This is a genomic window from Streptomyces sp. NPDC060002 (genome assembly GCF_042737245.1).
Taxonomy (GTDB): domain Bacteria; phylum Actinomycetota; class Actinomycetes; order Streptomycetales; family Streptomycetaceae; genus Streptomyces.
The window spans coordinates 1-42,075 of sequence record NZ_JBHWUW010000065.1; the positions used below are offsets into that span (position 1 = coordinate 1).

Here is a 42,075-nt window from a genome sequence, read left to right on the forward strand (position 1 = left end):
CGCCGGGGGCCTCTTCCCATGTCACCGCTGTCCTGTCAGACGGTGGTGACGACCTCGTCGTACGCCAGGCGCGGGGAGCGCGGGTAGGAGGCGCCCTCGCCCGGCTTGCCGATGTTGACGACCATCAGCGGGGTGTGGTCGTCGTCCAGGAACTCCTTGCGGACGCCCTCGAGGTCCACGCCGGTCATCGGGCCTGCGGCCAGGCCGGCGGCGCGGACGCCGATGATGAAGTACGCGGCCTGGAGGGCGGCGTTCAGCGCCGCGGCGCCCTCGCGGGCCGGGCGCGTGCTGAAGAACAGGTCCTTGGCCTGCGGGAAGGCCGGGAACAGGGTCGGCAGCTCCTCGTGGAACTCGTTGTCCGCGGAGAGGATCGCGACCAGCGGGGCGGTGGCGGTCTTGGCCTGGTTGCCCTCGGCCATGTGCCGCACCAGGCGCTCGCGGGCCTCGGCGGAGCGGACCAGGGTGATGCGCAGCGGGGTCTGGTTGAACGCCGTCGGCCCGTACTTGACCAGGTCGTAGATCGCCTGGACCTGCTCGTCGGTCACCGGCTCGTCGGTGAAGGTGTTCGCGGTGCGGGCCTCGCGGAACAGCAGGTCCTGGGCGGTGGCGTCAAGAACGAGAGACATGCGGGAACTTCCTCGGGGGTGGCGTCCGGATCCAGTACCGGACCGCGGTCCGGATAGGCTGACGGCACTGACAGTACGCGGGGAAGGTTCAAAGTTCAACAAAGGCCGGAGTGGCGTGATCCGCTTCACAGTCCCGGTGCACGGCCACCCCGGCTGCACGGCCACCCCCGGCCGGGGCACTCGGCTCACTCCCCCTCTTCCGCTTCCTCCCCCTCGGCCAGCGCCGCGTCCAGCCGCGCCCGGGCCCCCTCCAGCCAGCGCCGGCACACCTTGGCCAGCTCCTCGCCGCGCTCCCAGAGGGCGAGGGACTCCTCCAGCGTCGTACCCCCCGCCTCCAGACGCCGTACGACCTCGATCAGCTCGTCGCGGGCCTGCTCGTACCCGAGCGCCTCGTCCGTCTTGCTCGTCATGCACCCATTCCCGGTGGTCGTTGTGGTCGTTGCTGTCTAGTTGTCGACGTCGTCGACCCGGACGGTGAACTCGCCCTCGGCGACCCGCGCGCGCAGTGTCTCGGCGGCCGTCACCTCGGCCGGATCCCGGACCACGTGTCCGTCCGCCTTCTGCAGCACCGCGTACCCCCGCTTCAGCGTCGCGGCCGGCGAGAGCGCCACCACGCGCGCGTGCGTGTGGCTCAGCTCGGAGTCGGCGCGGTCCAGGAGGTGCCCGAGCGTGCGGCGTGAACGGTCGACGAGCGAGGAGACGTGATCGGCCCGCTCGTCGATCATCCGGTGCGGATCCTGTATCGCGGGCCGCGCGAGGGCGTGGGCGAGCCCGCGTTCCTCCCGCTCCAGGAACCCCTGCACGCATCGCAGCGCCCGCCCGCGCAGCATCCGCACCCGCTCCAGTTCCTCGCCGACGTCCGGTACGACCTTCTTCGCGGCGTCGGTCGGCGTCGAGGCGCGCAGGTCGGCCACATGGTCGAGCAGCGGATTGTCCGGCTCGTGCCCGATCGCCGAGACGACCGGCGTACGGCAGGCCGCGACCGCCCTGACCAACTGCTCGTCGGAGAACGGCAGCAGATCCTCCACGCTTCCACCGCCCCGCGCGACGATGATCACGTCCACGTCGTCCCTGCCGTCCAGCTCCTTCACCGCCTGGACGACCTGCGTCACCGCGTGCACGCCCTGGACGGCGACGTTGCGCACCTCGAAGCGGACGGCGGGCCAGCGGTGCCGGGCGTTCTCGAGGACGTCCCGCTCGGCCGCCGAGGCCCGCCCGCACACCAGCCCGATGAGCTGCGGCAGGAAGGGCAGCGGCTTCTTCCGGGCGGGCGCGAAGAGCCCCTCCGCGGCCAGGGACTTCTTCAGCTGCTCCAGTCGCGCCAGCAGCTCACCGACCCCCACCGGCCGGATCTCGACAGCCCGCAGCGACAACTGGCCGCGGGGCGCGTACCACTCCGGCTTCGCGTGGACGACGACCCGCGCGCCCTCGCCGACGACGTCCGCGACCGCGTCGAAGACCTGCCGGTAGCAGGTCACGCTCACCGAGATGTCGTGCGACGGATCCCGCAGCGTCAGAAACACCACGCCGGCACCCGGGCGCCGCGACAGCTGGGTGATCTGCCCCTCGACCCACACCGCGCCGAGCCGGTCGATCCAGCTTCCGATGAGCCGCGAGATCTCGCCGACGGGCAGCGGGGCGTCCGCGGACGTGTTCACAGCCATGCGCCCGAGCGTATCGGCCACGACCGACAACCCCGGTCAGGGTTCACCTGCCGACACCGGTGAGTGGTGAACAGCCCGTCCGGCGCTTGAGGGCGAGGCCCGTCCAGGGCCGAAGCGGGGTGTGGGGGCGGTAGCCCCCGGGTACGCCGACGGCGGCCGGACACGGCCTTACGATGGGACGCATGACTGCTTCGCCTGGCCGCCGCCGTGTCCTGCTCGCCGCTCCCCGGGGCTACTGCGCGGGCGTCGACCGTGCCGTGATCGCCGTCGAGAAGGCCCTGGAGCAGTACGGGGCGCCGGTCTACGTCCGGCACGAGATCGTCCACAACAAGTACGTCGTGCAGACCCTGGAGCGTAAGGGCGCCGTCTTCGTCGAGCGGACCGAGGAGGTCCCGCCGGGCAACATCGTCATGTTCTCCGCGCACGGTGTCGCCCCCGTCGTCCACGAGGAGGCCGCGCGCGGGCGGCTCGCCACCATCGACGCGACCTGCCCCCTGGTCACCAAGGTCCACAAGGAAGCCGTCCGCTTCGCCAACGACGACTACGACATCCTCCTGATCGGGCACGAGGGCCACGAGGAGGTCATCGGCACCTCCGGCGAGGCCCCCGATCACATCCAGCTCGTCGACGGTCCCGAGGACGTCGCCAAGGTGGAGGTCCGCGACCCGTCGAAGATCGTGTGGCTCTCCCAGACGACCCTCTCGGTCGACGAGACCATGGAGACGGTCGACGCCCTCAAGGAGAAGTTCCCGCAGCTCATCTCCCCGCCCAGCGACGACATCTGCTACGCCACGCAGAACCGTCAGCTCGCGGTGAAGCAGATGGGCGCGGAGGCGGAGCTGGTGATCGTGGTCGGCTCCCGCAACTCCTCGAACTCCGTGCGGCTGGTCGAGGTCGCCAAGCTCGCCGGCTCCCGCGAGGCCTACCTGGTGGACTTCGCGAGCGAGATCGACGAGGCGTGGCTGGAGGGCGTGACCACGGTGGGCGTCACCTCCGGCGCCTCCGTCCCGGAGGTCCTGGTCGAGGAGGTCCTGGCCTGGCTCACCGAGCGCGGCTACGGGGACGTCGAACTGGTCAAGGCGGCCGAGGAGCACATCACCTTCTCGCTGCCCAAGGAGCTCCGTCGTGACCTGCGCGAGGAGGCGGCGGCGCTGGCGGCCGAGCGGGGCGGCAGCGGTACGGCGTCCGAGGCTGCGTCCGAGGTCGCGTCCGACGCGGTGTCCGGTCCGGCGGACAGCTGACCGACACCTCGGCCGAGTGACTGTCAGTCGACCGTCGTAACGTAGGGCCATGCAGATCTTCGGCGTGGACATCGGCGGCTCCGGGATCAAGGGCGCCCCGGTGGATTTGGACAAGGGCGACCTGGCTCAGGAGCGCCACAAAGTGCTCACTCCGCACCCGGCCACGCCCGAGAGCGTGGCCGACGGCGTGCGGGAGGTCGTCGAGCACTTCGAGTGGACGGGACCGGTGGGCCTGACCTTCCCGGGCGTGGTCACCGGCGGCTCCACGATCCGTACGGCGGCCAACGTCGACAAGAGCTGGATCGACAAGGACGCGCGTTCCCTCTTCAGTGAGCGGCTGGGCGGTCTGCCGGTGACGGTGGTCAACGACGCGGACGCGGCGGGCGTAGCGGAGGTGTCCTTCGGCGCCGGCCGCGACCGCAGCGGCACGGTGATCCTGCTGACGTTCGGCACGGGCATCGGCAGCGCCCTCTTCGTCGACGGCGTCCTCGTCCCCAACACCGAGCTCGGCCACCTGGAGCTGCACGGGCACGACGCCGAGAAGCGCGCCTCCAGCAAGGCCAAGGAGGACGGCGAGCTGACCTGGGAACACTGGGCCCGCCGGGTCACCAAGTACCTCGCCCACGTCGAGATGCTCTTCTCGCCCGAGCTGTTCATCATCGGCGGCGGCGTCAGCCGCAAGGCCGACAAGTTCCTGCACCTCATCGAGGGCATCCGGGCGGACATCGTGCCGGCCGAGCTGCAGAACAACGCGGGCATCGTGGGAGCGGCGATGCGGGCCGCGAAGGGGGACTAACCCCCGGCCCGCCCGCCCGGCTGCCACGACGACGGCGGCGGTGCCTGGCGACCTGCCTTCGGCGACGGCGGGTCGCGGCCGGCGGTGGCTGGGTCGGCCCGACCGTCCGGCTGCCCGGTAGCCCGGCGGCCGGCGGCGGCGATGGTGCTCGGCGGTGGTGTCCGGCGACCTGCCGTCGGCGACGGCGGGTCGCGGTGACTGGGTCGGAGCGGCCGCTCGGCCGCTCGGCTGCCCGGTAGCCCGGTAGCCCGGTAGCCCGGCGGCCGGCGGCGGCGATGGTGCTCGGCGGTGGTGTCCGGCGACCTGCCGTCGGCGACGGCGGGTCGCGGCTAGTGGCGGTTCGTGGTCTGTCGGCGGGCCGCCGCCCGGTGCAGTCCGCGCGCAAGGACGGCCGCTGCCGCCACGAGCGTCCCGGTGTACAGCCAGCCGACCTGCGTGGCCAGCGCCGTCACCAGCCCCATCAGCCGCGCCCCGATGCCGTTCCCGCTCTCGGACACGGGCAGCAGTCCGACGGCGAAGGCGATCGGCACGACCACCGGCGCGGACAGCAGATCGCCCCCGCGCACCCACAGGGCGGTCAGCAGGCACACCGGCGGGAACAGCACGCTGTACACCGTCAGCGAGGCGCCGAACAGCAACTGGTCCAGGCAGCCGATCCCGAACATCAGCACCCCGCTGAACAGCCCGCCGCCGAGCCCGGTGAGCCGGGGGTTCGGCACCCGGCGCATCGTCCGCACGGCCCGCACCGCCCGCACCGCCCGCACGGTCCCCACGGTCCGCACCAAGGGCGGCCCGGGCCGTCGCCCGGCGGGGGCGGGGGCGGGACGAGGGCCGCCGGAGCGCGGGGCGTCGGCTCGGGCGGGCCCGCTCGCCTGGCGCGGCTGCCTGCGGCCCGGCTCCCGGCTCGCTTCCCGGCCCGCCTGAGGTGGCAAGGGCGGCAGGGGTGGCGTGTCGCGGCGGGTGCCTTGGGCCGGGGGGCGCGTCCTGTGTTGCTCCACTGGACCAACTTAGGTCGGTTTATGTGCCGAATCGGGTGTCGGACACGCCGTGGGGCGGAGCTTGGCCATGCGTTCGACAGGTCCGCCGGTGCGGCGCCGGGCACGCCGTAAACTGGTGGACCGGTCAGCTCTCTGGCCCCTGGCCCTTTCACTTCGGGACTGGCCCTCCGGCCCTCTCACCACGGGAAGTCGCAACGTGTCGCTCACGATCGGAATCGTCGGTCTGCCGAATGTCGGCAAGTCGACCCTGTTCAACGCCCTGACCAAGAACGACGTGCTGGCGGCCAACTACCCGTTCGCCACGATCGAGCCGAACGTCGGCGTGGTCGGCGTCCCGGACGCCCGCCTCACGAAGCTGGCCGAGATCTTCTCCTCGCAGCGGATCATCCCGGCGACGGTGGACTTCGTCGACATCGCCGGCATCGTGAAGGGTGCTTCGGAGGGCGAGGGCCTCGGCAACAAGTTCCTCGCGAACATCCGCGAGTCCGACGCGATCTGCCAGGTCATCCGCGCCTTCAAGGACGAGAACGTCGTCCATGTCGACGGCAAGGTCTCGCCCAAGGACGACATCGAGACGATCAACACCGAGCTGATCCTCGCGGACCTCCAGACGATCGAGAAGGTCCTGCCGCGCCTCCAGAAGGAGGCGCGGATCAAGAAGGAGGTCGCGGCGAAGGTCGCGGCGGTCGAGGGGGCGAAGGAGATCCTGGAGAAGGGCGACACCCTCTTCTCCGCGGGCATCGCCCAGGGCTCCGGGCGCGAGGAGCTCCTGCACGACCTGCACCTGCTCACCACCAAGCCCTTCCTCTACGTCTTCAACGTCGACGAGGACGAGCTGGTCGACGACGACTTCAAGGCCGAGCAGCGCGCCCTGGTGGCCCCCGCCGAGGCGATCTTCCTCAACGCCAAGCTGGAGCAGGACCTCGCCGAGCTCGACGAGGAGGAAGCCCTGGAGCTCCTCCAGTCCGTCGGCGTCGAGGAGCCCGGCCTCGCCACCCTCGCCCACGTCGGCTTCACCACTCTGGGCCTCCAGACCTACCTGACCGCCGGCCCCAAGGAGTCCCGCGCCTGGACCATCAAGAAGGGCGCCACCGCACCCGAGGCCGCCGGTGTCATCCACACCGACTTCCAGAAGGGCTTCATCAAGGCGGAGGTCATCTCCTTCGCCGACCTGGTGGAGACCGGCTCGGTCGCCGAGGCCCGAGCCAAGGGCAAGGCCCGCATGGAAGGCAAGGACTACGTCATGCAGGACGGCGACGTGGTGGAGTTCCGCTTCAACGTGTAGCGGGTTGGTTACTGCAAGCTAGCCAGTTCGTCAAGAATGCTAGTCGGCGGGGCCGGACTTGGGTGAGTCCGGCCCCTACCGCATTTCCGTGCTGACTTGGTGCTGACTCAGCCGTGGCGGGGTGGAGCGAGCTTCTCCAGGTCGAGGTTGATCTCGAAGGGCACCGGACGGTTGAGCGAGCCCCTGAAGATGCCGACGGGTACATAGGTGGCGGTTGGTTCGTCAAGTTCGTAGACGTGGACGATGGGTGCTCCGTCCTCGTCCTCGATGCGCCAGTAGTGCGGGATGCCGGCCTCTGCGTATTTGTGGAGCTTTACCGTGCGGTCCCGGTGTGCGGACTCGGGGGAGACCACCTCGACGGCGAGTCGTACTTCATCCGGTGCGAACCAGGTGCGGTCACCGTCGAAGTCGGCCGTCGTCACCAGCAGATCCGTCTCGGGCCGATTGCGCTGATCGAGTTTGATGGTCATCTCCCGTCCGACCCTTACGTCGGCCGGAGCCTGCTCCATGAGAGCCACGGTGAGCATCGTGACGAGATGGCCGTGCCACCACCGCTGCGGGGACATCATGAATACGAGGGCTCCGTCGATCAGCTCGGTGTGGCGCGGTGCTTCCGGGAGGCGGTCCAGGTCTTCCGCGAACCAGCCTTCCGCGCGGGGCGGGCGCATCCAGTCGGGCAGTGCGGTCATGGCTCAACCGTAGCGACTCAGCGAGGTCCGGGCCACGAGGTCTCGACGACGGCCGAAACGAGAACCGCCCTCGTCACCCACACGCGGGCCGTCTGCCCGCGCCTGCGCTGCACGCTCATCAGGGACTCGCCTCGTTTGAGAACATCGGGAGCGCGGCGAGTCGGGCGAGTAGTCGACCGGCACGTGGGCGGGCTGGTCGGGGGCCTTCGTGCCCCGCGCGGAAGCCCCCACCGAAGTGATGCCGCGCTTCCGGCCGGCGAGCTCCTCGAGGAGCCAGGTCTCCTGGCGCGTGAAGCGGGCACTCTTCGCGTCCCGGCCGTGCGCATCCGACCAGGCGAGCGTTGGGGTACGTAGGTACCGGGACGCCGACTTCCGAACGAGCGTCCTTATCAGGCGGGTCGCCGTAGCGTCGGGCCAGTCACGGCCGTAGGTGGCCGCAAGATCCGAAGCATCGTCCAGCGCCCCCGCTGCGATGCGCAGTTCGTCCGCGTCCGGCTCCCAGTCGAGACGGCCCTTCAGCTCGTCGAGGGATGCCTAGCAGAATCCTTGAACTGTGATCACAGAATCCTCCAACTCACCACACAGCACGCCTATCTCCGTAGACGGTGACGGTCATGACCAACAACGTGTTCGGCAGGGAAGTACTCCGGCGTATCGGTGAAGGAATGACCTACGGCCAGATGGAGGCGAAGACTCGGGAGACAGGGGGCAAGGAGGGAACCTTGTCCTCGGCATGGTGGAACAAGGTGGCCATCGGCGAGATGCCCCCTCCGCCTGAGCCGAAGTACATCGCTGGCATCGCCACAGTGCTAGAGCTCCCCGAGCGACACGTGAGGCAGCTCATCTGCGACCAGTGGTACGGGGTCAGTCTCATTGGGGAGCGAAACGAGTACATGCGAGCCCTGGTGGACCAGGGCGTGGACAACCTGGTGTCATGGCTGAGGGGCCGCGTCGCTTCCCTGCGCGAGAATCGTGGGCTGGCGGCGACAAAGGCGGAGGGCCAGGAGAGGACAGCGAAAATTCCGCATCCGAACTCAACCGGTCCGCAAGGTAGTTGACGGTCATTGACCGCGGCTGGGTCCAGCCGAGTGAGGGAATGATCGCCTGATGTCGACCAGAGAGCTCGTTCTGCGTGATGTCATCGCCGTGAAGGACGAGGTCCACGCGGGCAATTTCAAGATCGCTCTCTCTCAGGGCTTCAGTGAGACCGATGCGCGGGTGGCGGAGTACGTCGTGGTCGACGGACACCGGCTGGTCACCGTACGGACGTCAGCAACCTGGTCATCGCGACCTACGCCCTGCTCGACGACCGCACCTGGTGCCCGTGCGGTGCGTGAGGTGCTGCTCGGCATCGACCCGCCGGTGAATCCGACGAGGAGAGCGCAGGGTTGTCTGAAGAAGCACGGAAGCGCTTCATGGAGCGAGTACGCCCCGGGGGAACCCTGATCGTGCGAGAAAACGGGAAAGCAGACCAACTGCGCTGGTGGACCTGGGCCGGGCACCGGGCGAACGCCACCCTGGCAGCGACTCTCGGCGGCGTCGCGGTGCCAGGACAGCGAATCAACGATCACTGGGTGGGCCTACGGGACGAGCTCACTCCGGCGGACTGGAGACTGGCCCGGCAGGACGTGACGGAGCGCCTGGCCTTGCCCGACATCGATGAAAAGGCCGTAAGGGGTCTGAAATTCGGGGATGCGCTTCCCCCTCGGCTGGCAGAGGCCACACTGTCGATCAGGCTTGCGGACCTCGAGTCCGCAACTGCTGCGCTGTCCGAGCAGGTCCGCTTCATGGGGGGGCGTCTGACCTGCATGGTGCCGGGATTGAGCCTCCGTGCCGGGATGACCCCCTCTGAAATCGCATTTCCGCAGGTGGGAACTCTGTACTAGATATTCGGGTTCAACGTGTAGCAGGCGCCGTACCGGCACGTCGCTGATCTTGCAAGCATGCCGGTCAGATGGGGCCCGATTCCAGCCTCCAGCCGTCCGCCTCCTACGACATCCCTCACGCGGCCTTCGTCACAGGTCTGGCGGCCCGGGACGTGGAGCACCACTTCGACGCGCTGATCGAGAACAACCTGATCCGGGAGGGCACCCCGGCCCGGTTCCCCTGCCACAGCCTGATCCGGGACTGCACAGGAGCTGCTCGTCGAGGAGGCGGGCGCGGCCGCCTGAACGGAATCTCCGTTCCGTCCCTGCTGGTGGGGCGCTTACGATGCGCGCAGTCGTACAACTGCCTGAACCGTCTGAACCAGGAGCACGGTACTCGTGTCCATACCCCCGCCTCCCGGGCCGCACCAGCCCCAGGACCCGTACCAGCCTCCGCAGCCGCAGGGCCCGTACCCGCAGGACCCGTTCGCCGCGCCCCCGCAGGACCCGTACGCGCAGGGGCCGTACGGCCCGCAGGGTCCGCAAGGCCCGCAGGGTCCGGGCCCGATGGGGCCCTACCCGCAGGCTCCTTATCCGCAGGCCCCGTACCCGCAGGCGCCGTACGGCGCGGTGCCCTACCCCGTCTGGGGGCAGGGGTACAGCCCCTACGGCCGGTCCTCGCCGGTCAACGGCGTGGCCATCGCCGCCCTCGTCCTCGGCCTCCTCTGCTTCCTGCCGGGCGTCGGGCTGCTCCTCGGGATCATCGCGCTGGTGCAGATCAGGAAGCGGGGGGAGCGCGGCAAGGCGATGGCGATCGTGGGCACGGTCCTCTCCTCGGTCGGACTCGCGGTGTGGGTCCTCGCGCTGTCCACGGGCGGCGCCTCCGACTTCTGGGACGGCTTCAAGGAGGGCGCGGCCGGCAACTCCACTTTCGCGCTGGCCAAGGGCGACTGCTTCGACGTGCCGGGGGAGACCTTCGACGAGGACGTCTACGACGTCGACGAGGTGGACTGCTCCGGTGAGCACGACGCCGAGGTGTTCGCCACGGTCCCGCTGTCCGGCGACAGCTTCCCGGGCGACGACCACGTCACGGACGTGGCCGACGACAAGTGCTACACGCTCCAGGACGCCTACGCGATGGACCCCTGGGCGCTGACCGACGAGGTCGACATCTACTACCTCACGCCCACCGCCGACAGCTGGAGCTGGGGCGACCGCGAGATCACCTGTGTCTTCGCCAACGTGGACGAGAAGGGCACCCTGACCGGTTCGCTGCGCGCCGACGCGTCGACGCTCGACGCCGACCAGTTCGCCTTCCTCAAGGCGATGGCCGCCGTCGACGAGGTGCTCTTCGAGGAGCCCGAGGAGTACGCCGAGGAGGACCTCGCGAGCAACCGCACCTGGGCCGGTGACACCGGCGATGTGACCGGCAATCAGGCAGACCAGCTGGGCTCACACCTCTGGGAGATGGAGACCCGGGAAGCGCCCATGGCCGCCCTGGTGAAGGACATGCGGGACGCGGCGAAGGAGTGGGCGGCGGCGGAGAAGGCCACCGACGCCGACGGCTTCTACGAGCACTACGACAAGGCCTACGCGCACATCGACGGCGCCACCACCGTCACCGCCCGCATGGCTCTGGGCCTGGCCACCACCCCGCCGACCTACGACGAGGACTCCGGCAGCGGGAGCGGCGGCACGGGCGGGGGCGACAGCGACAGCGGCCTGGATGTGTGATCACGTCCATAGCGGGGAGAAAGTGCCTGGGTAAAGGGTTTCCCGGGCACATGTCATCACATCGAGTGATTCTCTGGCCTTTGCTTGCATGGTACAACCCACCGTTGCCAGGCTGTAGCTGTCTGTACAACCTGATGGGAGTGGCCAGTGACATTCGGTGAGCAGCCGGCGTATCTGCGCGTCGCGGGTGATCTCCGCAAGAAGATCTCCGACGGATCACTGCCACCGCACACCCGGCTCCCCTCCCAGGCGAGAATCCGCGAGGAGTACGGGGTCTCCGACACCGTCGCCCTCGAGGCGCGCAAGGTGCTGATGGCCGAGGGGCTGGTCGAGGGGCGCTCCGGTTCGGGCACGTATGTGCGCGAGCGGCCCGTCCCGCGCCGGATCGCCCGCTCCGGCTACCGCCCCGTCAGCGGCGCCACACCGTTCCGGCAGGAGCAGGCCGAGGCGCACACGCGGGGGACGTGGGAGTCCAGCAGCGAGCAGGTCGAGGCGGGCGTCTCCGTCGCCGAGCGGCTCGGCATCGCGTCCGGCGACCGCGTGATGTGCACCAGGTACGTCTTCCGGGAGGCCGGCGAGGCGATGATGCTCTCCACCTCGTGGGAGCCCCTCGCCGTCACCGGCCGCACCCCCGTGATGCTGCCCGAGGAGGGCCCGCTCGGCGGCATGGGCGTCGTCGAGCGGATGCGCGCCATCGACGTGATCGTCGACAACGTCACGGAGGAGGTCGGCGCCCGTCCAGGGCTCGCCGAGGAACTCCTCGCCCTCGGCGGCGTTCCGGGGCATGTCGTCCTGGTCGTCCAGCGCACGTACTACGCCTCGGGCCGTCCGGTCGAGACGGCCGACGTGGTGATCCCGGCCGACCGTTACCGGGTCGCCTACCACCTGCCGGTGAAGTAGCCGCCTGAGTGCGCCGGGAGCGTCTCCCGGCGCACGGGGCGAGGGCCGCTCTGCGGTGGCGTGGGTGAAGGGGTGGGGTGGGGCGCCGTCCGGGGTGCTAGCGCATTCGCCCGGGCGGCGCACACCCTTCCGGCAGTTGCCCCCGGTATCCCCCTGCTGTGGAGCCGTCCGCGCGCCGTCGGAATCCGGTCGTTTCCGGTTGTTCCCGCAGGTCGTCCCGTAGGTGCCCGGAACCTCGCCGACCGGACGCATCGCGGCGCGCGCACGGCGCGTTCGGTCTCGTGCGCCCCCTGCGTCTTGGCTGGTTGCGTACCTCTTTGTGCAAAGTCGTGTTCGGTGCGTAAAGGTAAGGCGTACGCTCGGGCATATGCGGATTGCGGTTTCCTTAGAGGGCGGGGCGCGAGGCGTTTCGCGGACGGGATCCGAGCGGGCCGGGGCGAGAAGGGGGCGTGGGGCGTGATGAACGACAGCACCGTCTCCCTGCCCTGGCTCGTCATACGGCAGGACGACAACGGCAATCGCTACCGCGTGGGCAGGTACGCGACCCGGGCCGAGGCCCAGAAGATCGCGGACAGCCTCGACAGTCGCGGCCACAAGCAGATCTATTGGGTCGAGCACATCGGCCAGGGGCAGACGCAGACGCAGGGGCGGAGTCAGGGCCAGGCGCAGGCCCAGGCGCAGAACGGGGAAGGCACCCGGAACTGACGTTCCGTGCGGTCCCGTAGGCTCCGGCGCATGACGGAACGGACCGTGGTGGTGGGAGCCGCCCTGCTCGACGCCGGCCGCCTGCTCGCCGCGCGCCGCAGCGCACCCCCGGAACTCGCCGGGCGCTGGGAGCTGCCCGGCGGCAAGGTCGAGGAGGGGGAGGCGCCCGAGGCGGCCCTCGTGCGCGAACTGCGCGAGGAACTCGGCGTCGAGGCCGAGACCGTCGAGCGCGTCCCGGGTGAGTGGCCGCTCAGGCCGCCCTACGTCCTCCAGGTGTGGACCGCCCGCCTGCGCCCCGGCTCCGCCGCTCCCGAGCCCCTCCAGGACCATGACGCCCTGCGCTGGCTCACCCCGGCCGAGATCTGGGACGTCGACTGGCTGGACCAGGACGTGCCCGCGGTCCGCGAAGCACTCTCGAAGCTCGGCACCGGAGCCCGCTGTACCGGAGCCCGCTGTACCGGAGCCCGCTCTACCGGAGCCCGCTGAACCGGAGCCCGCTGTACCGGAGCCCGCTGTACCGGAGCCCGCTGTACCGGGGTCCGCTGTACGGGGGTCCGCTGTACGGGGGTCCGCTGCAGCGGAGCCCGCAGTACGGGGGTCCGCTGTACGGGGGTCCGCTGTACCGGGGTCCGCTGTACCGGAGCCCGCTGAACCGGGTCCGCTGAACCGGGTCCGCTGTACCGGGGGCGCGCCGAGTGTCGGCGGGTCGATCAGGGGGCGCTTCGGCCGGGGGGCGGGCCGTCGCGTACGCCGTTTGTGCCACAGTGCGCTCTGCTGCGCGGTACTGCCTCCCGAATATCGGGTATGTGGCAATTAACCCCACGAAACCGGACATGGGTGTACTCGCTGGCCCGGGAAGTGATCGGCGTGATCGACACCGACGGAGACTGCGTCGAGTGGACGTTCCCCGCGGACCCCGGTGCGGTGCGCACCGCCCGCGGCTCCGTGCGCGGCCAGCTGCACCGCTGGGGTCTGGACAGTCTGAGCGACATCGCGGCGCTGCTGGTCAGCGAGCTGGTCACCAACGCCCTGCGGCACGCGACCGGCCCCATCGGCCTCCGTCTGGTCCGCCCCGCCGGACTGGCGGGCGTCCTGCTGGTCGAGGTCTCCGACCCGCTGCCCGACCCGCCCCGCGAACGGGTCGCCCGGCCCGAGGACGAGAGCGGGCGCGGACTGCAGCTGGTGGCCTCCTCCTCGCGCCGCTGGGGTACCCGGCCCGGGAGCACCGGCAAGACGGTGTGGTTCGAACTGGCGGTGCCGGGTTGACGGGGCGTCTCGCGGGGATGAGCCGGTGTACAGCGGGCCTCGCGGTGTCGCCCGTACGGTTCCGGTCTCCGAACGGTCCCGGAAGAGGTGATTCGACGACGTGTCCGCTGGTTAGAAGACTGGAAGTGTTGTCGCGGGACGGTCCAAAAAACACCTGGACCGTGCTGTGATCGTGAACACCGTGTCGTGCGGACCCGTAGTGCTGGATACTGCGGGCAGCCGCCGCCGGTGACCGGTGCCGGACGCGGTGAGCTGGAGGGGACGGTTCGCGTGAGCGAGATACCAGCGAAGGCCACGGAGTCCGAGGACCCGTCGGGCGGCGCGAGGGCGAAGGCCGCGAGGGCGCTCGCCGCCGATGCCGCGCACGGCCTCGCCGACGGCCCGGGCGAGGCGGCGACGCCCGGTGACGCCATGTGGCAGAGCAGTCCGCCCGGCTCGATCTACGACTACATCAAGGTCGCCTCGTTCTCGATCGGCCCCGACGGCCTCGTCGACCAGTGGAGCCTGCGCGCCGAGCAGATCTTCGGCATCCCCGCCGACCGGGCCGTCGGCATGGACCCGATCGACGCGTTCATCGACCCTGAACTGCGCGAACGCGGCCAGCGCAAGATGGCCGAGATCCTCGACGGGCGGGAGTGGACCGGTGTGGTCCCCTTCCGGATGCCGGACCCGGTGCCCGGCGGCGGACGCGGCGAGAAGGGCCTCGCCGAGGTCTACGTCATGCCGACGCGCAGCATGGACGGCGAGAAGGCCGCCGTGTGCATCGTCGTCGACGTCCGCACGCTCCGCAGCATCGAGACCGACCTCGCCGCCTCGCAGGCCATTTTCGGCCAATCCCCGTTCGGGTTTCTGCTGATCGACCCCGACCTGCGGGTCCGCCGCGCCAACCAGCGGTTCGCCTCGATCTTCGGCGGCACCCCCGACGACCACCGCGGCAAGGGCGTCCACGACTACCTGCCCCGGCCCGAGGCCGACCGGGTCAGCGCGACCCTGCGCAGGGTCCTCGAGACCGGCGACTCCATCACGGACATGCACGTCACCGGATACGTGCCGGGTTCCGACGAGCGCCGGCACTGGTCGATCAACCTCTACCGCGTGCACAGCGGCACCGGCCGGCCCATCGGTATCGCCTGGCTCGGCACCGACATCACCGCCCGCCGCGCAGCCGCCCGCGAGGCCGCCGCGGCCCGGCGCAACCTCGCCCTGCTGAACGAGGCGGGCGCCCGCATAGGGAACTCCCTCGACCTGGAGACGACCGCGCGCGAACTCCTCGACGTCGTCGTGCCCGGCTTCTGCGATCTCGCCACCGTGGACCTCTACCAGGGCCTCCTGGCCGGCGACGAGACACCGCCCGGCCTCGCCGACGGCAGCGCCGAACTGCGCCGGGTCGCCTTCTCCTCCGCTGTCTCCGACGCCCCCTTCCCCGGCGCCGGCGCGCCCGTCGCGGTCGGCGCGGTCCACCACTTCCCGTTCAACTCGCCCTGCGCGGACGCCCTGCGCACCGCCCGCCCACAGGCCGTCCCCGGCGAGGAGGGCGGCCTCGTGCAGTCCACCCTCGCCGTCCCGATGGTCGCCCACGACACCGTCGTCGGCCTCGCGCAGTTCTCCCGGACGAAGGGCAGCGAGCCGTTCGGCGACCGGGACCGCGATCTGGCCGTGGAGCTGGCGGCGCGGGCCGCGGTCTGTATCGACAACGCGCGCCTGTACCGGCGGGAGCACGAACGGGCGCTGATACTGCAACGGTCGCTGCTGCCGCCCGGGGACCCGGTGGCCTCGGGTCTGGACATCGCCTGCCGGTACCTCCCCGGCAACGCCTCCACCGGACGCCCGAGCGAGGTCGGCGGCGACTGGTTCGACGTCATCGAACTGCCCGGCCACCGCACGGCGCTGGTGGTGGGCGACGTGATGGGCCGCGGTCTGCGGGCGGCGGTCGCGATGGGCGAACTGCGCACGGCCGTCCGGACGCTGGCGCTGCTGGACCTGGAACCGGCCGAGGTCCTCTCCGCGCTGGACGAGATCGCGCGCGGCCTCGGCACCCCGGGAGGCGTCCAGCAGGCCACCCGGGCCGCCCGCCGCCCCCGTGAGGCCGACCTGTCCGAGGTGTACCTCGCGACCTGTGTGTACGCGGTCTACGACTCGGTGACCCGGCGCTGCACGTTCGCCAACGCGGGCCATCTGCCCCCGGTGCTCGTCGAACCCGGGGAACCGGCCCTGATGCTCGACGTGCCGCCCGGCATGCCGCTGGGCGTGGGCGGCGAGCCCTTCGAGGAGGTGGAGGTCGAACTCCCCGAAGGCGCTCTGCTGGCGCTCTACACGGATGGACTGGTCGAATCGCGTGAACATCCGCTGGACGAGGGCCTCAACGCGTTCGTGGGGGCTCTCACCGATCCCTCCGCGCCTCTCGAGGACGTCTGTGACCACGTCCTCAACACTCTCGATTCGCACCACGCCGAGGACGACATCGCGCTGCTGATGGCACGCGTGCAGGGCCTGCCCGTCGACTCGGTCGGCGACTGGACCATGCCGCGCGAACCGCGCAGTGTGGGCCGGGCCCGGGAGCACGCCCGCGGCCAGTTGCTGTCCTGGGGCCTCGAACCCCTGGTCGACACGACGGAACTGCTGGTCAGTGAGCTGGTCACCAACGCGCTGCGGTACGGCGAGGGCGAGATCAGACTCCGGCTGCTCCTCGACCGCACGCTGGTGTGCGAGGTCTGGGACGCGGGCCTCGTCCAGCCGCGCCGCCGTCGCGCCCGGGACACCGACGAGGGCGGCCGGGGCCTCCAGCTCGTGGGCCTGCTGTCGGCGGCCTGGGGCTCGCGCCGTACTCCGCGCGGCAAGACGGTGTGGTTCGAACTTCCGCTGCCGGACGGCGAGACGGCCCTGGCCGACCCGGCGGAGGCGTTGCTGAGCCTGTTCTGAACCTGTTCAGAGCCCGTTCCGGGGCCCCTCTGACCCCTTTGTGACCCTGTTCTGAACCTTTCCGGCGAACGGTCGACGGTCACTCAGGGCTCCGCCGCGCCTGGGCGGGCCGCGCCGGGCCGGCGAAGCCCGCGGGCGTCCCGTCCTCGGGGTCCTCGGCCAAGACGATGCCACCGAGCACGGCCCCGCCGGTGCCGGCCGTCACTTCGGCGCCCGCGGCACCCACGTACGGGTTACCGTGCGCCCGCACGTCGCGCTCGGCCAGCTCCCGGGCCTCCAGGGCGAGGACGTCGGCCGGCGGGCGGTCCGCCGGGTCCCCCGTCGCGAGGAGCCGTTCCGCCTCCGCCAGCCGGGTGCGCGCGGTGGCGCCGACCGCGCCCCGGTGCGTCGCGACGAAGTCGGCCGCGGCGGCGGTGGCGGTGCGGGCGGTGATCAGAGCGGCGGCCGGCAGCACCCCGGCCCGCCCCGTGGCGACCGGCGCGGTAGCCCGTACGACCCGACGCAGCACCCCGACGGGATCCCCGGGCCGCCCCCCGGTCAACTCCTGCCGTACGGAGCCGAGCACGGCGTCGGCGTGCACCAGCCGGACCTGGAACCCGCCCGGGGTCGTCCCGGCGGCACCGGGGGGCGCGCTCGGGTCGGGGCGGGGTCCGGCCGGGGTCGGGGGCGGGGCCGGGGTCGGGGCCGGCGGTCCGGAGGCCGGCGGTCCGGGGGCCGGGCGCTGTCGGGCGGACGGCTCCGCCTGTCGTCTGACCCAGGCCAGTTCCGCCTCCGCGCCCGTGAGGGCGGCCGGCACGGTCTGTTCGGCCGAGCGCAGCTCCACGGCCAGCCGGTCGACGCCCTCGACGAAGACGGCCGCCTGGGCGACGGCGCCCTCGGCGGCGCGCAGTTGCCGGGCCGCCCGCTCCGGTCGTCCCGAATCGGCCGACTGGCGGGCCTGGTTCAGCCGGACGGTGGCGAACAGGAGCCGGTCCTTGGCCTGTTCGACGCTCCCGGTGACGGCGGCGGTGGCGATCGGCGCGTACCGCCCCTGGAGCCCGGCGAGGATCGCTTCCGAGGCCCCGGCGCGCCCCGCCAGCTCCCGGAACCGGCCCTCGGCGACCCCCAACGCCTCACCCAGCCCCTGTTCCAGTCCCCGCAGCCGCCCGAACTCTCCGGCCACGGAGTCCAGCCGCCGCCCGGCCTCCGCACACCGTCCGACGATCCCGGCGAGCGCGTGCCCCCGGGCCGCCTCCTCCGCCGGCACCCCCTCGTCGTACCGCTGCCGCATCCGGAACGCGGCGGCGAGTTCGGTCTCCGCCTCGCGGACGGTCCGGCGGAAGGTCTCCAGGTCCTCGGCAGTGCACAGGGCCTCGGCGAAGCCGAGCTCGGCGCGCGCCGCCCGGATCCGGTTGTCGGCCTCGACCAGCGCCGCGCAGGCCTGTTCGTCGAGGGCGGCGAGGGGTGGCGACGACCCCGGCGGCGCTGGGCTGCCGACGCCGCCGGGGGTCGTCCGGGCGCGGGTACGCCGGAGGCGCCGTACGTACCCGTACCCGGCGATCGCCCCGGCCGCGCCGACCGCCACGAGCGGCAGCACCAGATCGACGGTGGACCTCTCGTCGGCCTCGGCCTCGGCGGCGGCCTCGGCCTCGGCGGCGGCCTCGGCCTCGGCGGCGGTGCTCGCGCCGGGTGCCGGGTTCTTGATCGCAACCGGAGCGTCGCCAACCGACGTCATCCCTGGCAACACCAGCCACACGACCCCGACCGCACCGCCCAGCACGGCATGCGCCACCCGCACGGATATGTGCGACTTGGCACGCCGCGGCCGGCCTCGGAGCAAGGAAGAGGTCACATTTGGGAGCGTATGGCCGTGATTACGGCGACGCGACCGGGATGCACCCGAGACGGGGGCGGTGGGGCGGAAAGACACGCGAGGGGGAACCGCGATGGAACGGCCACCGGGTCGGACGGACACGAAATCGGACACGGACACGGACACGGACACGGGCACGGGCACGGAGACCGGCACGGAGACGGGGGCAGAGCCCGGGACGGAAACGGAGACGGAGGCGAAGGGGCAGCCGGCGGCGGAGCCCGGGACGGAGCCCGGCACGGGCACGGAGACCGGCACGGGGGCGGAGACCGGCACGGGGGCGGAGACGGAGGCGAAGGGGCAGTCGGCGGCAGAGCCCGGGACGGAGACCGGGACGGAGACCGGGACGGAGGCGGGCGCGGCTGAGGTGCCGGCCGAGCCCGCCTCGGCGGACGACGAAAGCGCTGCGGGTGGTGCCGGAGGCACGGGTGCCGGAGACGCCGAGGGGAGCGGGACCGGCGACGATCCCGCAGCCGGGACGGTTCGTCGGCGCGGGCGTCGCGGACGGCTGGTGCGTCGCACCGCCCTCGCCCTGGTCCTGCTCCTCCTGGTCCCGGTCCTCGCCGCCGAGACCGCCCTCCGAGTGAACTACCTGGGCGACCCGGCCGACGGCACGTACACCCGGGGCAAGGACGCCATCTGGCTGGGCCACGCCTGGGTCGACGGCCGCAAGACCGACGCCGACGTCAAGGCCCTGGCCGACCGCCTCGGGAAGACCGGCATCCGCGACCTGTACGTCCACGCCGGCCCCCTGGAGCACGACGGCACCCTCCCCGTCTCCGCGTACGCGGGCGCGGGCCGGTTCATAGCCGCCGTCCACCGGGAAGCACCGGAGCTCCGCGTCCAGGCCTGGCTCGGCGACGTCCTCGCCAGCGAGAGCCCGAACGGTATGCGGCTGGAGCGGGCCGAGACCCGCGCCGCGGTCGTGCGGTCCACCCGCGAGATCCTCGCCGCCGGATTCCAGGGCGCCCACTTCGACCTCGAGCCGCTCCACTCCGACGACGGCGACTACCTCGGTCTCCTGGACGACCTGCGCGCTGTCACCAGCGCGCGGAACGCCCAACTCTCCGTCGCGGCCCACCAGATCGACCCGGTACCCGGCTTCCACTCCTTCTGGGGCACGACCACCGGCCACCCCAAGTGGTGGTCGCAGAAGTTCTTCGGCCAGGTCGCCCGCCGCGTCGACCAGATCGCCGTGATGTCGTACGACACGATGCAGCCGCTCCAGAGCACGTACGGCGGTTACGTCGCCCAGCAGACCTCGCTCGCCCTGGAGGTCACGCCGGCCTCCACCGACCTCCTGATGGGCCTGCCCTTCTACCACGAGAACCGGTTCGGCCACTGGAATCACGCCGAGACCGTCGCCGCGGCCGTCCGGGGCGTCCGGCTGGGGCTGTCCCGTACCGACGCCGACCGTGAGAACTTCGGCGTCGCGGCGTACGTGGACTTCGCGGCCACCGAGCAGGACTGGACGTCGTACGAGAAGGACTGGGTCCGGTAGACGCGGCAGATCCGGTAGTGCCGGCGGACCCTTCCCCTCGTCCAGGTCCAGGTGGAATCATGAGCGCATGCTGCACTGGAGTCTGGTGATCACGGCCGTCGTCTGTGTGACGGTCATGGCGGTGGTCGGTATCGCGGCCGTCACGCGGGAGTGGGTGCCGCCGTTCGGCCGCAAGCGGGTGCTGCGGCCGCGGCTGTGGGGTGTCGGAGCCCTGATGAGCGCCCTGGGCCTGGGCCTCTTCATGTTCCTGGGCCCGATGGCCTCCCACAACCTGGCGGTCAACCTGTACGTCCCGCCCGCGGGAATGGCCGTCAATCTCGCCGGGCTCGGCGTCCAGGCGCTCGCCCAGCGTCCCGGACGCGCGCCCCGGCTGCCCCCGGCGTCTACGACGAGCGCCTCCTGATCTTCGATCCCAGCCACACCAGCGGGTCGTACTTGCGGTCGACCGCCCGTTCCTTCAAGGGGATCAGCGCGTTGTCCGTGATCTTGATGCCCTCGGGGCAGACCTCCGTGCAGCACTTGGTGATGTTGCAGTAGCCGAGGCCGTGTTCGTCCTGGGCCGTGCGCCCGCGGTCCAGGACGCTCTCCTCGGCCGCGTCCAGCGGATGCATGTCCAGTTCGGCGACCCTCATGAGGAAGCGGGGCCCCGCGAACGCCGTCTTGTTCTCCTCGTGGTCGCGGACGACATGGCAGGTGTCCTGGCACAGGAAGCACTCGATGCACTTGCGGAACTCCTGCGAGCGGTCCACGTCCTCCTGGAACATCCGGTATTCGCCGGGGCCGACCCCCTCGGGCGGCACGAACGCCGGAATCTCCCTCGCCTTGCGGTAGTTGAAGCCGACGTCGGTGACGAGATCGCGGATCACCGGAAAGGCGCGCAGCGGTGTGACGGTGATCGTCTCCTCGCGCTCGAACACCGACATGCGGGTCATGCAGAGCAGCCGGGGCCGCCCGTTGATCTCCGCGGAGCACGAACCGCACTTGCCCGCCTTGCAGTTCCAGCGGACGGCGAGATCGGGCGCCTGGGTGGACTGGAGGCGGTGGATGATGTCCAGGACCACCTCGCCGTCGTTGACCTCGACCTCGAAGTCCTTCAGGCCGCCGCCCTCGATGTCGCCCCGCCACACCCGGAAGCGGGCCTCGTAGCTGCTCACTCGTACAGCTCCTCTTCGGTGAGGTACTTGACCAGCTCCTCCTTCTCGAAGAGGGCGAGCAGGTCGGGGCGGATGGGTTCGGTGTTCTCGCGGGTGAGGGCGATCCGGCCGCGGACGGGATCCGTCGCCGCCAGGACCCCGGTGGGGTCGGCAGGTGCGCACAGCAGGTTGACGTTGCGCCATGCGCGGTCCATCGTCGGGTGGTCCTCCCGGGTGTGCCCGCCCCGCGACTCGGTGCGTTCCAGCGCCGCCCGGGCCACGCACTCGCTGACCAGCAGCATGTTCCGCAGGTCGAGCGCCAGGTGCCAGCCGGGGTTGAACTGCCGGTGCCCCTCGACGCCGGCCCGCTGCGCCCGTACCCGCAGCTCGCCCAGTTTCTCCAGGGCGTGAGCCATCTCGCCCTCGCGGCGGATGATGCCGACCAGGTCGTTCATGGTCTGCTGGAGTTCCTGGTGGAGGGTGTACGGGTTCTCCGGCGCGTGGTCCGCCTGGTCCCCGGGGCCCTCCGCGGAGAACGGCCGCAGCGCCTCCGCGGCCGCCGCGTCGATCTGGTCGTCGTCCACCGCCGGGCGTCCCCGGGTGAGGTCCGACGAGTACCGCGCCGCGTGCAGTCCCGCCCGGCGGCCGAACACCAGCAGGTCGGAGAGGGAGTTGCCGCCGAGCCGGTTGGAGCCGTGCATGCCGCCGGCCACCTCGCCGGCCGCGAACAGCCCCGGCACCCCACGGGCGGCCGCCGTCTCGGAGTCGACCGCGATACCGCCCATCACGTAGTGGCAGGTCGGTCCGACCTCCATGGCCTCCGCCGTGATGTCGACGTCGGCCAGCTCCTTGAACTGGTGGTACATGGAGGGCAGCCGGCGCTTGATGACCTCGGCGGGCATCCGTGTCGACACGTCCAGGAAGACCCCGCCGTGCGGGGAGCCGCGGCCGGCCTTCACCTCCGAGTTGATGGCGCGGGCCACCTCGTCACGCGGGAGCAGCTCCGGCGGTCGCCGGTTGTGTTCCGGGTCCTCGTACCAGCGGTCGCCCTCCTCCTCCGACTCGGCGTACTTCTCCTTGAAGACGTCCGGGACGTAGTCGAACATGAACCGCTCGCCCTCGGAGTTCCTGAGCACCCCGCCGTCGCCGCGCACCGACTCGGTGACGAGGATGCCCTTCACGGACGGCGGCCAGACCATGCCCGTCGGGTGGAACTGCACGAACTCCATGTTGAGCAGCGGAGCACCGGCGAGCAGGGCCAGCGCGTGGCCGTCGCCCGTGTACTCCCACGAGTTCGACGTCACCTTGAAGGACTTGCCGATGCCGCCCGTCGCGATCACCACGGAGGGCGCCTGGAGGACGAAGAACCGGCCGGTCTCGCGCTCGTAGGCGAAGACCCCGCTCACGCGTGAACCGTCCTTGAGGACCCGGGTGACCGTGCACTCCTGGAAGACCTTCAGCCGGGACTCGTAGTCGCCGGTCTCGCGGTGGTCCTCCTGCTGGAGCGAGACGATCTTCTGCTGGAGCGTGCGGATCAGCTCCAGGCCGGTACGGTCGCCGACGTGCGCGAGGCGCGGGTACTCGTGACCGCCGAAGTTGCGCTGGGAGATCCGGCCGTCCTTGGTGCGGTCGAAGAGGGCGCCCCAGGTCTCCAGCTCCCACACCCGGTCCGGGGCCTCCTGGGCGTGCAGCTCGGCCATCCGCCACTGGTTGAGGAACTTGCCGCCGCGCAGGGTGTCGCGGAAGTGGACCTGCCAGCTGTCGTGCTCGTTGGCGTTGGCCATCGCCGCCGCGATGCCGCCCTCGGCCATCACCGTGTGCGCCTTGCCGAACAGCGACTTGCAGATGACGGCGGTGCGGGCGCCGCGTTCGCGCGCCTCGATGGCGGCACGCAGTCCGGCGCCTCCCGCGCCGACCACGACGACGTCCCACTCCTGGCGGTCGACCACGGACATCAGCAGGCCCCACTCATCTAGAAAAACCTCGGATCGTCGAAGACACCGGACGCGACGAGATACACGTAGAAGTCGGCGAGCGACACGCTCACCAGCGACACCCACGCCAGCAGCATGTGATGGGCGTTCAGCTTCCCCACGAACCGCCAGGCCCGGTAGCGCACGGGGTGTCGGGAGAAGTGCTTCAGCTGGCCGCCGACGATGTGCCGGCAGGAATGGCAGGAGATCGTGTACGCCCAGATCAGCGCGATGTTGACCAGGAAGACCAGGGTCCCGAGGCCCATGTGGCCCCACGCGTAGTGCTCGTCGCGGAAGGCGAGCACGGTGTCGTACGTCAGGATCCCGGCGACGAGGATCGCCGCGTAGAAGAAGTACCGGTGGATGTTCTGGAGGATCAGCGGGAAGCGGGTCTCGCCGGTGTACTTCCTGTGCGGTTCGGCCACCGCGCAGGCGGGCGGCGACGCCCAGAAGCCGCGGTAGTAGGCCTTGCGGTAGTAGTAGCAGGTCAGGCGGAAGCCGAGCGGGAAGATCAGGATGAGGATCGCGGGGGAGAGGCTCCACCAGCTGCCGAACAGGTCCCAGTTGGGGCCGGAGCGCATGGTCTGGCAGTTCTCCGCCAGACACGGGGAGAAGAACGGCGAGACGTACGGCGCGGCGTAGTAGTCCGCGTTCGCGAAGGCCCGCCAGGTCGAGTAGACGATGAACGCCAGCAGGCCGGCGGCGGTGGCCGCGGGAGCCAGCCACCAGCGGTCGGTCCGCAGATGGGGAGCGGCGATCGCGGCGCGTCCGGCGCCGCGTACGCCGCTCGGGGGACGGTGGTCCGTGGGTGAGGGTTCCGTACCAGTGGCCAAGTCAGGACTCCGGTCGGGTCAGGGGGCGTGCCGGCCCCGGGCGCCGAGTCCCTCGTCGTCCGTGTCGATCCACAGGGAGTCGTCGTACGGGGTGTCGGGGATGGTGACGAGCTCGGGCCTGCGTGACGACCCGGGCTGGGAGGCGGCCTCGCGCAGCAGCGCGACGCTCTCCCTCAGATGGTCGGCGTCGGTACGCACCCGGCGCATTTCCAGGCCGGTGCTGCCGAGCTGCTGCTCCAGGCGGCCGACGGACCGGGAGAGGTCGTCGAGACAGCGCTGGGCCGTTGTGAGGTCGTCGTGCACGGACATGAGCAGTCCTCGCTTCCGTGGGGGCTGGGCCCTGGACGGCAACGTTCATGCGCCTGCGAGTGTTGCGCGTCACACCGGTCGATGTGAAGGCGTGTGCAGCGATTGGCGGGTGCGTTGCTCCGCACGAGTGGCCTTGGAAAGCCCTGCCGCCGTGTCGCCCACGGCAGGCGAACCCTTTCCTCTTCAGTGAGCCATAGATCTGATCAACTCCAAAATACCGCCAAACGTGATCAAAACGCACCCGCGTCGACGTATTCGCGTCCAGGTTTCCGGGGTGTTCGGGTCACCGGCGGCAGCGGCTCACCGGAGGTACCAGAGATGTCCCACGACGGCGTCGGCCCGCGCGCGGTGATGCGCTCGGTCGCCTTCCTCACCGCGGGCGCGCTCGCGGTGCCCCTACTGTCCGGCTGCGGCTCCGCGGACGAGGCAGGCAAGCCCCTGGCTCGCCAGGACATCGCCCCGGCCGGCCGCGCCCGGATCGCCGAGGGCGGCACGCTGCGCTGGGCCGTGGACGCGGTGCCGGAGACCTTCAACACCTTCCAGTCGGACGCCGACGCCACGACCACACGGGTCGCCCAGGCCGTCCTGCCCTCGATGTACCGGCTCGACGCGACCGGACGGCCGCGGCGCGACGCCGACTACCTGGAGTCCGCGAAGGTCGTCGACACCGAGCCCAAGCAGGTCGTCCTGTACAAGCTGAACCAGCAGGCCGTCTGGAGCGACGGCCGGGAGATCGGCGCCGCCGACTTCGCCGCCCAGTGGCGTGCCCTGGCGGGCAAGGACAGCGCCTACTGGACCGCCCGCAACGCCGGCTACGAGCGCATCGAGAAGGTCGAGCGCGGGGCCAACGACCTGGAGGTCCGGGTCACCTTCAAGCGGACCTACGCCGACTGGCGGTCGCTGTTCTCCCCGCTGTACCCGAAGGACGTCATGGGCACGCCCGACGCCTTCAACGACGGGGCACGCCGCAAGCTGAAGGTGACCGCCGGGCCGTTCGTGGTGAAGAAGGTCGACCGCAAGAAGGAGCAGGTCCGCCTCACCCGCAACACCCGCTGGTGGGGCCGGCCGGCCAAGCTCTCCGAGATCGTGCTGACGGCCGTCCCGAGGGACGAGCGGGCGACCGAGCTGGCCGCCGGGAAGATCGATCTGGCCGAGATCGACCCGGCCGCCGCGCAGCGCGTCGACGGCGCCGCGCACGGCACGGCCGGACCGCTCGCCGGTCCCGGCTCCGGGCGCACGGCCGCGAAGGCGCTGCGCTCCTGGGCGCTCGCCCACGGTTCGGACGAGGAGGAGACCGAGGACGAGGCCGAGGACGAGTCCGACGCCCGCACCAAGCTGCGCAAGGCGATGGCGAAGTGGGAAGGGGAGCAGAAGGCGCTGCGCGACTTCGAGGTGCGCAGATCGCTGGAGCCGGCGTACACGCAGCTGGCGCTGAACGGCGCGGACGGACCGCTGGCGGACGAGCGGGTGCGGCGGGCCGTCGCCCGCGCGCTGGACCGCAAGGAACTGGCCAAGATCGTGCTGAAGCCGCTCGGTCTGCCCGCGGAGCCCGTCGGCAGCCATCTGGCCCTGGCCGGGCAGGACGCGTACGCCGACAACAGCGGGGCGCTCGGCGGCCAGGACACCACCGAGGCGCAGGCGCTGCTCGCGGACGCCGGGTGGGTGCCCGGAGGCCCGGTCAAGAAGCAGGAGAAGGGCGAGAAGGCGGCCGGGTCGGCGGGCGAGAAGGCGGACTCCGGCGACGACTCCGCGGACGGCGACGGCACGTACGTCGTCGGTGCGGACGACAAGGGGGCCGGCGCGCGCAGGAGCGACGGCGGCGGACAGCAGCTCGCCCAGGACGGCAAGCAGCAGGTGCACCAGGGCGGCGCCCCCGGCGCCTACGCCCCGAAGGGCACCGCCGCGCCGGCCGGCGCCCGGGCCAAGGCGCTGGCCAAGGACGGCAAGGCGCTCAGCCTGCGGTTCGTGCTGCCGTCCGGCCCCGGTTCGGAGGCGCTCGCGGTGGTCGCCGAGCGGATCACGAGGATGCTGGCGAAGGTCGGCATCGGCACGGACATCACCAAGGTCTCGGACGAGAGCTACTTCAAGGACCACATCGCCTCCGGTCAGTACGACCTCGCGCTGTACTCCTGGCCCGGGTCCGCCTTCCCCGCCACCGACGCCCGGCCGATCTACGCCAAGCCGGTGCCGGCCGCCGACGGCTCGCTGAGCGTCGAGCAGAACTACACCCGGGTCGGCACCGACCAGGTCGATCATTTGTTCGAGCAGGCGGTCTCGACCCTGGACGAGGGCGAGAAGCGGTCCCTGATCCGCAAGGCCGACTCCCGTATCTGGGCGGCTGCCGGATCGATTCCTCTCTATCAGCGCCCGCAGCTCACCGCGGTAAGGAAGAACGTGGTCAACGCGGGTGCCTTCGGCTTCCAGACCCCCGTCTACCAGGACATGGGCTTCCTGAAGAAGGGCGCCGCGAAGGGGACGAAGGCCTCCGCGAGCCCCTCCCGGAAGTGAGCGCGCGGGGCGCGTGAAGTGAGCCGAGTGGCCCTGCGGGGGCCGTCCCCCGCCGGGCCACGTACCATGGGGTGAGGCCGTGGCGTGAGCCCGGCAGGGCCCGCGTAACACAGACGTACGCAGCAGGGTCGCCCTCACACTCCGGGAGAACGCCGCTTTATGGCCACGCGCCACGACATTCGCAACGTAGCCATCGTCGCCCACGTCGACCACGGCAAGACGACTCTGGTCGATGCCATGCTCAAGCAGGCCGGTGCCTTCGCCGCGCACGCTGCCGAGTCGCTCGACGACCGCATGATGGACTCGAACGACCTGGAGCGTGAGAAGGGCATCACGATCCTCGCCAAGAACACGGCGGTGAAGTACCACCCCAAGGACGGGGGGGACGTCATCACCATCAACATCATCGACACCCCCGGTCACGCCGACTTCGGCGGCGAGGTGGAGCGCGGCCTGTCGATGGTCGACGCCGTCGTGCTGCTGGTGGACGCCTCCGAGGGCCCGCTGCCGCAGACCCGCTTCGTGCTGCGCAAGGCGCTCCAGCAGCGTCTGCCCGTCATCCTGTGCATCAACAAGACCGACCGGGCGGACTCCCGGATCGACGAGGTCGTCAACGAGACCTACGACCTCTTCCTGGACCTGGACGCCGACGAGGACCAGATCGAGTTCCCGATCGTCTACGCGTGTGCGCGTGACGGTGTCGCCTCGCTGACCAAGCCGGAGGACGGAACGGTCCCGCAGGACAGCGACAGCCTGGAGCCGTTCTTCTCCACGATCCTGTCCCACGTCCCGGCTCCGGAGTACGACGTCGAGGCTCCGCTCCAGGCGCACGTCACCAACCTGGACGCCGACAACTTCCTCGGCCGTATCGCGCTCCTGCGCGTCGAGCAGGGCGAGCTGCGCAAGGGCCAGACGGTCACCTGGATCAAGCGCGACGGCACCCTGTCCAACGTGCGCATCACCGAGCTGCTGATGACCGAGGCGCTCACCCGCAAGCCGGCCGAGATGGCGGGCCCCGGTGACATCTGTGCCGTGGCCGGTATCCCGGACATCATGATCGGTGAGACCCTCGCCGACCCCGAGAACCCGATCGCGCTCCCGCTGATCACGGTCGACGAGCCGGCGATCTCCATGACCATCGGTACGAACACCTCGCCGCTGGTCGGCCGCGGCGGCACCGGCAAGGGTGCCTCGGCCAAGGCCGCGGTCAAGGACCGCAAGGTCACCGCCCGTCAGGTCAAGGACCGCCTGGACCGCGAGCTGGTCGGTAACGTCTCGCTCCGCGTCCTGGACACCGAGCGCCCCGACGCCTGGGAGGTGCAGGGCCGCGGCGAGCTGGCGCTGGCCATCCTGGTCGAGCAGATGCGCCGTGAGGGCTTCGAGCTGACCATCGGCAAGCCCCAGGTGGTCACCCAGGAGATCGACGGCAAGGTCCACGAGCCGGTCGAGCGCATGACGATCGACGTCCCCGAGGAGCACATGGGCGCGGTCACGCAGCTCATGGGCGTCCGCAAGGGCCGGATGGACAACATGTCCAACCACGGTTCGGGCTGGGTCCGCCTGGAGTTCGTCGTTCCCTCCCGCGGCCTCATCGGCTTCCGGACGGAGTTCCTGACCGGCACGCGCGGCACGGGCATCGCCCACTCCATCCACGAGGGCCACGAGCCGTGGTTCGGCGTCCTGACGACCCGTAACAACGGTTCGCTGGTCGCCGACCGCGCGGGCGCCGTCACCGCCTTTGCGATGACGAACCTCCAGGAGCGCGGCGTGCTGTTCACCGACCCCGGCACCGAGGTGTACGAGGGCATGATCGTCGGCGAGAACTCCCGCGCCGACGACATGGACGTGAACATCACCAAGGAGAAGAAGCTCACCAACATGCGCTCCGCCGCGGCCGACTCGTTCGAGGCGATCGTGCCGCCGCGCAAGCTGTCGCTCGAGCAGTCGCTGGAGTTCTGCCGTGACGACGAGTGCGTCGAGGTGACCCCGGAGGCGGTTCGCATCCGCAAGGTCGTGCTCGACCAGCGCGATCGCGCCCGCTCCGCCAGCCGCGCCAAGCACGGCTGATCCGCGGGTAGTTCACCACCGCAGCACACTCTGAAGCCCGGGTGTCCCCAGCATGGGGACACCCGGGCTTTTCGCAACCCGTTTTTCGGAGCCCCACGGTGCCGCCTGTCCGAAATGCGGAGATCCTCGCCCGATAGCCATGTAACAAGTCCGTTTCGCGGCCTTCTCGCGCCAGAGACTTTGTCCGGATTTTGGAAGATCCAGGCGTCAGCTGTGACTGAATTGAGATTTAAAGACAGTGGTCGGCACATGGCGCATGCCAGATAGTTAGCCGCGTAACGCTCGGGTCAATGGGTCTCGCGCTGTGGGGACAGCGCCGACTCGCGAGCACCAGGGGGTGTCTGACCCTCCGTCAGGGGTGTCGGAGGTCGGACGAGCGCCCCCTCCTGTCGGTGAACACGTGGAGTCACAAGGAGGATCCCCATGCCAGTCAAGCTGCCCATGCGGTCCAGCACCGGTCAGTCCGCCCCCGCCCGCGGCGACTGTCACTGACCTGACGTCCGGCCGCCGACTGCGGCCGTTCGGCTACGCGCGTCCGGCTGCGGCTTCTTCCGTGCCGTCCGTCCGGCGCGCGTCGGCGTCCCTTCATGCACCGATCGGCGATCACGCGGCAGCCCGCGTCCGTCGCCGGCTCGGCACACCCACACCCGTGAAGTGAAATGGGCGAACTGTGACAAGTCCTACCGACATCGACGGCGGCGGTACGTCGGTCGTGGTCGACGGCGACCAGGAGCCGGCGTCGGCACCCGAGGCCAGGGTGCTCGTGGGCCGGTCTCCCGGTCAGCTCATGTGGCTCCGCTTCAAGCGGGACCGCACGGGCGTGATCTCGGCCTACGTCGTGCTGTTCTTCTTCCTGGTCGGCCTGCTCGCCCCGCTGATCTCGAAGCTCTACGGCAAGAACCCGTACACCGTGTTCGCGGACGAGCGGCCGGACTTGTTCGACAGCGCGGGTGTGCCGGTGCAGCCCAACGGCGGGATCAGCGGCGAGTTCTGGTTCGGCCTCGAACCGGGCAACGGCTACGACGTGTTCACCAAGTTGCTCTACGGCATCCGCAACTCCCTGGGCATCTCCCTCGCGGTCACCGTCGCCACCGTGCTGACCGGCATCGTCCTCGGGGTCGCGGCCGGCTATCTCGGTGGCAGGACGGACTTCCTGATCAGCCGGGTGATCGACTTCCTGCTCGCCATTCCGGCCCAGCTGTTCTTCATCGCGAGCATGCCGGTCGTGGTCTCCCTGTTCGTCAGCCCGCGCGACGAGACGCCCGTCTACGTCCGGGTCGTCGCGCTGATCTCGGTGCAGTGGGTCCTCGGCTGGATGAGCCTCGGCCGCATCCTGCGCGGCACCAGCCTCGCCCTGCGGGAACGGGAGTTCATCGAGGCCGCGAAGGTGAGCGGGGCGCCACCGGGGCGGATCATCCGCAAGGAGATCCTGCCCAACGTGGTCACGCCGATCCTGGTGCAGGCCACCTACATGCTGCCGAACTTCGTGACCGCCGAGGCGGGTCTGTCCTTCCTCGGCGTGGGACTGGTCGAACCGACGCCGGACTGGGGCCAGATGTTCTCCAAGGCGGCGACCGAACTCGTGATGCAGAACGACATCACCTACATGTTCTTCCCCGGTGTCTCGATGATCATCTTCATCGTGGCGTTCAACCTGCTCGGGGACTCGGTCAGGGACGCCTTCGACCCCAAGACGGCGCGCTGATCCGCACCTCACGTTCTTTGGACTCACAGACTGCTGGACTCACAGAGATGGGTGGGAAACGAGTGATGGGTAAGGGTGGACGCCGCGCGTACGCCGCGCTCTCGCTGGTCGCTGCGGGAGCGCTCGTGCTCTCCGGTTGCAGCGAGGGCGGCAGCAAGGAAGGCAGCAACAAGGACGACAAGGAGAACGCCCAACGCCAGCAGTCCTCCATCGACTTCGGCGACGCGAAGGCCTCGACGGGCCCGGCCGCCGAGATCCCGGGCGCCAAGCCCGGAGGCGCGGTCACCGTTCTCCAGAGAGACAGCTACGCGCACCTCGACCCCGCGCAGATCTACGTCTCCGACGAGATGGCGCTGTCGCAGCTCATCCACCGTGGTCTGACCGGCTACAAGGCGACCGGCGAGGACGGCAAGAAGCACGAGGTCGTCGGCGACCTGGCCACCGACAGCGGGACCACCACCGACGGCGGCAAGACCTGGAAGTACACGCTGAAGGACGGGGTCAAGTGGGCCGACGGCTCCGCGATCACCGCCACCGACGTGCGCCACACCTTCGAGCGGCTGTTCGCGCCGTTCGTCGCCAACGGCCCGACCTTCATCCAGCAGTGGCTCGCCGACACGCCGGGCACCGCGTACCGCGACCTGCTCAAGGACGGCCCGTACAGCGGCAAGCACCTGCCGGACACCGTCCTGGAGACGCCGGACGCGAAGACGGTCGTCTTCAAGTTCAAGAAGGCCAAGCCCGACCTGCCGTACGCGCTGGCCATGGCCGGCTACTCGCTCGTCTCGAAGGCGAAGGACACCAAGGAGAAGTACGACAAGGCCCCGATGACCGCGGGCCCGTACAAGATCCAGGACTTCAAGTCCGGCAAGTCGATGGTCCTGGTGAAGAACGCCAACTGGGACGCGAAGACCGACCCGATCCGGCACCAGTACATCGACCGGTTCACCTTCGCGTTCAACAAGCAGTTCGAGGACTCCACCAAGGCCATCCTCGACGACTCCGGGGCCAACGCCACCGCGGTCAGCTTCAACAACGAGGTCGACGCGGGCAACCTGTCCAAGGTCCTCGCCGACGCGACGCTGAAGTCCCGCACCGTCTCCGGCTACCAGCCGTACGTGGGCCAGATCGACATCAACCTGTCCCACAAGGAGATGCAGGACAAGACGGTCCGCGAGGCCATCGCCTACGCCCTGCCGATCACCCCGTTCGTGCGCGCCTACGGCGGTACCGCGGCCCGCGAGGTCGCCGGCGGCCTGATCAGCCCGACCGTCTCCGGCTACAACCCGAACTTCGACCCCTTCGGCAAGAAGAAGAAGCCGGCCGGTGACCCGGTCAAGGCCAAGGAACTGCTGGAGAAGGCCGGCAAGACGGGTCTGAAGCTGACCTTCGGCTACATCAACACCCCCGAGGGCCAGCAGTACTCCACCGCCATGGCCGCGGGTCTGGAGAAGGCCGGCTTCGACGTCCAGCGCCAGGAGATCCCGGCCGAGACGTACTACGACCAGGTCGGCAAGGTCGAGAACAACTTCGACATCTACCACACCGCGTGGGGCGCCGACTGGCCGAGCTCCTCGACCGTCATCCCGCCGCTGTACGACGGACGCCAGATCCAGGACGGCGCCGCGAACTACTCGCACATCAACGACCCGAAGGTCAACGCCGACATCGACAAGGCGAGCACCATCACCGACCCGATCAAGGCCGCGGAGGCCTGGAACAAGATCAACGAGTACATCGTGAAGGACGTCGTCTCCAACATCCCGACGGCGTACTACAAGCAGACCCAGGTCGCCGGTTCGAAGATCGGCGGCCTCGTGTACGACGACGTCATCGGCGGCATCGACCCGCGCAGGCTGTTTGTGAAGTAACCCCTTCCCGAGCGCGGCGCCCGGTGCGCCCCGTCCCGCTTCCGCGACGGGGCGCACCGGCCCGCACGGCCCTTTGAGCCGGCTCCACGAGCCGGCCTCACGAGCCCGAAAGCTGCCACTGAGATGCTGCGCTTCCTCCTTCGCCGGACCCTCGGCTCGCTGGTGATCCTGGTCCTGCTGACCGTCGTCGCCTTCCTGCTGTTCTTCGGCATGCCCCGTGACCCGGCGCTGCTGATGTGCGGCAAGACGTGCACGCCCGACGCGCTGGCGAACATCCACCGCACGCTCGGCATCGACAAGTCGATCCCCGAGCAGTTCTGGATCTTCCTGCAAGGGCTGATCGCGGGCCGGGACGACTTCGCCCAGGGGCCCTGCCCCGCCCCCTGTTTCGGCTACTCGTACCACACCAACGAGCAGGTCTGGTCGACCCTGTTGGACCGGCTGCCGCTCACCGTCTCGCTCGCGCTCGGCGCCACCGTCGTCTTCCTGTTCGTCGGGCTCGGCACCGGAATGCTGGCCGCCTGGCGGCGCGGCACGCTCATCGACAAGTCGTTCACCGCGGGCTCGATGGTGCTCAGCTCGATGCAGATCTACTTCCTGGGCCCGCTCGCTCTCGCCGTGCTGGTCTACCAGACCCATATCTTCGACGAGCCCCGGTACACCGAGCTCACCCGGGATCCCGTCGCCTGGTTCACCGGGCTGATGATCCCCTGGGTCGTGCTGTCCACGATCTTCGCCGCGCAGTACACCCGTATGGCGCGCTCGTCGATGATCGAGCAGCTCCAGGAGGAGCACATCCGCACCGCCCGCGCCAAGGGGATGAGCCGGCGGTACGTCTTCTTCCGGTACGCCTGGCGCGGCTCCCTCATCCCGATCGTCACCATCCTCGGCATCGACCTCTCCTCGATGCTCGGCGGCGCGATCATCACCGAGTACACCTTCGGACTGCCCGGCCTCGGGCATCTCGCGGTGGAGTCCGTGCAGTTCAGCGATCTTCCGCTGCTGCTGGGCGTGATGCTCTTCGCCGCCGCCGTGATCCTGCTGTGCAACATCGTCGTCGACGCCTGCTACGCCTTCATCGACCCGCGCGTACGGCTGGCCTAGGCCGATTCCCGGACTGTCGTCAGGAGCTTTGTCGTGACCACTGTGACCAAGGAGGCCGGGGCGCCCGTCCCGGCCGGCGCGGGCGCGTTCCTCTCGGTGCGGGACCTGCACGTCAGTTTCACCACCGAGGACGGCGCCGTCCGGGCCGTCGACGGGCTCTCCTTCGACCTCGAACGCGGCCGCACCCTCGGCATCGTCGGCGAGTCCGGATCCGGGAAGTCCGTCACCAATCTGACCGTCCTCGGGCTGCACAACCCGATGTTCACCACCGTCGAGGGCGAGATCCTGCTGGAGGGCCGGGAGCTGACCACGGCCCGGGAGTCGGAACTGGAGAAACTGCGCGGCAACAAGGTCGCGATGATCTTCCAGGACCCGCTCACCGCGCTCTCCCCGTACTACACCGTCGGCCGGCAGATCGCCGAGCCGTACATGAAGCACCGGGGCGCCTCGAAGAAGGCCGCCTGGGAGCGCACGGTGGAGATGCTCGGCAAGGTCGGCATCCCCAACCCCCGGGAACGGGCGAAGGACTACCCCCACCAGTTCTCCGGCGGTATGCGGCAGCGCGCGATGATCGCGATGGCGCTGATCTGCGACCCCGACCTGCTGATCGCCGACGAGCCGACCACCGCGCTGGACGTCACCGTCCAGGCGCAGATCCTCGACCTGCTGAAGGACCTCCAGCGGGAGTTCGGCACCGCGATCATCTTCATCACGCACGACCTCGGTGTCATCGCCGACATGGCCGACGACATCATGGTGATGTACGCGGGCGGAGCGGTCGAGCGCGGGACGACCGAGCAGGTGCTGCGCTCACCGCAACACCCGTACACGTGGGGCCTGTTGAACTCCATGCCCCGGCTGGACTCGGACCTGGGCACTCCGCTCGCCCCCATCCCCGGCGCCCCGCCGTCGCTGCTGAACCCGCCCTCCGGCTGCCGTTTCCACCCACGCTGCACCTTCCGGGACCGGGTCGGCGGCAACCGCTGTGTCACCGAACGCCCCCTGCTGGCCCCGGACCGCGCCTCCGCCTGCCATCTCACGGCGGAGCAGAAGCGGACCATCTTCGTGGACGAGATCAAGCCCCGACTGGGGTAGGGGCATGACCTTGAGGAGCAAGCACGTGAAGAAGGCCAGGAGGAGCACGTGAAGAAAGAGGAACTCGCACTCCCCGCCCCGCGTGAGGCGGGCGCCGACGGCGAGGGGGAACGACTGCTCGTCGTGGAGGGGCTCACCAAGCACTTCCCGGTCAAGGGCGGCTTCCCGGTCCGGCGTACGGTCGGCCAGGTGCAGGCCGTGGACGGCATCGACCTGAGCGTGCGGGCCGGCGAGAGCTTCGGCCTGGTGGGGGAGTCGGGGTGCGGCAAGTCCACGACCGGCCGCCTGATCACCCGGCTCCTGGAGCCCACGGCCGGGACGATCACCTACCGCGGGCAGGACATCTCGCACGCCTCGCGCCGGCAGCTGGCGCCGATCCGCTCCGAGATCCAGATGATCTTCCAGGACCCCTACTCCTCCCTCAACCCACGGCAGACCGTCGGCAAGATCGTCTCCGGGCCGATGGAGGTCAACGGGATCGAGCCCGAGGGCGGCCGCGAGGCACGCGTGCGTGAGCTGCTGGAGATCGTGGGTCTCAACCCCGAGCACTACAACCGCTTCCCGCACGAGTTCTCCGGCGGTCAGCGCCAGCGCATCGGCGTCGCCCGTGCGCTGGCGCTGGAGCCGAAGCTCATCGTGGCCGACGAGCCGGTCTCCGCGCTCGACGTGTCCATCCAGGCGCAGGTCGTCAACCTGCTCCAGCAGGTCCGGCAGGAGCTCGGCATCGCGTTCCTGTTCATCGCCCACGACCTGGCCGTCGTACGGCACTTCTCGCAGCGGGTGGCCGTCATGTACCTCGGGAAGATCATCGAGGTCGGCGACCGCGACTCCATCTACACCCGGCCCCGGCACCCGTACACCCACGCGCTGCTCTCCGCGGTCCCCGAGGTGAACGTCGCCGGCGGGGAGACGGCCGCACGGGAGCGGATCCGGCTCGCCGGGGACGTGCCCTCGCCCATCGCCCCGCCCTCGGGCTGCCGGTTCCGGACCCGGTGCTGGAAGGCGCAGGACAAGTGCGCGGCCGAGGAGCCGCCGCTGGTCCGCATCTCCGGCAACCACGAGGGCCATCTGACGGCCTGCCACTTCCCGGAGGAGCCGACGATCGAGGCGCGCGAGGAGGACATCGTGCTGGACCCGGCGCTGGCGGCGCTGGAGGAAGGACGCGGGTGACTCCGGCGGGCCGGCGGCTGATCCACGGCGTCGCTCCGGCGGGGTGCCCTGTTTCTCGGTGTCGTCCGGCGGGCGCGGGTCCGTCGTGGCCGGTCGCGCAGTTCCCCGCGCCCCTGGGGGGTGGTGGCGGTGTGTGGTGACGGAGGCGGGTCCGTCGTGGCCGGTCGCGCAGTTCCCCGCGCCCCTGGGGGCCCTGCGGGCCCGCAGGCGCCCGCTCCGGGGTCACCCGGCCGGGGCCGCCACCGTGATGATCTCCGGGCTCGTCCGGGTCAGCGGCCCCCGGTCCCAGTCCCCGTACTGCTCCTCGACCCGCAGCCCCGCCTCCGCCAGGAAACCGGTCAGGCTCCCCGGGTCGAGGAAGCGGAGGGTGGCGCGGCCGGTGTGGCGCTGGGGCCAGCCGGGGGAGTCGAAGGTCTCGGTGAACGTGACCCGGTCGCCGTACGGTTCGTCCTCCACCTCGTGCCAGACCCGTACGACCCGGCCGTCCGCGTCGGTGACCTCGCGGACGCGCTCCGGGGTCCAGGTCTCCCAGGCCCGCGCGGCCGGGTTGCGGGTCTCGAACACGAACCGTCCGCCGTCGCCCAGGGCCGACCGTACGGCCCGTAGCGCGCCGCGCAGTTCCTCGTCGCCGAGAAGCACCTGGAAGGCATGGCCCGTCATGACCACGAGGTCGAAGTCGGCCTGCCACAGACGGATGTTGAGGTCCCCCAGCAGCCACTGCACACCGGGCGCCCGGCGCCGGGCCTGGACCAGCATCGCGGCCGCAGGGTCGAGGCCCATGAGCCGCCCCGGGTGGCCGTCCGACGCGGCCCGCGCGAGGAGCCGGCCCGTACCGCAGCCGACGTCGAGCACCGACTCGGCGGATCTCACCAGGTTCAGGTAGAAGTCGTCGTCCGGCCCCCACGGATTGATGCTGTCGTACAGCGCGGCGAGTGTCAGATCCGCGAACGAATGATCGACCACCGCGGCAGTGTGCCACACCTCGGTGCGGCACAGGACAAGATCCAGAACATCCGAATCCCCTCGACAAGCGGGCAGGCGGGCGGACATGCTCTGCGCGATGACGAGAACAGACGACATGCCCCCCGCGTGGGACGAGCGCACCCAGCTCACCACGTTCCTCGACTACGCCCGTGACACCGCGCGCGCCAAGTGCGAGGACCTCTCCGAGGCGGACGCCCGCAGGGCGCCCCTGCCGGGTTCGCCGCTGATGACCCCGAGCGGTCTGGTCAACCATCTGCGCTGGGTCGAGTACTACTGGTTCCGGGTCGTGTTCCTCGGTGAGGAGGACGAGGGGCCGTGGACCGACGAGGACCCCGACCGCGAGATGCGCATCGCCGTCGACCTCCCGCTCGCGCAGGTGCTCGACGAGTACGCCGAACACGCAGAGCGGCACCGCAAGCTGGTCACCGAGCACGACCTGGGCACCGAGGCGCAGCGGGCGACGCGCGACGGCCGTCATGTGGACCTGCGCTGGATCCTCCTGCACCTGATCGAGGAGACGGCCCGGCACAACGGCCACCTCGACATCCTGCGCGAACTGATCGACGGCCGCACCGGCGTGTAGGGCCTGTCCGGCGGACCGTGCCGGAGACGCGGGGCTCGGCACGCCCGTCCGCGACGCCGCCGGCCGGGCCGGGGCGAAAGGCGTATGAAAGATCGCCGAAAGGGTCCGGAAAGACGGCTCGGCGAGACTCTCGTACGGGGCGGGCGACCGACGGGGGACACGCGGCGCCCGCCCCGGCCCGGCCTCTGCCGCCCCGCTCGCACGGCACCCGGCCGCCGCCGCGGCCCCGGCCCGGGGAATTGGCCGGATCCCGACGCCCGGGGAGCCGTCGGTTCCTCTTGGGGAAGGTCGGCGTTGCCCGGCAGTCGCCCCTGGACTACGTTCTGTGAATGCTCACCCCACGGCCCCGGTTCCGCCTGCTCGGACCGCTGGACGTCGAGATCGACGGACGGGTCGTCGTACTCACCGGCCGGCAACGCGCGCTGTGCGCCGTGCTCCTGCTGCACGCCAACCACGTCGTCTCCGTCGACCGGCTGATCCAGTGCCTGTGGGACGACCGGCCGCCCGGCGCCGGCGCGGCCCGGGTGCGGGCCCTCGTCGCGGAGGTGCGGCGCGCCCTCGGCCCGGCGGGGACGGAACTGCTGACCACCCGGCGGCCGGGCTACGTCATGCACGCGGGCCCGGACGAACTCGACCTGCTGGCCTTCGAGAACCTCATCAGGGACGCCTCGCGGGCCGCGGCCGACGGCGACTGGCGAACGGCCCGGCGCGGCGGTGAACAGGCCCTCGCGCTGTGGCGGGACGAGCCGCTGCCCGACCTGCCGGAGGTCGCGGTGCGCGAGGCCGAGCGCCAACGCCTCGCCGAACTGCACCTCGTCGCCCGCGAAGGCGTGGCCGAGGCGGGGATCGAGACCGGCCGGCACCGGGAGGCCATCGCCGAACTCCTGCGGCTGACCGCCGCCCACCCGCTGCGCGAACGGCCGCACGGCCTGCTGATGCGCGCCCTGCACCAGGACGGCCGCAGCGCCGAGGGCCTGGAGCTGTACACCGCGCTGCGCCGACGCATGGTCGACGAACTCGGCATGGAGCCCTCGGCCGACCTCAGGGACCTGCACCAGCGGCTGCTACGCGGCGGCGACCTCTCCACAGGCGCCCCGCCCGAGCGGTCCGCCCCGGCGTCCGAGCGCCCCGTGCCGCGCCAACTCCCGCCCACCCCCCGTCGTTTCGTCGGCCGCGACGGTGAACTCGGCCGCCTCGACTCCTGTCTGCGCACCTCGGAACCGCTCGCCCTGATCGTGGGACCCGCGGGCGTCGGCAAGAGCGCCCTGGCGCTGAACTGGGCCCACCGGGTCGCCGACCGCTTCCCCGACGGCCAGCTCTTCCTCGACATGCGGGGCTTCGACAACGCCGAGCCGATGACCCCCGCAGAGGCGCTGGCGCTGCTCCTCCAGGGCCTGGGCTGCGCGCCGCGCGACATCCCGCTGGGCGCCGAGGCACAGACCGCCCTGTACCGGACGCTGCTCGCGGACCGCAGGGTGCTGGTCGTCCTCGACGACGTGGCCGACGCGTCGTACGTACGACGGCTGCTGCCCGCCTCGGCGGGCTCGCTGACGCTGGTGACCAGCCGCGACAAGCTCAGCGGCCTGGTCACCCTGGACGGCGCCTACCGGGTGTCCTGCGACGTCCTCGACAGTGCCGCCGCACTGGAGCTGATCAGCGGCGCGGTCGGCGCGGAGGCCGTCGCCGCCGATCCGGAGGCCGCGGCGCGGCTCGTCGAACTCTGCGACCACCTGCCGCTCGCGCTGTGTGTCGCGGGCTCCTGGATCGGTGACCGGCCAGGCAGTATCCGGGCCTACGTCCGCGACCTCGCGGACCGGGGGCGACTGGCCCGGCTGCATGTCGAGGGCGAGGAGTCCGTCGCCGTACGGGCCGCGCTCGACCTGTCGTACGGGGTGCTGCCGGAGGAGGCCCGGCGGGCCTTCCGCTCGCTGGGCGTGCTGCCGGGCACCGGCCGGTCGGTACCGGCGGCCGCCGCGGCCGCGGGTACGGACGAACATCGCCTGGCCGACCTGCTGCGGCTGGCTCAGCGGGTCCATCTGCTGCGCGACGTCGAGCACGGCCGCCCGGCCTGGCACGACCTCGTGCACGAGTACGCCCGTGACCGGACGGCCGCCGAGGACGCCCCCGACGAGCGGGCCGCCGCCGTCACCCGCGTCCTCGACCACTACCTCCAGAGCGTCGTCAACGCGGCCGCCACGGCCGGCCTGTACGTCATGCGCACCCGCCCGCCCGCCGTCGAGGGCTCCCTGCCACGGGCGTTCGCCGGCATCGAGGAGGCGTACGCCTGGTTCGACGGCGAGTGGGACGACATCGCGGCCGCGATCGGACACGCCGCCGAGCACGGTCCCGCGCCGTACGTGTGGTGGCTGGTGGACGCGCTCCAGGACCTCTTCCACCATCGCAGGCCGCTCTCCGACTGGATGCGGCTGGCCACCCTCGCCCGGGAGGTGGCCGCGCGCGACGGCGACGAGGTCGGCCAGGCCTCCATGTGCCTGTCCCTGGGCAGCGCCCGCTGGCGCAACGGGGACCTGCGGGGCGCCCTCACGGAGTACGAGGAGGCGGAGGAGCTGGCCCGCCGGGCCGGCTGGACGTACGGCGAGGCCGGCAGCCTCCAGGGCAAGGGCGTCACCCTCAAGCTGCTGGGCGAGCTGCGCCGCGCGCTGCCCTGCTACGACCGTGCCCTCGCGCTCTACCGCACCCTGGACAACGTCAGGAACGTGGAGATCATGCTGATCAACACGGCGTCCCTGAACCTCGCCCTGGGCCGCCTGGACGCGGCCGAGGAGGCGGCGTGCGCGGCCCTCGACCTGATCGGCGACACGGTCCACCACAACCGGGCGATGGCCCTCGTCAACCTCGCCCTGGTCCGGCAGAAGCAGGCCCGGTTCGACGAGGCGGCGGCGGCGCTGCGCACCTGCTTCCTGGTCTCCCGCGACTCCGGGTCCACCTACACGGAGGCCGTGGCCCTGGAGGCGCTGGGCCGGGTCCGCGCCGACGCCGGCCAGGACGACCGCGCGCTCCTCGCCTACGAGGACGCCCTCGCCGTCTCCCGGCGGGTGGAGAACCGCAACTGCCAGGTCGACAGCCTGGTCGGGGTCGCCTCGGTGAAGCTGCGCGCGGGCCGCGCCGAGGAGACGGCCCAACACCTCGACGCCGCGTTCGAGATCGCCGAGCGCACCGGCCACCGGGCGGGCCTCGTCGAGGTCCTGCTGGCCCGTGCCGACCTGGCCCGCGCCCAGGGCCGCCCGGCCGACGCCCTGGACCAGCTGGAGCGCGCCGAACGCCTCGCCGCCGACGGCAACCCCCTCACCCTCCCGCGCGTCCACCTCACCACCGCCCTGACGCTCCTCGACACGGACACGGACACGGACACCAGCACCCACACCGCCCCCGACCGGGCCCGCGACGCGGCGGCCCTCGCGGCCGGCCTCGCCCGGAGCTCCGGCCAGCGCCTCCTGCACGCGGCCGCCATGGCGGCCCTGGCCTCCGCCCACGAGGCCCACGGCGACACCGGGCCGGCGCACGAGGCGAGGACGGAGGCGACCGCCCTGTACACGGCGCTGGGCGTCCGGCACCCTCCCGGGGCGCCCGCCCCGCACCGCCCGCCGCCCCACCACCGTCACCGTGAGCTCCCTTTGGACGCCGAGTCCCGCCTCACCCTGTACCTGACCGAGCACTTCGACGGCTGAGCCGCTTCAAGCGGAGTGGGCGTACGCGCTGCCGAGTCGCAGCCGCGGGTCGCGGGCGAGGATCCGTTCGTGCAGGGACCGCACTTCCGGGCCCGGTTCGCAGCCCAGCAGGTCGATCATCCGCAGGCGCAGCAGCTGGAAGCAGTCCAGCGCGTCCGCCTGGCGTCCCCCGCGGTGCAGGGCGAGCATCAGCAGGCCCGTGACCTTCTCGTCGAAGGGGTGCATCTCGGCCAGCCAGTGCAGCTGTGGCAGGCACTCCTCGTGCCGCCCCACGCGCAGGTACAGCTCGGTGCTGCCGACCAGCGCCTCCCGGTGCTCGCGCCGCAGCGTGACCCGCGTCGTCTCCGCCCAGGTTGTGCGCACGTCGGACAGTGGCTCGCCCCGCCACAGCTCCAGGGCCCGCGAGTAGAGGCCGAGGGCCGCCTCGGTGTCGCCGGCGCGGGCGTCCTGCTGCGCCTGCCGGACCAGGGCGCGGAACCGTGCGGTGTCGACGCAGCGCTCGTCGATCGCGAGGACGTATCCGCCCCGCTTCCGGATCAGTTCGAAGCCCTCGGTCAGCTGTCCGTCGGCCCGCAGCGCCTTCCGCAGCCGGGTGGCCTGGATGTACAGGGCGTCGCGCGGGTGCTGGGGCCGGCGCTCCTGCCACACCCGCTCGATCAGCGTCTCGTCGGCGACGAAGGCGCCGGGGGTCCAGGCCAGTGCCGCCAGCAGCAGTTTGGTGCCGTGCGGAAGCGGCAGCTTGTCGCCGGAGCGGGCCCGTGCCTCGACGCAGCCCAGCAGCTGAATTTCCATGTACCCCCCGTACCTCGAACCACTCGAGTCACCACTGTGCGCGCGCGGTGTTCGGCTGGCGCATGGATGCTGCACGGGATGGCTGCCGCCGGCTGGGCGGGGGCGCGGCGGGTGTGCGGGCGGGGTGCGGTGCGTCGGCGGGTGCGGGTTCGTCGTGGCTGGTCGCGCAGTTCCCCGCGCCCCTGGTGGGCCCTGCGGGCCCCGCAGGGCCCACCCTG

General features: G+C 71.0%; 35 protein-coding genes and 1 pseudogene. 24 read left to right on the forward strand and 12 right to left on the reverse strand.

Features of this window, described 5'->3' with window-relative positions; genetic code table 11:
* Positions 1-35: 35 nt before the first annotated feature.
* From ACFWBD_RS35845 to xseA, 3 genes are all read right to left on the reverse strand, one after another.
* Complete coding sequence (locus ACFWBD_RS35845) at positions 36-626, reverse strand: malonic semialdehyde reductase (protein WP_385676450.1); 591 nt, start codon at positions 624-626, stop codon at positions 36-38.
* A 185-nt stretch (positions 627-811) separates the two neighbouring features.
* Positions 812-1,036 carry an exodeoxyribonuclease VII small subunit gene (locus ACFWBD_RS35850; RefSeq protein ID WP_385676453.1) on the reverse strand — a complete coding sequence of 75 codons (225 nt, stop codon included), beginning with the start codon at positions 1,034-1,036 and terminating at the stop codon, positions 812-814.
* A gap of 36 nt (positions 1,037-1,072) precedes the next feature.
* Positions 1,073-2,290: an exodeoxyribonuclease VII large subunit gene (gene xseA / locus ACFWBD_RS35855; RefSeq protein WP_385676456.1), complete on the reverse strand. Its 1,218-nt coding sequence runs from the start codon at positions 2,288-2,290 to the stop codon at positions 1,073-1,075.
* 173 nt (positions 2,291-2,463) lie between these two features.
* On the opposite strand from xseA, the gene ACFWBD_RS35860 reads away from it, so the two are divergent.
* The gene (locus ACFWBD_RS35860) at positions 2,464-3,531 is read left to right on the forward strand and encodes a 4-hydroxy-3-methylbut-2-enyl diphosphate reductase (RefSeq protein WP_385676459.1); all 1,068 of its coding nucleotides are present in this window, start codon (positions 2,464-2,466) and stop codon (positions 3,529-3,531) included.
* A gap of 49 nt (positions 3,532-3,580) precedes the next feature.
* Complete coding sequence (ppgK, locus tag ACFWBD_RS35865; RefSeq protein WP_385676462.1) at positions 3,581-4,327, forward strand: polyphosphate--glucose phosphotransferase; 747 nt, start codon at positions 3,581-3,583, stop codon at positions 4,325-4,327.
* A 329-nt stretch (positions 4,328-4,656) separates the two neighbouring features.
* On the opposite strand, the gene ACFWBD_RS35870 is transcribed toward ppgK, so the two are convergent.
* The gene (locus tag ACFWBD_RS35870) at positions 4,657-5,100 is read right to left on the reverse strand and encodes a DUF6542 domain-containing protein (protein WP_385676465.1); all 444 of its coding nucleotides are present in this window, start codon (positions 5,098-5,100) and stop codon (positions 4,657-4,659) included.
* Positions 5,101-5,521: 421 nt separating this feature from the next.
* Here ACFWBD_RS35870 and ychF point away from each other — a divergent pair, with 421 nt between their 5' ends.
* Complete coding sequence (gene ychF, locus ACFWBD_RS35875; RefSeq protein WP_385676468.1) at positions 5,522-6,610, forward strand: redox-regulated ATPase YchF; 1,089 nt, start codon at positions 5,522-5,524, stop codon at positions 6,608-6,610.
* A gap of 107 nt (positions 6,611-6,717) precedes the next feature.
* Here the strand turns inward: ychF and ACFWBD_RS35880 are convergent, their stop codons facing one another.
* Positions 6,718-7,299, reverse strand: a complete 582-nt coding sequence (locus tag ACFWBD_RS35880) for a Uma2 family endonuclease (RefSeq protein WP_385676471.1) — start codon at positions 7,297-7,299, stop codon at positions 6,718-6,720.
* 614 nt (positions 7,300-7,913) lie between these two features.
* Here ACFWBD_RS35880 and ACFWBD_RS35885 point away from each other — a divergent pair.
* The 10 genes and pseudogenes from ACFWBD_RS35885 to ACFWBD_RS35930 all read left to right on the forward strand — a co-directional run bounded on the left by ACFWBD_RS35885 (position 7,914) and on the right by ACFWBD_RS35930 (position 16,688).
* On the forward strand, positions 7,914-8,357 hold the full coding sequence (locus ACFWBD_RS35885; RefSeq protein WP_385676474.1) for a hypothetical protein: 444 nt from the start codon (positions 7,914-7,916) through the stop codon (positions 8,355-8,357).
* A 49-nt stretch (positions 8,358-8,406) separates the two neighbouring features.
* Positions 8,407-8,745, forward strand: a complete 339-nt coding sequence (locus ACFWBD_RS35890; RefSeq protein WP_385676477.1) for a hypothetical protein — start codon at positions 8,407-8,409, stop codon at positions 8,743-8,745.
* Positions 8,715-9,185: a hypothetical protein gene (locus ACFWBD_RS35895; RefSeq protein WP_385676480.1), complete on the forward strand. Its 471-nt coding sequence runs from the start codon at positions 8,715-8,717 to the stop codon at positions 9,183-9,185. The genes ACFWBD_RS35890 and ACFWBD_RS35895 overlap by 31 nt, the downstream gene beginning before the upstream one ends.
* A gap of 378 nt (positions 9,186-9,563) precedes the next feature.
* Positions 9,564-10,898, forward strand: coding sequence for a DUF4190 domain-containing protein (locus tag ACFWBD_RS35900; protein ID WP_385676483.1), 1,335 nt, complete (start codon positions 9,564-9,566; stop codon positions 10,896-10,898).
* A gap of 147 nt (positions 10,899-11,045) precedes the next feature.
* The gene (locus ACFWBD_RS35905) at positions 11,046-11,798 is read left to right on the forward strand and encodes a GntR family transcriptional regulator (protein WP_351761388.1); all 753 of its coding nucleotides are present in this window, start codon (positions 11,046-11,048) and stop codon (positions 11,796-11,798) included.
* A 459-nt stretch (positions 11,799-12,257) separates the two neighbouring features.
* Positions 12,258-12,503 (forward strand): SPOR domain-containing protein, encoded by a 246-nt coding sequence (locus ACFWBD_RS35910; protein WP_385676488.1) that lies wholly within the window; start codon positions 12,258-12,260, stop codon positions 12,501-12,503.
* Between the two features lie 30 nt (positions 12,504-12,533).
* Positions 12,534-12,989 (forward strand): (deoxy)nucleoside triphosphate pyrophosphohydrolase, encoded by a 456-nt coding sequence (locus tag ACFWBD_RS35915; protein WP_385676491.1) that lies wholly within the window; start codon positions 12,534-12,536, stop codon positions 12,987-12,989.
* 18 nt (positions 12,990-13,007) lie between these two features.
* Positions 13,008-13,154, forward strand: a pseudogene (locus ACFWBD_RS35920) (hypothetical protein); the annotation flags it as partial.
* Between the two features lie 186 nt (positions 13,155-13,340).
* A complete protein-coding gene (locus ACFWBD_RS35925; protein WP_385676494.1) occupies positions 13,341-13,769 on the forward strand; it encodes an ATP-binding protein in 429 nt (142 codons plus the stop codon).
* A gap of 270 nt (positions 13,770-14,039) precedes the next feature.
* The gene (locus ACFWBD_RS35930; RefSeq protein ID WP_385676497.1) at positions 14,040-16,688 is read left to right on the forward strand and encodes a SpoIIE family protein phosphatase; all 2,649 of its coding nucleotides are present in this window, start codon (positions 14,040-14,042) and stop codon (positions 16,686-16,688) included.
* 79 nt (positions 16,689-16,767) lie between these two features.
* Here the strand turns inward: ACFWBD_RS35930 and ACFWBD_RS35935 are convergent, their stop codons facing one another.
* Positions 16,768-18,519: a hypothetical protein gene (locus ACFWBD_RS35935; protein WP_385676500.1), complete on the reverse strand. Its 1,752-nt coding sequence runs from the start codon at positions 18,517-18,519 to the stop codon at positions 16,768-16,770.
* 388 nt (positions 18,520-18,907) lie between these two features.
* Between ACFWBD_RS35935 and ACFWBD_RS35940 the strand changes: the two genes are divergently transcribed.
* Together ACFWBD_RS35940 and ACFWBD_RS35945 are read left to right on the forward strand one after the other, a co-directional pair.
* Positions 18,908-20,041 carry a hypothetical protein gene (locus ACFWBD_RS35940; RefSeq protein ID WP_385676548.1) on the forward strand — a complete coding sequence of 378 codons (1,134 nt, stop codon included), beginning with the start codon at positions 18,908-18,910 and terminating at the stop codon, positions 20,039-20,041.
* A 67-nt stretch (positions 20,042-20,108) separates the two neighbouring features.
* Positions 20,109-20,444, forward strand: a complete 336-nt coding sequence (locus ACFWBD_RS35945) for a hypothetical protein (RefSeq protein WP_385676503.1) — start codon at positions 20,109-20,111, stop codon at positions 20,442-20,444.
* Here ACFWBD_RS35945 and ACFWBD_RS35950 read toward each other — a convergent pair.
* The 4 genes from ACFWBD_RS35950 to ACFWBD_RS35965 are packed head-to-tail and all read right to left on the reverse strand — an operon-like array spanning position 20,425 to position 24,289.
* Positions 20,425-21,195: a succinate dehydrogenase/fumarate reductase iron-sulfur subunit gene (locus ACFWBD_RS35950; RefSeq protein ID WP_385676506.1), complete on the reverse strand. Its 771-nt coding sequence runs from the start codon at positions 21,193-21,195 to the stop codon at positions 20,425-20,427. The genes ACFWBD_RS35945 and ACFWBD_RS35950 overlap by 20 nt on opposite strands.
* Positions 21,192-23,129, reverse strand: coding sequence for a fumarate reductase/succinate dehydrogenase flavoprotein subunit (locus ACFWBD_RS35955; protein ID WP_385676509.1), 1,938 nt, complete (start codon positions 23,127-23,129; stop codon positions 21,192-21,194). Before ACFWBD_RS35955 ends, ACFWBD_RS35950 begins: the two co-directional genes overlap by 4 nt.
* A 17-nt stretch (positions 23,130-23,146) precedes the next feature.
* The gene (locus tag ACFWBD_RS35960; protein WP_385676512.1) at positions 23,147-23,980 is read right to left on the reverse strand and encodes a hypothetical protein; all 834 of its coding nucleotides are present in this window, start codon (positions 23,978-23,980) and stop codon (positions 23,147-23,149) included.
* An 18-nt stretch (positions 23,981-23,998) separates the two neighbouring features.
* Positions 23,999-24,289, reverse strand: coding sequence for a hypothetical protein (locus ACFWBD_RS35965; protein WP_020127964.1), 291 nt, complete (start codon positions 24,287-24,289; stop codon positions 23,999-24,001).
* 318 nt (positions 24,290-24,607) lie between these two features.
* Here ACFWBD_RS35965 and ACFWBD_RS35970 point away from each other — a divergent pair, with 318 nt between their 5' ends.
* The 7 genes from ACFWBD_RS35970 (at position 24,608) to ACFWBD_RS36000 (ending at position 35,809) form a co-directional block, all read left to right on the forward strand.
* On the forward strand, positions 24,608-26,797 hold the full coding sequence (locus tag ACFWBD_RS35970; protein WP_385676515.1) for an ABC transporter family substrate-binding protein: 2,190 nt from the start codon (positions 24,608-24,610) through the stop codon (positions 26,795-26,797).
* A gap of 159 nt (positions 26,798-26,956) precedes the next feature.
* Positions 26,957-28,864, forward strand: a complete 1,908-nt coding sequence (typA, locus tag ACFWBD_RS35975) for a translational GTPase TypA (protein ID WP_385676518.1) — start codon at positions 26,957-26,959, stop codon at positions 28,862-28,864.
* Between the two features lie 670 nt (positions 28,865-29,534).
* The gene (locus ACFWBD_RS35980) at positions 29,535-30,569 is read left to right on the forward strand and encodes an ABC transporter permease (RefSeq protein ID WP_385676521.1); all 1,035 of its coding nucleotides are present in this window, start codon (positions 29,535-29,537) and stop codon (positions 30,567-30,569) included.
* A gap of 65 nt (positions 30,570-30,634) precedes the next feature.
* Positions 30,635-32,440 (forward strand): ABC transporter substrate-binding protein, encoded by a 1,806-nt coding sequence (locus ACFWBD_RS35985; RefSeq protein WP_385676524.1) that lies wholly within the window; start codon positions 30,635-30,637, stop codon positions 32,438-32,440.
* Between the two features lie 123 nt (positions 32,441-32,563).
* Complete coding sequence (locus ACFWBD_RS35990) at positions 32,564-33,544, forward strand: ABC transporter permease (protein ID WP_385676527.1); 981 nt, start codon at positions 32,564-32,566, stop codon at positions 33,542-33,544.
* Between the two features lie 33 nt (positions 33,545-33,577).
* A complete protein-coding gene (locus ACFWBD_RS35995) occupies positions 33,578-34,639 on the forward strand; it encodes an ABC transporter ATP-binding protein (RefSeq protein WP_385676530.1) in 1,062 nt (353 codons plus the stop codon).
* A gap of 48 nt (positions 34,640-34,687) precedes the next feature.
* Positions 34,688-35,809, forward strand: coding sequence for an ABC transporter ATP-binding protein (locus ACFWBD_RS36000; protein WP_385676533.1), 1,122 nt, complete (start codon positions 34,688-34,690; stop codon positions 35,807-35,809).
* A gap of 222 nt (positions 35,810-36,031) precedes the next feature.
* On the opposite strand, the gene ACFWBD_RS36005 is transcribed toward ACFWBD_RS36000, so the two are convergent.
* Positions 36,032-36,772, reverse strand: coding sequence for a class I SAM-dependent methyltransferase (locus ACFWBD_RS36005; protein WP_385676536.1), 741 nt, complete (start codon positions 36,770-36,772; stop codon positions 36,032-36,034).
* A gap of 97 nt (positions 36,773-36,869) precedes the next feature.
* On the opposite strand from ACFWBD_RS36005, the gene ACFWBD_RS36010 reads away from it, so the two are divergent.
* Entirely contained in the window at positions 36,870-37,376 is a 507-nt protein-coding gene (locus ACFWBD_RS36010) for a DinB family protein (RefSeq protein ID WP_385676540.1), read from the forward strand.
* A gap of 329 nt (positions 37,377-37,705) precedes the next feature.
* The gene (locus ACFWBD_RS36015) at positions 37,706-41,065 is read left to right on the forward strand and encodes a BTAD domain-containing putative transcriptional regulator (RefSeq protein WP_385676542.1); all 3,360 of its coding nucleotides are present in this window, start codon (positions 37,706-37,708) and stop codon (positions 41,063-41,065) included.
* A 6-nt stretch (positions 41,066-41,071) separates the two neighbouring features.
* Here the strand turns inward: ACFWBD_RS36015 and ACFWBD_RS36020 are convergent, their stop codons facing one another.
* Positions 41,072-41,857, reverse strand: coding sequence for a BTAD domain-containing putative transcriptional regulator (locus tag ACFWBD_RS36020; RefSeq protein WP_385676545.1), 786 nt, complete (start codon positions 41,855-41,857; stop codon positions 41,072-41,074).
* Positions 41,858-42,075 lie beyond the last annotated feature (218 nt).

What these genes read in the sequence shown, in the direction of transcription:
- ppgK (WP_385676462.1), top strand. Translation starts at nt 3,581, where the DNA reads ATGCAGATCTTCGGCGTGGACATCGGCGGCTCCGGGATCAAGGGCGCC.
- ACFWBD_RS35895 (WP_385676480.1), top strand. Translation starts at nt 8,715, where the DNA reads ATGGAGCGAGTACGCCCCGGGGGAACCCTGATCGTGCGAGAAAACGGG.
- ACFWBD_RS35915 (WP_385676491.1), top strand. Translation starts at nt 12,534, where the DNA reads ATGACGGAACGGACCGTGGTGGTGGGAGCCGCCCTGCTCGACGCCGGC.
- typA (WP_385676518.1), top strand. Translation starts at nt 26,957, where the DNA reads ATGGCCACGCGCCACGACATTCGCAACGTAGCCATCGTCGCCCACGTC.
- ACFWBD_RS35890 (WP_385676477.1), top strand. Translation starts at nt 8,407, where the DNA reads ATGTCGACCAGAGAGCTCGTTCTGCGTGATGTCATCGCCGTGAAGGAC.
- ACFWBD_RS35880 (WP_385676471.1), bottom strand. Translation starts at nt 7,299, where the DNA reads ATGACCGCACTGCCCGACTGGATGCGCCCGCCCCGCGCGGAAGGCTGG.
- ACFWBD_RS36010 (WP_385676540.1), top strand. Translation starts at nt 36,870, where the DNA reads ATGACGAGAACAGACGACATGCCCCCCGCGTGGGACGAGCGCACCCAG.
- ACFWBD_RS35845 (WP_385676450.1), bottom strand. Translation starts at nt 626, where the DNA reads ATGTCTCTCGTTCTTGACGCCACCGCCCAGGACCTGCTGTTCCGCGAG.
- ACFWBD_RS36015 (WP_385676542.1), top strand. Translation starts at nt 37,706, where the DNA reads ATGCTCACCCCACGGCCCCGGTTCCGCCTGCTCGGACCGCTGGACGTC.
- ACFWBD_RS35885 (WP_385676474.1), top strand. Translation starts at nt 7,914, where the DNA reads ATGACCAACAACGTGTTCGGCAGGGAAGTACTCCGGCGTATCGGTGAA.
- ACFWBD_RS35965 (WP_020127964.1), bottom strand. Translation starts at nt 24,289, where the DNA reads ATGTCCGTGCACGACGACCTCACAACGGCCCAGCGCTGTCTCGACGAC.
- ACFWBD_RS35850 (WP_385676453.1), bottom strand. Translation starts at nt 1,036, where the DNA reads ATGACGAGCAAGACGGACGAGGCGCTCGGGTACGAGCAGGCCCGCGAC.
- ACFWBD_RS35860 (WP_385676459.1), top strand. Translation starts at nt 2,464, where the DNA reads ATGGGACGCATGACTGCTTCGCCTGGCCGCCGCCGTGTCCTGCTCGCC.
- ACFWBD_RS35945 (WP_385676503.1), top strand. Translation starts at nt 20,109, where the DNA reads ATGCTGCACTGGAGTCTGGTGATCACGGCCGTCGTCTGTGTGACGGTC.
- ACFWBD_RS35985 (WP_385676524.1), top strand. Translation starts at nt 30,635, where the DNA reads ATGGGTAAGGGTGGACGCCGCGCGTACGCCGCGCTCTCGCTGGTCGCT.
- ACFWBD_RS35970 (WP_385676515.1), top strand. Translation starts at nt 24,608, where the DNA reads ATGTCCCACGACGGCGTCGGCCCGCGCGCGGTGATGCGCTCGGTCGCC.
- ACFWBD_RS36020 (WP_385676545.1), bottom strand. Translation starts at nt 41,857, where the DNA reads ATGGAAATTCAGCTGCTGGGCTGCGTCGAGGCACGGGCCCGCTCCGGC.
- ACFWBD_RS35990 (WP_385676527.1), top strand. Translation starts at nt 32,564, where the DNA reads ATGCTGCGCTTCCTCCTTCGCCGGACCCTCGGCTCGCTGGTGATCCTG.
- xseA (WP_385676456.1), bottom strand. Translation starts at nt 2,290, where the DNA reads ATGGCTGTGAACACGTCCGCGGACGCCCCGCTGCCCGTCGGCGAGATC.
- ACFWBD_RS35955 (WP_385676509.1), bottom strand. Translation starts at nt 23,129, where the DNA reads ATGTCCGTGGTCGACCGCCAGGAGTGGGACGTCGTCGTGGTCGGCGCG.
- ACFWBD_RS35910 (WP_385676488.1), top strand. Translation starts at nt 12,258, where the DNA reads ATGAACGACAGCACCGTCTCCCTGCCCTGGCTCGTCATACGGCAGGAC.